Below are 57,230 nucleotides of genomic sequence, written 5' to 3' on the forward strand. Positions count from 1 at the left end.
ACAGGAAGGAACCGCCGTTACCCGTCGAGCGCACGAACACCTTGCCATTCCCGGTTGCCAGCGGATTGGGGCCGGTGGCGGCACCGATATCGTAGCGCCACAGTTCCGCGCCGCTCGCTTCGCTGATGGCGGACAGTTCCCATTTGCTGGCGCTGTTGCGGATGACGAACACCTTGCCGTTGTCGGCGACAGGGGCGCTCGTCGTCATGCCGGCGCTGACCGGCTGGTTCCAGCGACGGCTGAACGCTGTCGGATCGAAGCTGGCGGGAACGTAGGGATTCTGTGCGGCGGTCCCGTTGTAGGTGCTCCATGGCGACAGCGATGCAATCGTGCTCAGCGTCGTCAAGTTGATGGCAGGTTTCACGCTGACCTTCACCGGCACGCGCCACGGCGAGCCGCTCACGGGAGAGCGGCAGGTCGCCGGGTCGTCGTAGCACACGCGGAGCTCGAGCGAGCCGCTGTGCTCGCCCACTCCCAGCGTCGACGCAGTCGCCAGGTCGGCGCTGAACTGGCCGCTCGTGAGCTCGCGCATCGACACCGGCGCGGCGAGTACGCCGGTGCTGTCGAAGACGGCTGCCCTGACGCCCTGCGTGAAGGGCGAAACCGCGCTCGCGCGCAGCGAGAACGACGCGGGCTCGCCCTGGTAGGTCGTCAGGTCGAATGTCGCCGGCGTCAGTGTCAGGCGTCCCTGCGCCTGCGTGGCCGTGGCGACAGTCAGCGTCACCGGAATCTTCCACGGCGAGCCTGCCAGCGGCGTGCGGCAGACCAGCGGGTCATCCTCGCACAGGCGCAGTTCGAGGTCGGTCGTGTAAGTGCCGGCTGCCGCCGCTTTCGTGTGCAGCTCAACGGTGTACTGCAGGTCCGAGACCTTGGTCAAGGACATCTCGGTCGTAACCACGCCCTTGCTGTCGACGACCGCCGCGTTGAAGGGCTTGTCGAAGGTGCGGCTCGACACGGCGCTGACCTTGAAGCCGGCACTTTCGCCCTCGTAGGAGGTGACTGTCACCACGCCCGGCGTCAGCGTCAACCAGCTTCCATTCGTATTGCCCACCGGTTGGCCGCTGGTCCCCGGTGCCGTGCCAACCGAGCCGCCGCCTGCCGAGCTACCACCACCGCCACCGCCGCAGCCCGCGACCAGCGCCGCAGCCAGCATCCCGGCCATTGCCGATTTTCCGAAAACCATGCTCTCCACCTGTCATTTTATTATTAAAAATAAGAAACAAAATTATAAAGGCGAAGTTTTCTTAAAGATAACTTTTATTTTTTACTGACGTGTGGAAACGACAGGCCGGGCTCCGCCGCCGTCAGCGCCGGAACATCCAGAGAATGACCGAAACGACGATCGAGATGACGATGCAGGTGACGATCGGAAAATGAAAACTGAAGCCTTCGCGCACGATGTGGATGTCGCCCGGCAGGCGCCCGAAGGGCAGCCGGCGCAGCCAGGGCCAGGCCAGCCCGACGGCGGCAATGACGAGGCCGATGACGATCAGTGTGCGCTGCATCGGGCTGCCTGCGAAGAAATGTCTCTCAAGGCTGCTTGTCTGGCCTTGTTTTCTTGCTCGTTTGCCATAGTCGATCTCCTGTTGATGGATTGCGTCATCGACTTCGATTCTGCCCCAGGCCGCCCCCGCACGGGCGCGCGCATGCGGTTCGGAACGGTGCGTCGGGGTAATGGACCCTGGTGCTACACTGGATCAACGCGACGATCGTGCAGATGAACCTTCCGTCAAGCTCATCCGTATTCCGCCCTCCGTCACGGCGGTCGATCCATCGACAGGGTGCCAGCTTGTCCTGTACTGGCCTGGCGCCGGTCCGCGCAGTGCCCATGACGGGTGTGCGCAGGCGTCGACGGATCCTGACAGGGCTCATCTGTATGCGATTGCCAGTCTTATGCGTTCGCACTCGTGCCGCGCCGAGCATCGCCTGGTTGCGGGATCGAACATCATTCATGATTCATTACTGACAGGGGGTAGCATGCCAACAACCTGGATTATCACGGCCAATGCGGGCCGGGCAAGGTTCTTCTCCGAGGACGGTCCAGCAGAACCACTGCAAGAACTGGAAGACATGATCAACAACGGCGCGCGCCTGCGGGCGCAGGAAGCCGAAACCGACCAGCTCGGGACCCTGGCTGCCGGCAAGAGCGGCCACAACATCGGCGGGGCGCAAGGAGGCCCGGCCCAGCACAACGCAGCCGCCGGGGCGCCGAACAGCCAATACGAACCGAACCAGACCCCGGCCGAGCACGAAACCGAGCTGTTCGCGAAGGACCTCTCGCAATATCTGCTGAAAGCCCAGCAGGAAGGCCGTTACCAGCAGCTCGTGCTGTCGGCGTCGCCGCAATTCCTCGGTACGCTGCGCAACAATCTCGACCCGCACGTCAAGGCCGTGATCAAGCAGGAATTCAACAAGGACTACACGCAAGTGCCCGTCCACCAGCTGCGCGAGCAGCTGCAGGCGGCCCAGGCCAAGTCCGCAGGATAAATCCCGCGCGCGGCCAGCCGCATCATGCCAGCCCTCCGCGGCTGGCTTTTTTTCGTCCGCACCAAGGCTGCAAGGGCGCGCTGTGATTCGTGCGGCCGGGTTTGTCATTGAGCCCTACCATGGCGGTATCGAAGAACGAGGATCACCATGAACAAGCGCTTGACTCCCGCCCTGATCAAGGGAACCCTGCTGGCCTCCGTCGTCCTGGTCGGCATGAAGGCCTGGGCCGCCAGCAAGGAGGCGAACCCGCGCAGCGACCTGGCGACCATCCCCTCGCTCGACCTGCCGCGCTACCTCGGCGAGTGGTATGAGATCGCGAAGTTCCCGAACCGTTTCCAGCGCAAGTGCGCCGGTTTCACGAAGGCGACCTACACCGCCCTGCCCGACGGCCGGGTGCAGGTCGAGAACCGCTGCCGCCTGGCCGACGGCGGGACCGATGTCGCCATCGGCGTGGCGCGCCAGGTCGGCGGCGCCGATTCGCCGCGCCTGAAAGTGCGCTTCGCCCCGGCCGCGTTGTCCTTCATCCCGCAAGTCTGGGGCGACTACTGGATCATCGACCTCGACCGCGACTATGGGCTGGCGGCGGTCAGCGAACCGGGGCGCGACTACCTGTGGATTCTCTCGCGCACGCCGACGGTGAAAAAATCGGCCTATGACGCGCTCGTGGCGCGCCTGTCGGGCCAGGGACTCGACGTGCGCAAGCTGGTGCCCACGCCCCAGGAGTGAGGCGAACGACCGCTTCAAGTGTTGACTCAAGAACAAACATTCACCTGATCAATAACCGGCATCTGGAATGTGAATTGGGCAATTACGCAATCGGCGGCGAGAATGGCCCTTCCACTTTTACCGCACCGGCGCATACCGCCGGCGCGGCTGCACCGTCATCGTCACTACCGTTTCCAGCATGAGCTACCAGATCGCCAGCGCCCCTGACACCCCATTCGGAGTGGCGCCATGATCGTCCGCGACCGTCCAAACGGCCTGCGCCTCTTCCTCACCATGCGCGGCTCGATCCTGCCGAGCATCTGGAAAAGCCTCACCGTCACCACGCTGCTCGCGATCCTGGTCACCTTGTCGCATGGGCTGTGGGGCCACACGATCCACCTGACCACCATCCCCTTCACCCTGATGGGATTGCCGCTGGCGATCTTCCTCGGTTTCCGCAACAACTCCGCTTACGACCGCTACTGGGAAGGCCGCAAGCTGTGGGGCGAACTGGTACTGCGCAGCCGTAACTTCGCGCGCCAGTGCCTGAGCCTGGTCGACGACGAGGCCAACAAGCCTGCCGCCGAACACCTGCGCACCCGGATGATCCGGCGCACGGTCGCCTTTGCCCATGCGCTGCGCCACAACCTGCGCCGCAGCGAGGCCGGGGACGACGTCGCCGCGCACCTGCACCCGGCCGAGTGGGACGTTATGCGCGGCCGCGTCAACCTGCACCAGGCGCTGATGCTGGAAATGGGAGAGGACCTGGCGCGCTGCCGGCGCGCCGGCCTGGTCGACAGCGTGCGCGCCGCCACGCTCGATGCGACCATCTCGGCGATGGTGGCGACCGCCGCCTCCTGCGAGCGCATCAAGAACACGCCCGTGCCGTTTTCGTACACGCTGCTGCTGCACCGCACCGCCTACCTGTACTGCTTCCTGCTGCCCTTCGGCCTGGTCGATACGATCGGCTACATGACGCCGCTCGTGGTGGCGATCGTCGCCTACACCTTCTTTGGCCTGGACGCGCTGGGCGACGAGATCGAGGAGCCGTTCGGCCTGTCGCCGAACGATTTGCCGCTCGACGCCATCTGCCGCGCCATCGAGATCGACATGCGCGACGCGCTCGGCGACGCCGACCTGCCGCCCCCGCTCACCCCCGTCAATAACTGGCTGCGCTGACGCGGCCCCACCCCCGGGCGCAGTACCAGGCCCACCAAGGCAAGGCGAAACATGAACATCGAAACCTACCAGGAGCGCATCGGCTGCCCGCTGCTGCGCGAACGTGTCACGAGCGCGGCCCAGGCGGCTGAGCTGATCCGCGACGGCATGACCGTCGGCATGAGCGGCTTCACCCGCGCCGGCGACGTCAAGATGGTGCCGGCCGCGCTGGCCGAACGGGCGCGGCGCGAACCGTTGAAAATCACGCTGCTGACCGGCGCCTCGCTCGGCAACGACACCGACCGCCTGCTCACCGAAGCGGGCGCGCTGGCGCGCCGCATGCCGTTCCAGGTCGACCCCGTGCTGCGCGCGGCGATCAACCGCGGAGAAGTGATGTACATCGACCAGCACCTGTCGGAAACCGTCGAGGTGCTGCGCGCCGGCCACATGAAGCCGGTGGACATCGCCGTGATCGAGGCGGTGTGCATCCTCGAGTCCGGCGCCATCGTGCCCACCACGTCCGTCGGCAACAGCGCCAGCTTCGCGATCCTGGCGGACAAGGTGATCGTCGAGATCAACCTGGCGCAGTCGCGCGCGCTGGAGGGCCTGCACGACATCTGGATCCCGAAGAAACGCCCGATGCGCGAGCCGATCCCGCTGATGTCGGCCGAGGGCCGCGTCGGCACACTCGCCATCGACATCCCGCCGGAGAAAATCGCGGCGATCGTGATCACCGACCAGCCGGACAGCACCTCGGCCATCCTGCCGTCGGACGCCGAGACCGCGGCGATTGCGGGCCACCTGGTGCGCTTCTTCGAAAACGAGATCGAGGCCGGCCGCCTGACGCGCAGCCTGCTGCCGCTGCAGGCCGGCATCGGCACGATCGCCAACGCCGTGATGGCCGGCTTTTGCGACAGCCCCTTTGAACACCTGACGATGTATTCGGAAGTGCTGCAGGATTCGACCTTCGACCTGTTCGACGCCGGCAAGCTCGATTTCGCCTCGGGCTCCTCGATCACGCTGTCGCCCCAGAAAAGCGCCCAGGTCTTCGGCGACTTCGGCCGCTACAAGGAGCGGCTCGTGCTGCGCCCGCAGGAGGTGTCGAACCACCCCGAGGTGATCCGCAGGCTCGGCATCATCGCCATCAATACCGCGCTCGAGGCCGACATTTACGGCAACGTGAATTCGACCCACGTCGCCGGTACCCACATGATGAACGGGATCGGCGGCTCGGGCGACTTCGCGCGCAACGCCTACCTGTCGATCTTCGCCACCAAGTCGACCGCCAAGGACGGCAGGGTCTCATCGATCGTGCCGATGGTCCCGCACGTCGACCATACCGAGCACGATGTCGACATCATCGTCACCGAGCAGGGCCTGGCCGACCTGCGTGCGCTGGCCCCGCGCGAGCGCGCCGAGGCGATCATCGCCAACTGCGTGGCCGCGCCCTACCAGGACATGCTGCGCGCGTATGTGCGCGAGGCGCAGGAGCGCGGCGGCCACACGCCGCACGTGCTGGAAAAGGCGTTCGCCTGGCATGAGCGCTATCGCCGTACCGGATCGATGCTCGAGAACGAATCCTGACCGGCAAGGCAGGCGGACAGGCGCTATACTCGCCGTTTCCCTTGTCCTCGCACCTCATGTCCCTGCCTCCCTGCCCCGTTTGCCAGTCCGCCTATACCTACGAGGACGGCGCCAATCTCGTCTGCCCGGAATGCGGCCATGAGTGGTCGGCGCAAACGGGTGCAGCCGCCGAGACGGCGCGCGTCTACCGCGACGCGGCCGGCAACATCCTGCAGGACGGCGACACCGTCACCGTCATCAAGGACCTGAAACCGAAGGGGTCGGGCGGCGTCATCAAGCAGGGGACCAAGGTCAAGAACATCCGCCTGGTCGACAGCGACCACGACATCGATTGCAAGATCGATGGGTTCGGGGCGATGAGCCTTAAGACCGAATTCGTGCGCAAGGTGTAAATCTAACTGCCGCACAAACGACGACACCAGCCCGCGGGCTGGTGTTTTTTTTGCATACCGTGCCTGCGCAGGCGCATCCGCTGACGGATGCGCCCGCTGGATCAGCGGCCGGTGCCGGTCGTGGTGGTGCCGGTGCCGGTGCCGGAGGTGCCGGTCGTACCGGAAGTGCCCGAGGTGCCGGTCGTGCCGGAAGTGCCCGAGGTGCCGCTGGTGCCCATCGAGCCACTGGTGCCGGTGCCGGTCGAGCCGCTCATGCCGCTGGTGCCGCTGGTACCGGTGCCCATTGAACCGCTGGTGCCGCTGGTGCCGCTGGTACCGCTGCCCATCGAGCCGCTGGTGCCCGTTGCGCCCGTCGTGCCGCTGGTGCCCGAGGTGCCGCTATCCATCGAGCCGCTCGTGCCCGAGGTACCGCTGGTGCCCGACGTACCCGAGGTGCCGCTGCTGCTGCCCGAGCCGCTGGTCATGCCGCTGCCGCTGGTGCCGCTGGCGCTGCCGCTGCCGCTGGTGCCCATCGAGCCGCTGCTTGAGGAGCCGCTGGAGCCGCTGCTGCCGCTCGCGCTGCTGCTGGACTTGCTCTTGTGTTTCTTCTGCTTCTTGGCCGCGCTCTTGTGCGTGGTCGCCTTGGCGTGGTCGCCGGACTGTGCGCTCGCGCTACCCGTCTGCTCGGTGCTGGTCGATTGTGCACTGGCGTTGAACGAAACTGCCATCGCGGCGGCAACTGCGGTTCCCAGCAGGCCTTTCAAAAGCTTATTCATGTTCATCTCCTTATATTGCATTTCGGGGCGGTGGAAAGCTCAACAATATCAATGACATACCGACATTATTGAAGTGGCCGAGTTTAGAGAGGTCGACGGGAGAGCAGCGCACGCTAGCCTTTTGGAAAGATATCCGACACTTGTCAGGGGGCCGCCACACCCCGCACTCCCCCTGTTGCGCCGACACCTGCGGCCCGTGCCGCCAGGGTGGCGATCTCGGTGTAGAGCGGCAGCACATTGGCCTTGTCGTCCGGGTAGACGCGGTTCGACAGGAACACGTAGAAGCTGCGCGAACCGGGATCGATCCACAGCACGCAGCCGGTGAATCCCGTGTGGCCGTAGCTGCCGACCGGGAACAGCGTGCCGCGCGGACGCTGGGCAAACGGCGAGTCGATGTCCATGCCGAGGCCGCGCAGCGCGGCGATACCCGGCGGGCTCTGCACCGTCGTGAGCAGGCGCACGCTCTCGGGCGAGAGCACGCGCACGCCATCGAGTTCGCCCCCTGCAAGCAGCATGCGCGCGTAGCGGGCGATGTCGCCCACCGTGCTGAACACGCCGGCCGAGCCCGCCACGCCGCCGATGCGGCGCGCCGTCGGATCGTGGACCACGCCCTGCAGCATGCCGCCCGCGCCGACGTCCGCGTGCAGGACCGGCTCGCCGACGGCGGCCGCCTTGTGCGTCGGTGCAATCGCGCCGGCGTCCATCCGGCGCAGCGGCAGGTAGCCGGTATGCGCCATGCGCAGCGGCCCGAACAGGCGCTCGCGCGCAAACACGTCGAGGCCCATGCCGGACACTTGCCGGACCAGCTGGCCGAGCAGGATGTAGTTGATGTCCGAATAGCGGAAATACGTTCCCGGCACATGGGTCACCGTTTGCGCGCAGGCCATGGCGTGGGCTGTCTCGTCGCCACGCCAGGCCGGTTTGCCCGGCAAGCCGGCCGCCAGGCCCGAGGTGTGGGTCAGCAGGTGGCGGATCGTGATCGCCTCCTTGCCGCCGCCCCGGCACTCGGGGAAATAGTCGACCAGTTTCGCGTCCAGGTCGAGCTTGCCGTCTTCGGCCAGCAGCAGGACCGAGGGCGCCGTCGCCAGCACCTTGCTCAAGGAGGCGGCATCGAACACGGTGTGCGTCGTCACCGGCGCTGGATCGGCCCCGTCATCGGCCTCGTAGCTGAAGCGGCCGTAGGCGCGCTCGTGGACGGCACCCTCGCGTTCCAGGTGGAAGACCGCGCCCGGCAGGCGGCGCTCGGCGATCGCCTGGTCAATCGCGGCGTCGATGCGGGCGAACTGGGTGCGGTCGAGCTGGCGCGGCTGCGCGCCCGGCAAGCCGGTGCAGCCGGAGACGAGGACGGCGAGGCCGAGAGCGGCGAGCGCGCCCTGGTACCGGAGGGAGCGGCGGAGAGAAAAAGGACGCATGGAAAACCTGGGCAGGAAGAGATGGCGGACGCGGCGCGGGCGCAGAAGCGGGCGCAAGGCCGGGCGAAGAAACTGGCCATGATAGGCAGGCAAATTCTGCCGGTCAATCTTTACGCCGGCGCCCCGCCGCGCCACGGTTTCGTGGCGTCGCCAGCGAAAAAAAATCCTTCGGCGTATCATGGAACGCATGATTCCTTTCTCGATACTCGACCTGTCGCCCATTGCCGAAGGCAGCGACGCACGCACTTCTTTCCACCATTCCCTCGACCTCGCCCAGCATGGCGAACGCTGGGGTTTCAACCGTTTCTGGCTGGCCGAACACCATGGCATGCCCGGTATCGCCAGCGCCGCCACCTCGGTGCTGATGGGCTATGTTGCGGCCGGCACCTCGACCATCCGGGTCGGCGCCGGCGGCATCATGCTGCCGAACCATTCGCCGCTCGTGATTGCCGAACAGTTCGGCACGCTCGAATCGCTGTTCCCGGGCCGCATCGACCTCGGCCTGGGCCGCGCGCCCGGCTCCGACCACATCACCGCGCGCGCCCTGCGGCGCAACTTGTCGTCGGATGCCGACGAATTCCCGCAGGACGTTCTCGAGCTGCAGGATTATTTCGCCGATTCGCCGCGGCGCCAGGTACGCGCCGTGCCCGGTGCCGGTTTGAACGTGCCGCTGTGGATCCTCGGTTCCAGCCTGTTCGGCGCCCAGCTGGCCGCCCACCTCGGCCTGCCGTATGCGTTCGCTTCGCACTTCGCGCCGCAGATGATGATGCAGGCGATCGAACTGTACCGCGCGAACTTCAAGCCGTCCGCGCAATTGGACAAGCCTTATGTCATGCTCGGCTTTAATGTGTTCGCCGCGGACACCGACGAGGAAGCGCATTTCCGCGCGACCTCGATGCAGCAGGCCTTCGTGAACCTGCGCAGCGGCCGCCCGACGCGTCTGCAGCCGCCGGTGCGTGGCTACCTCGAAGCGCTGGGGCCGTCGGAACGGATGATGCTCGACGGGGTGCTGTCGTGCTCGGCGATCGGCTCGCCGGAGACGGTGGCGCAGCAGTTGAAGGCATTCATTGCGCACACACGCGCGGACGAGCTGATGATTACCTCGCAGATTTTCGATCACGCGGCGCGCTTGCGCTCGTACGAGATTACGGCGCAGGTGCGCGACGCGGCGTAACACGTATTGCAGGGGTCATGGAGGCCAATGGCCTCCATGACCCTACGCTTCTCCGGTCCCCGCCTGCAACGCGTCGATCAGCTCCGCAGTCGTCCTCACCTTCCCCATCATCCTGAACATGTTCTTGCACGCAAACGCGTGCGCCTCGGCCGTGATGCCGCTCATCGCGTCCTCGGCGAACACGAGTCCATACCCACGGTCATAGGCCGCGCGCGCGGTCGACTCGACGCCGATGTTCGTGACAATGCCGCCAAGAATCAGCGTCTTGATATGCCGTCGCCGCAGCAGCTGGTCGAGCTCGGTGCCATAGAAGGCGCCCCACTGGCGCTTGGTGATCACGATGTCCGTCGCCTCGACACCCGCCTCCGGCGCGAAATGCGAGGCGTCGGGCGGCGGCGGCGGCGCGCCGGCTGCGCGCAGCGGAGCATCCGCCGGCGGCGACTGCAGCTCGTTCATCAATACGCGCACAAAAATCACCATGCCGCCGCGGTTGCGCATTTCCTGTGCCAGCAGGACGCAGTTGCCGAGCACGGCCTGCGCCGAATACGGCGCCAGCTCGCGTGCCATGTTGCCGTTTTGAAGGTCAATCAGCACCAGGGCTGTGCCGGCCAGATCAATTGAAAAGTCGTCCATCGCTTCCTCCTTGTCGATCGAGTATCGGACAATCAGTCCGGCGGCGGCGCACGCACCAGAGCGCCAGAGCGCCCGACAAAAGTCTCAGGGCAAGGCGCACCGTCGAAGACAGTACGCCAGTACGGCGAGAAGGTGCAACGCCGCCATGAGGCTTTTTTCGGGCGCTCTCAGGGTTTGTCGGGCACGATGCGCAGGATCCGCGAATGCTCCTCGTCGGTCAGCACATACAGTTGCCCGTCCGGCCCCTGGCGCACGTCGCGCACGCGCTTGCCGATATCGAGCTTTTCCTGGCGCACGACTTTACCGTCGCCGTCGAGGGCGATGCGGCGCAGGTCCATGGCGGCCAGGCTGCCGCTGAACAGGCTGCCGCGCCATTGCGGGAAGGCCGTGCCCGTGTAGAAGGCCAGGCCCGAGGGCGCCGGCGACGGCACCCAGGCGACCAGCGGGTCGACCATGCCCGGCACGCTGTGCTTGCCGACCGGCTCGCGCGTCCGGTAGTCGGCGCCGAAGGTCTGGAGCGGCCAGCCGTAATTCTTGCCGCCTTCGATACGGTTGATCTCGTCGCCGCCGCGCGGGCCATGCTCGCTCGCATACACGCGCCCGCTCCCCGCATCGACCACCAGGCCCTGGATGTTGCGGTGGCCGTAGGACCAGATTTCAGGGCGCGCGCCGGGACGCGCGGCCAGCGGATTGCCCGGCGCCGGCTTGCCCTCCGCGGTCAGGCGCAGGATCGAGCCATTGTCGCTGGCCAGGTTCTGGGCCTGGTCGCGCGCCAGCATGTTGCCTACGCGCTGGGGCGGGTTGCCGCCGTCGCCGATACTCATCAGCAGCGTGCCGTCCGCCAGCCAGGCCAGGCGCGAACCGAAGTGTTCCGTACCGCTCTTCGAGGGAGACGCCGTGAACAGGGTCTGGATGCCGGAGACCTTGCTGCCGTCGAACACGCCCCGTACGAGGATGGTCCGGTTCTCGCCACTGCTGCCGTTGGCCATCGTCATGTAGACGCGCAGCTTCGGCCCCTTGTCGGCCGGGTGGAGGGCGATATCGAGCAGGCCGCCCTGGCCGCTCGTCATCAGGGCCGGTAATCCTTCGAGCGGCACCGCCTGCACCTTGTTGCCGCTCACGAGGTGCAGCGTGCCCTCCTTGCCGGTGACCAGCATGCGGCCATCGGGCAGCCAGGCCATGCCCCAGGCTTGCGGCAGCGCGTCGGTGACGGTTTCAGTACGCCAGCCCTTCACTGCCGGCGGCTCGCCGCTGGCCTGGACCTGGGCCAGGGCCGGGAGTGCGCCGGCAAGGCATGCAAGAGTTAACGTTCGGCATCCCAGTTGACTGAATTGCATGCAAACCTCCTTTAAAAGTTGTTAATCAACCGTCATCGTGTCGCAAAAACCGCGCTTTTCAGCAAAGATAGCGAAATCGGCGTATCATCGTTGTTTCTGAACTTGCGTAAGGATGTTCAATGAACCAGCGACGCTCTTTCCTCAAAAGCTCTGTTGTGCTCGCATCCGCAATCGGCATGCCGGTCCTGGCAAAAGCTGCCCAGCCTGCTCCCGCCGAACGCACCCTGCGCCTGTACAACACCCATACTGGTGAAAGCCTGCGTAGTGTTTTCTGGGCCGAAGGCCAGTTCATTCCGGACGCGCTCAAAGATATCAACAAACTGCTGCGCGACCACCGTAACGACAAGATCGCCGAGATGGATCCGAAACTGATCGTGCTGCTCAACGAGGTCAGCGAAAAATTCGGCGACAACCAGGTGCTGCACATCATTTCCGGCTACCGTTCGCCCGAATCGAATGCCAAGCTGGCGGCGGCCTCCAGCGGCGTGGCCACGCACAGCATGCACATGGACGGCAAGGCGATCGACATCCGCATGCCGGGCAAGGACCTGGCCCAGCTGCACAAGGCCGCCATGTCGATGAAGGCTGGCGGGGTCGGCTATTACCCGGACTCGCAATTCGTCCACATGGACACCGGCCGGGTCCGTTACTGGTAAGCCATGCGCCGGCTCCTGCCCTCCCTCCTGCTCGCGTTCGCCGTCTCGGCGGCGGGAGCAGCTGCGGCACAGGAGCCGGCTGCGAAAGTGACCGTCTCGACGACGCGCGATCCGGTCGACAAATCCTACCGCAAGATGATCAAGGGCATGGAGCGCTTCGAGCGCGAGCATGCCTTCGCCCCCGACGCCCCTTTGCGTTTCCAGCTGCTGCCGCGCACGCCCGACGTCAACATGGAGGGCATCAAGCTGCGCGTGGCCGGCGACACGGTCTCGGTGCCGGTGCCGATCGGGCCTGATAACAGTTTTGTGCTTCCCCGCAACGAGCAGGCGCTCAAGGAAGACGCCGCCGTGCTCGCGAACCGCAAGACCACCAGCATGACCTGGCGCGCCCTGATCCGCAGCCCCGGCCTGCCGCCCGATACGCGCCGACTCGGCGACCTGCGCCTGGAGTGCCGCGTCGGCACCGAAGCCGGGCTGGTGTCGAACAATTCGCAACTGTTCGCCTGGCTGTCGAACGCCCTGACGAGCGCCGACCAGGTCTGCAATAGCCCGAACGGCAATTACCTGTTCTTTGCCGACCGCCCGCTGTTCGGCGTGCGCCTGCGCGCCGGCAACCGGGTCGAGGACCTGCCTTTCAAGATGCTCTACGCCGGCGGCGACCAGACGGCCGAGATGCTGCGCTTCTGCGACTGCCAGGTGCTGCTCGACCGCACCTATTACGCGCCCCTGTGGGACAAGAGCTGGCCCGACGATACCCTGGTCGAATTCGATTACATGACGGACGCGGCGCCGGGCGCGCAGCCGCCGGAGGCCGGCCGATGAAACGCGCCGGTTTCCTGCCCCTCGTGCTGGCCCTGCTGCTGGCCGGCTGCGCCATCGGCCAGGCCACGCCCGGCACCCAGGCACCGGCCGAACGCCTTGCCTCCTCGATCGTGCCCGGCCGCACCACCAAGGCCGAACTGCTCGCGAGCTTCGGCAAGACGAAAAGCGTGGTCTTCGACAGCGGCTACGAAGCCTGGCTCTACCAGTCGCCGGCCGGCGACGGGCGCTTTACGGAATTCGTCGTGCTGATCGATCCGTCCGGGGTCGTTGCGAAAACCCGTCAACGGGCGGCTGCGGCGCCCTAGGAACCACGCTCCATAAGCGCCTGTCGAAGCCCTCATAAGATGCAACGCAGCCATGGGGGCTCTGACGGGCGCTGGCGTGCGCAGCCAGTTGATGAACACTGGCAGAATCTCTCCCAGAGACGTTCCGTCCTGGAGGCCCACCATGCTGGTCGATCGCGTACGGATGTTCATCCTGTCCCTGCTGTTCCTGCTCGCCGGTTGTAGCGGTGGCGGCGGCGATCCCGGCACTCCTGGCACTTCCAACCCTCCCCCGACGGCGACCACCGGCTCGCTGCAAGTGGCGGTCACTGGCCTGCCCACGGGCCTGAATGCGGCCGTGCGCATCACCGGCCCGAATAATTTTTCCAGGGACCTGACCGGCACGCAAACGCTGCCTGACCTGGCGGCCGGCAGCTACAGCGTGGCCGCTTCCAGCATCACGCTCGGCGGCACGACCTATACGCCCACCCCGGCGGTGCAAAGCGTGGTCGTGACGGCCGGCGGCACTGCCACGGCGACCGTCGCTTATGCCGGCACGGCCCTCGCCCTGGCGCTGGCGGACATCGGCCCCACCTTCACCAGCCCCACCTTCGTCACCGCCCCGCCCGGCGACGATCGCCTGTTCGTGCTCGAGCGGCGCGGCGTGATCCGGGTCGTACGCAACGGCAGCGTGCTCACGCAAGCCTGGCTCGACATCAGCGCGAACGTATTCACGGGCGGCGAAGGCGGCCTGCTGTCGATGGCCTTCGACCCCAACTTCGCCAGCAACGGCTACTTCTACGTGTACTACACGGACACGGCCCAGAACATCGTCGTCGAACGCTACGCCAGCTCGCCCACGCCGAACGTCGCCGATCCGACTTCGGGCCTGGTCATCCTGCGCGCCGCCCATCCGCAGTTCACGAACCATTTCGGCGGCCTGGTCGCCTTCGGGCCTGACGGCCTGCTGTATGCCGGGCTGGGCGACGGTGGCGGCGCCGGCGATCCGTTCGGGAATGCGCAAAACCTGGGCGTCCTGCTCGGCAAGCTGCTGCGCGTGGACGTGCGCACGGCCAACAGCGGCCAGCCCTACACGATCCCCGTCACCAACCCTTACCTGAACCAGCCCGGACGCCGGCCCGAGATCTGGGCCGCCGGATTGCGCAATCCGTGGCGCTATGCGTTCGACGGCGAGCGCCTGTATATCGCCGACGTCGGCCAGGCCGCGCGCGAGGAAGTGAACCTGGCGTCCACCTCGCAAGGCGGCCTGAACTACGGCTGGGACATTCTCGAGGGCACGGCCTGCTTCGAGGCCGCCACCTGCAACCGCACCGGCCTCACGCTTCCCGTCTTCGAATACGAACATGGCGCGAACAACGTGAATGGCTGCTCCATTACCGGCGGCTATGTCTACCGCGGAACGGCGATACCGGAACTCGCGGGCCGCTATTTCTATTCGGATTATTGCCGCGGCTATATTAAAAGCTTCTTTGCCGGCGACGCCGGCGTCGCCGAACAGCGCGACTGGAACCTGAACACTGCCGGCCGGGTGGTCTCCTTCGGGCGCGACGGGGCCGGCGAGCTGTATGTGGTCAGTGAAAGCGGGCGGATCTTCAAGCTGGTGCGGGGCAGTGCAGGCTGACGGAATCTCGAGAAACCGTAGCGAGCGGAAGGAGCTTCGGTTGAGGAGCGGAGCTGTACAAGCGTACAGCGAGCACCGCAGACCGGAGATCCGACGCGCAGTAGGTTTATCGGGATTCCGAAGGTAAAATTATGGGATGGCACGCTTACAACTCCACTTCCCCGAAGACCAGTACTACTATTCCACGCCGCTGACGGTGCGCGTGACCGACATCAACGGCGCGAACCACCTCGGCAACGACTCGATGATCTCGATGATCTCCGAGGCGCGCGCCCGCTTCCTGTTCGAGTTCGGCGTCCCCGAAACCGAGCGCGACGGCACCGGCATCATCGTCACCGACCTGGCCACCACTTACCGCGCCGAAGCGCATGCACGCGACCAGCTGCTGTTCGAAGTCGGCATCATGGATTTCAATAAATACGGCGGCGACATCACCTTCCGCATCACGCGACCGAAAGACAAGGCCCTGGTCGCCATGGCCAAGTCCGGCTTTGTCTTCTTCAACTACAAGACCAGCCAGGTCGTTGCCATGCCCGAAGGCTTCCGCGCCAAGTTCGACCGCGTGAACTGGATCGACTGAACACCGGCACCCATCGCGAAAAATAGTTGGAACTTTCCGGCCTTGAAACCGGAATATGGGTGAGAGATGACCACCATGCCCATCACCCCGACCACTTCCGACGACGAGCTGCTGCGCAGGATGCGCAGCGGCGATGCACAGGCCTTTGCCGCGCTCTACCGGCGCCACCAGGGCCCGCTGTACCGCTTCGCCCTGCTGCGCTGCGGCTCGGCCGGCACCGCCGCCGACGCCGTGCAGGAAGCCTTCATGGGCCTGCTCACCGGACGCCTTTCCTACGATCCCCTGCGCGGTTCGCTGCCGAATTTCCTGTTCGGCGTGGCGCGCCTGCTGATCCTGAAACACGAGGAACCGCGCCGGCGCGAAGCGCCCCTGCCCGAGCCGGACGAGGATGCACCGGAGCCGGCGGCCGACGGCGCCTGTCCGCTGGACCGGGTGCTGGCCAGCGAGTCCGCCGAGGAAGTGCGGCGCGCACTGGCCCGGCTGGCGCCGCATTACCGCGAGGCCGTCATCCTCTACGAACTGCACGGCCTGTCCTACCTCGAGATCGCCACGATCTGCGCGGTCGACATCGGCACCGTGCGCTCGCGCCTGGCGCGCGGACGCGCCGCACTGGCCAGGGCGCTGCGCAGCCACGCCCCGCAAGCCTCCTGACAAGGACACGATCATGACGCATGACGACAACCCCGAACTCGACACCCGCCTGGCGCAGCTGCGCAGCGCCCTCGCCGGCGTCGACGCCCCGCGCTGCGTGGAAAAGGAATTGATGCAGGCTTTTACCAGCCAGTTCGCCCGGCAGCGGCCCTGGTACCGGCGCCTCGGCCTGCTCGAGTGGAGCGCGACCGCCGCCTGCCTGCTGGTCACCGCCGCCGTGTTCGGACTGCTGATGCTGCCGCCGCACCTGGCGGGAGAGTCGCAGCTGCAGCCGCTGGTACGCATCGACAGCGGCGCCGCCTTCATCGCGCTCGATTCCTTCGAGCGTATCGAAGCGGAACCCGACCCGCGCCTGGTCGAGACCGAGGTGCCGCGCACCATGCTGGCCGCGCTCGGCCTGCCGGTCACGCCGGAAAACGCGGGCGAGGCGGTGCGCGCCGAAATGCTGGTGGGCGCCGGCGGCGAACCGCTGGCCCTGCGCCTGACTTCCATCGATTGACCGTTTTATTCACCCCCGAGGACACCATGAACACGAACCGATTGCTGCTCGCTGCCCTGCTCGCCTGTTTTGCGCTGCCTGCCCTGGCCGATGAAACCGCCCCGCCCCTGCCGCCGCAGGGCGAATGGAGCCACCCGGGCGAGGATGTCCGCATCGTCCAGCGCGGTCATGCGCAAGCGGTGAAGAATGCGCCGTACAGCGCCCAAGCCGTCTCCGAGCGGCTGCAGCAACTCCCGGATGGTAACCAGATCGAACGGCGCACGAGTTCGGCCAGCTACCGCGACAGTGCCGGCCGCACCCGCCACGAGCTGCGCAACGCCCAGGGAGAGCTGCGCACGGTGACGATCAACGATCCGGTGCTGGGTGCGACCTGGATCCTGCACCCGCAGACACACACCGCGCAGCGCCTGCCTTCCCGTGCCGAGATCGAGCGCATCACCCGAACCGCCCGCGAAACGGCGCGCACCGCGCGTGAAACGGCGCGGGCACAGGTCGAACGGTTGCGCCAGGAAGGACGCCTGCCGCCACACGAACGGGCCGATGGCGAAGACCGCGTCACCGTCCGCGTCGAGCGCCGGGTCGAGGACGAGCGCGCCGGCGACCAGGATGGCCGCCGCGAGACGGTGCGTGTGATCCGCCTGCCGCGCGCACCCGGCACCGAGGCCGCGGAGATCGGCCCCCGCATCGGTCCGATGATCGCCGGCGCCATCTCCGGCGCGCTGGGCGACAACAAATGGGCGGCGAAAGCGGTCAGCCGCGATCTCGGCACGCGCGACTTCAACGGCGTCAAGGCCGAAGGCAAGCAGCGCAGCTACGAGATCCCGGCCGGCGAAGTGGGCAACCGCAACCCGATCGTGGTGAGCGACGAAACCTGGTATGCGCCGGACCTGCAGGTGACGGTGTATGCGAAACACAGCGACCCGCGCAGCGGCGACTATGTCTACCGCCTGGAAAACCTCAAGCGCGGCGAGCCGGATGCGGCCCTGTTCGCGGTGCCGTCGGACTACCAGGTGCGCGAAATCGGCAAGCGGATGCCGGGTGTGGCGGGGAAAAACGCGGAGTGAAAAAGACCATGCCGGCGGCAGCCGGCATGGAGGTAGTGTTCACCGTTATGCTTGGCTGGCACGTACGACGCGCAGCCGGCAGGGCAAGGCTCAGCGGCTAGCGTAATGCTGTCGCGGCGCGACCATCGCATGGAACCATTCGGTGATCATCGGTTTTTCAAAGCGCAGCGTGTCGCCATCGTAATAGCGGTTGGAACGGTCCATGAACCCCATGTCACGCAACTCTACCTTGCCGCTGCGCGCGATCTGCCCATTGCTTTCCAACTCGAATTCCAAATTGATGCGCGGCCAGTCCGTGGCACCGCTTACGGTGCGCACTTCGCGCGTGCCGTTCGTCGGCACCCTGCGTCCGGCCAGGTCGATATCGTCGACGTCGATGCGCAGGATCTGCCCCGGCGCTAGCTGGGCACCGAGTTTGACGAAGTGTGCAGTCAGCTCGTTCAGCACCCCGGGTACGCTCCCGCGCGTCCGTCGGCAAGTCGGCAAAACGCTCGGACTGGACATAATTGACGACTACCTCTGCCGAAGCAGGGCCGGCGCCCAGCGCCAGCAAACCGGTGACAGCGAGCATATGAATTACCTTCTTCATGACGACTCCTTATTTGTCGTATTGCCGATTGTGATTGGATGCAACGACACAAATATACCTCTAGTTCAGCAAACGAATGTGACGACATGTAAATTGCGCGGTCAATTCGATCGATTCCGCCGGTTTGATACAGCACGCATGTTGATCGGCGCACTCGGGGCGACACGTTGGGCGTGCGCATAAAAATAATGCCGGCAATGCCGGCATTATCGGTTCATGGAAGGCGGGCGATGCTCAGCGCCGCGCGGCGCGTTCGCGCGGCATGATCGTCGAATAGAACCAGTCGTCGATCATGCGTTTTTCGTAGCGCAGCGAGTCGCCGTCGGTATAGCGGCCGATGCGGTCCATGAAGGCCATGTCGCGCAACTTCACGTCGCCGCCGCGCACCACCTGGCCATTGCTCTCGATCGCGTAATGCAGGTCGATGCGCGGCCAGTCGACGCCGTTTTCCTTGACGATGCGCAGGTCGCGCGCACCACGGGTCGGGTATTCGCGTCCCGCCAGGTCGATGTCCTGCACATCGATGCGCAGGTTCTGCCCCGGCGGCAATTGCGCGCCGAGCCTGGCGAAATGCTGGGTCAGGTCTTTCAGCACCGCTTCGCGTTCCCAGGGCGCGAACGGCAGGTCGGTAAAGCGCTCGGGCTGGATATAGTTCACCGTCACATCGGCCGAGGCCGCGCCGGCCGCCAGCGCCAGCAGGCCGCTCACGGCCAGTTGTCGAATCACGTTCTTCATGGCGATTCCTCGCTTTCAGTATCTTGATTTTTACCATGCAAATATACGCCCCTTTGGCGCATGGCGACGTCTACGCCAGGTAAATTCTGTATCCGATTGTTAGTCCTCGCACAGCCAGGCTCACCCGGCAGGCGCAGACTTAGAGCGCCTAACAAAAGCGTCAGGGCAAGGCGCATCGTCGAAGACAGTACGACTGTACGGCGAGACGATGCAACGCCGCCATGGCGGTTTTGGTAGGCGCTCTTGGTTTTCAAGGAGGGTTGCCCGTGCCAGAAGGACCATCGCTTTTCATTTTGAAGGAAGAAACGGCCCGCTTCGTCGGCCGGCAAATCGTCGAAGCCGGCGGCAACGTGAGGGCCATCGACCCGACGCGCCTGCTCGGCCAGACGATCGTGTCGCTGCGCACCTGGGGCAAGCATTTCCTTATCGAATTGCCGAACATGGCGATCCGCATCCACTTCCTGCTGTTCGGCACCTACCGCGTCAACGAAGAGCGCGAGGGCAAAGTGCCGCGCCTGTGGCTGCGCACGGCCGAAGGAGAGGTGCTGAACTTCTATGCCTGCGCGGTGCGCGAGATCGATACCGATCTCGACAGCCAGTACGACTGGAGCGCCGACGTCATGAGCGAGACCTGGGACCCGAAACAGGCGCGCAAGAAGCTGCGTGCCTGTCCCGAGATGCTGGCCTGCGACGCCCTGCTGGACCAGGACATCTTCTCGGGCGTAGGCAACATCATCAAGAACGAAGTGCTGTTTCGGATCCGCGTACATCCGGCCTCGACGGTGGGCGCCCTGCCCGCCCCCAAGCTGCGCGCCCTGGTCGAGCAAGCGCGCCAGTACAGCTTCGATTTCCTCGGCTGGAAGAGACAGTATGTCCTCAAGCAGCACTGGCTGGCCCATGCCAAGAAGATTTGTCCGCGCTGCGAGATCCCGTTGTCCAAGGCCCACCTCGGCCGCACCAATCGGCGCAGCTTTTTCTGCGAGAAGTGCCAGAAGAGGTATAACTAGAGGCTATTGACTCATCCAGCCAACACTTCCGCATTCCTTGCATTCCGTCCCAATGTATTGCCTGTTGTTAATGCTGCGTAGCCGTACTACAATCGATTCGACTTACATTTAACCGTTGTTTCGTTCGTATCGACCTTACGGTATCGGAAACGTTATGTCTTTTTTGTCTGCCGCTACGCCCAAGCTCGCGCCCTGGAAAGTTTTGCTCGTCGATGACGAGCCGGATATCCACGACATCACCAAGCTCACGCTGAACCGGTTCCGCCTCGACGGCCGGGCCTTGAGCTTCCTGCATGCCTACAGCGGCGCCGAAGCGAAGGAAATCCTGGCGCGCGAAAAGGATATCGCGCTGGTCTTCCTCGATGTGGTAATGGAGCGCGAAGACAGCGGTCTGGAGGTGGCGCGCTGGATGCGGCAAGACCTGGACAACCAGTTCAGCCGCATCGTGCTGCGTACCGGCCAGCCGGGACAGGCGCCCGAAGAGCGCGTGATCGTCGACTACGACATCAACGACTACAAGGAAAAGACGGAGCTCGACCGGACGAAACTGTTCACCACGACCTTCGCCGCGCTGCGCGCCTACCGCGACATCATGAAGGTCGAAGATGCCCGCCGCGTGCAGGTGAGCTACCGCGAAGGCCTGGAGCGCGTGCTGGCCGCCTCCTCGCACATCTTCAAACAGCGCAATTTAAAAGATTTCGCCAGCGGCCTGCTGCAGCAGGTCGTCGCCCTGTTGCGCCTGGAACAGAGCATGCTGCTGCGCCTGAAGGGCGCCAGCATGATCAGCGGAGAAAGCCAGTACGAGGTGCTGGCCAAGATCGGCGAATTCGGCGACGGCATCGACCCGGCCCTGGTGGCGCAGCTGGACGAGGCGCGCCACAACCGCATCTCGAAACTGTATGGCGACACCTATGTCGGCTACTTCCCGAACAACAGCGGCAAGGCGTCCTTGCTGGTGCTGCAAGGCGTCGAGGAAATCTCCGACATCGACGCGCAATTGCTGGAAGTGTTCTGCTCGGGCGTGGCGATCGCCTTCGATAACATCCTGCTGAACCAGGAAATCACCGACACCCAGGCCGAACTCATCCTGCGCCTGGGCGACGTGGTCGAATCGCGCTCGAACGAGGCCGGCAACCACGTGCGCCGCATGGCACAGGTCTGTCATTTGCTGGCCCAGGCGTCCGGCTTGCCGGAAGACGAGACGGCGGTGCTGATGCACGCCGCGCCGATGCACGACATCGGCAAGATCGCGACGCCGGACGCGGTGCTGTTGAAACCTGGCCGCCTGACGCCGGAAGAGTGGGAAGTCATGAAACAGCACCCGACAGTCGGCCTGCAGATCCTGGACGGCTCGAGCCGCCCGATCCTGAAGGCCGCCGCCGTGATCGCCCACCAGCACCACGAGAAATACGACGGCAGCGGCTATCCGCAGGGTTTGAAGGGAGAGGACATCCATCCGTACGCGCGCATCGTCGCGGTCGCCGACGTGTTCGATGCCCTCAGCCACAAGCGCGTCTACAAGGATGCCTGGCCGACCCAGCAAGTCACCGACTACCTGCGCGAAGTCGCCGGGCAGCATCTCGATCCGCACTATGTGGATTTGCTGATCAAGAATATGGACAAGGCGGTGGAGATCAACCGGCAATGGCCGGATTGAACAGGTGAACATGTAGGGTAGGCACTCCGTGCCCACGCGGTGATACATGCCCGCAAGATCGTCGAGCACGACATCGGAGCCGGTCCGTATCACGCGTGGGGTCATTGAAGCCAATGGCTTCAATGACAGCTTCACTTCGGAGAGCCCACCCTACGGTGCACGAAGGCTGACGTAACAGTTCTCGCTTGACTGACTGGCATCAGGCCGCCAGCTTCTGCTCCTTCCGGCTGCGCGGGAAACTCAAGGCATAACGCAAGCCCTCCCCCGGCGCACTCTCCACCTGCACGCTGCCGCCCAGCGGCCCGGTCACCAGGTTGTACAGGATGTGCGCCCCCAGCCCGCTGCCCCCATTTCCGCGCTTGGTCGTGAAGAAGGGATCGAACAGCTTGTCGAGCGTGTCCTGGTCCATGCCGGCGCCATCGTCGGCATACGACAGCGACACCACATCGCCATCAACCGCCGCGCGGATCGCAATCGCGCCCTTCTGGTCGTGCTCGAAACCGTGCACCAGCGAATTCATCAGCATGTTGGTGACGATCTGCGAGACGGCGCCCGGATAGCTTTCCAGCACCAGGTCGGGCGGACAATCGACCTCCACCTTCACCGGCCGGCCTTTCAGTTTCGGCTGCAAGGACAGCAGCACTTCGTTCAGATAGCTGCGCAAATTGAAACTGCGGATGTCGTCCGAAGACTGGTCCACCGCCACCTGCTTGAAACTACGCACCAGGCTGGCTGCGCGCTGGGTGTTGGTGGTCATGATGCGCAGCGACTGGTCGATGATGTCGAGGAAGCTGTTCAGACTGTCCTCGGTCATTTCGCCGGCGCCAAGTTCTTCGCGCGTCAGGCGCAATTCCTCGACCAGGTGGCTGGTCGCCGTCACGCAGATGCCGAGCGGAGTGTTGATTTCGTGCGCGACGCCGGCCACCAGGCGCCCCAGCGAGGCCAGCTTTTCCTGGCGCACCAGTTCGCCCTGCGCCTGCTGCAATTGCGTCAGGGCCGTGTTCAGCGCGGCATTCTGCTCTTCCAGCATGTCCTTCGTTTTACGCAGGCGGTAGTCGGCCTGCATCCGCGCCAGGGCGACGGCGACGTGGCTGGCCATGAAGGCCAGCAGGTCGAGGTCGGCCTTGGTGTAGATCACGGCCGGATCGTAGCTCTGCACGACCAGCACGCCATATGGCTTGTCGTGGACCAGCATTGGCGCCCCCATCCAGCTGGCGATGCCGGCATTGCCCAGCGGCTCCTGCACCAGACCGTTGGCGACCAGGCGCGCAAAGCTGCCGGCGTCGTGCAGCTGCGCCTGTTTCGAGGCGAGCACATACGAGCACATCGCCTTGCCATAGGGGAAGCGCGTGACCGGGGCGGTGGTGTCCTTCTGGTCGACAAAATACGGAATGCTGATTTCGTCCGTTTCGGGATGGTAGAGGCCGATCAGGAAGTTTTCCGCGACCATCAATTCGCCGATGATGCGGTGCAGGCTGGTGGTCAGCACCTCCTTGTCGGCGGCGCTCGCGGACAGGGTCGCGATCTGATAGAGCGCATGTTGCACCTGCTCGGCGCGGCGGCGCTCGGCCACTTCATGGGCCAGGCGCGCGGTGCGTTCCTGCACGGCGCGTTCCAGGCGGTCCATGCTTTGCAGGCTCTGCAGCGCCACCGAGACGTGGTTGGCGATCACGCCGAACAGGGCCTGGTCTTCGGCACTATAGGTATTCTCGGGGCTATAGCTCTGGATCACGATCGCGCCCAGCGGCAGGTGCTGCTGGTCGAGCAGCGGGCAGCCCATCCAGTGCTCGGCCGCACTGCCGGCGCCGAAGTTCGATCCCTGCGCTTCGCGCGCCTGGAAATCGGCGGCGGTCACGACCAGGGTCTGGCGATTCAGGATGACCCAGGCGGTGGGCGATTCGTCCGGCGAGGCGAGCTGCACCGGATGGTTGAGCGGCGGGCCTTCGTCGGATTCGTCGACGAAATAGACGAAGCGCACCGTGCCCTCGTCGCGGTCCGACAGCGCCACGTAGAAGTTGGCCGCATACATGATGCGGCCCAGGGCGCGGTGCACGGCGCGGATGAATTCGGTGATGTCGCTGCAGCTGGTCGACGTCTGCCCGATTTCGAGCAACATCGACTGGACCGCTTCGAGCCGGTCAAGACGTTCCATGGCTTCCCTTGAAGAATTAATTCCCAAGGGAAATATTAGCAGCGGGCGGGCTTTAAAGCACGCTCCTTGCGCGAAACTGTGGCGTGACGGTATATAAAGCGCCGATGCGCGCGTCGATCAGCGCGGTGCCTTGTACCCGTTCTCGATCCAGCTCTGCGCGGAGGATGGCGTCAGCTTGAAGTTGGCGGCCACGCGCACCTGGGCCAATTGCTCGCCCATCTCGTCGACGGCGGTCAGCAGCGCATACGGGTCATCGTCGTCCGGCTTGATATCGAGCGTGATTTTCAGTTCGCTGCCTTCCCACCACACCACGGTGCTTTTATGCAGCATCGCGTGCAGGTGCTGCTCGTGGCGGCGAATGACCTCGGAGGCCGTCTTGATCAGGGTATTGAAGGCGTTGACGTCGAGCGGCTTCGGGTTTTTCTTGTCGCGGCCCATGGTCCACGGACCGACCAGCGCCGGCTCCGGTTCGCCATCCTTGTACATGGCGACGGCCCAGCCCTCGTCATCCTCGTTCTTGATCACGCGTGCGGTCCAGCCATTGCCTTGCCACAGGCGCGCTTCCTGCACCGGCGCATCGTCCTCGCCCGGTTCCAGGTCAGTTACATCGTCGTTCATCGCTCGCTGTTTCCTTCTGCGGGACTATCGCCCAAAGGTAAGATTTTAGAGGAACAGCAGGGTCGATGCGATAGCAAACAAATAAGAACCGGGGATTGGTTTGTACAAATATGGCGCAGCCGGCATCAGGCCTACATGCGCATGCTGGGCAGGCCGGGGCGCCGGATCGGAGGCGGGGGCGGCACGCGCACCGGATCGATATTCGGTTGCTTTGGCGCTTCGCGACTGAATGGGTTGATGATGATCGGCGGGATGGCAGGCGGAGCCGATGGCGGACCCTTCGGTCCCCTGTCCAGCCGGACTGGCAGTAGTGCACCGCGATGCACCTTCATCGTTGAATTGACGACATGCATGGGATCCCTCCTACAACAGAGCAGGCTGTCAGTATAGGCGGCGATCTGCGCATTACAAGGTCGAAAAGACGGGCATTCGTCGGCCCCATCTGCGCTCCGGCCCGCCGAATACGCCGCCCGTCGCAGAGGGCTCGCCCGGGACTTCGCAGATGCTTACAGTAAAGCCATACCACTCCACTACCGAGGCCTCGCCATGAAAAAGATTGCCCCCTACCTCATCCTGTTCCTGTGCGCCCTGCTGCTCTGGGACCTGCTGTTCACCTTCGGCGACGCCAGTTTCCACATCGACGGCGACGAGATCGACGGCCCGCTCGGCGCCATGCTCGGCATCCTGTTCGCAGGCGGCGGCACGCTGATCGGCTTGCTCGTGGTACTGGTAGTGGGCGTGGTGCTGGCGGTCGTGATGGCCGGCGTGGGCGTCGTCATCGTCGGCGCAATGGCGATCGCCGGCCTGGCCGTTGCGGCGGCGATCGTGCCCTTCCTGTTACCGCTGTTACTGCCGCTGGCCCTGATCTGGTACCTGGTCAGCCGGGCGCGCCGCAACCGCACCGTGCAGAAAGTGGCTGTCTAGGCTTTCTCGGCGGCGAACTGCGCATAACCGCGCGCACGCAGTTCGCAGGCCGGGCAGGTGCCGCAACCATAGCCCCAGTCATGGCGCTCGCCGCGCTCGCCCAGGTAGCAGGTGTGGGTCTCGAAGCGCACCAGGTCGACCAGCGCCTGCCCGCCCGCCTGTTCCGCCAGCTCCCAGGTCTGCTTCTTGTCGATCCACATCAGCGGCGTCTCGACTTTCAATCGCGTTGCCATGCCGAGATTGAGGGCCACCTGCAGCGCCTTCATCGTGTCGTCACGGCAATCCGGATAGCCCGAGAAATCGGTCTCGCACATCCCGCCCACCAGCACCGTCAGGCCACGCCGGTAGGCCACCGTCGCCGCCACCGTCATGAACAGCAGGTTGCGGCCGGGCACGAACGTATTCGGCAAGCCATTCGCCTGCATTTCGATCGCCACATTGCTCGTGAGCGCGGTATCGGAAATACGGCCGATCAGCGACAGGTCGACCATGTGGTCTTCACCCAGGCGCGCGTCCCAGTCGGGCGACAGCGCGCGCATCTTCTCGAGCACGGTCGGGCGCACGGTCAGCTCGATCGCGTGGCGCTGGCCATAGTCGAAACCGATGGTTTCCACGCGCGCATAACGCTGCAATGCCCAGGCCAGGCAGGTAGTCGAATCCTGTCCTCCACTGAAGAGGACGAGGGCGGTATCGGGAGCGTGCATGTATGGTTTTCCGGGAAGTTAAACGTTCGCCATTATTTTTGCAATTCCGCTAAGATTCGCTCAGCTTTTATACTGAGATGGAGACACATGGTTCCCGCAACATCCCACCGGACCGCACAGGCGGGACCAAGGCAATCACGGATTTTGGCACAAATCATGCTGTCCGTATATGTCGTGCTGGGCGCACAGGCTGCGTACGCACAGGGTATCAATTACACGGTACGCATCGACGCCCCGGGCAAGCTCGACGACCTGCTCGAGGATAACCTCGACCTGCTGCGCTGGCGCGGCAACCCGCGCGTCGACCTCGAACAGCTGCAGCGCCTCGTGAAAGCCGCGCCCGAGGAAGCGAAAACCCTGATCGCCACCGAAGGATATTATTCGCCGCGCATCACCGCCGGGCTCGATACGAGCGGCGCCACCCCGGTCGCGCGCATCGTCGTCGATCCCGGCCAGCCGGTGCTGGTGAGCGATCTCGACCTCGTGCTGCAGGGCTTCGTACCCTTCGAACAGGGCGGCGCCCCGTATGATGCCGCTGCCCTGCGCAACCGCTGGTCGCTGCCGGTCGGCGCGCGTTTCCGCCAGGCCGACTGGGAAGCGGCCAAGCGCGATTTGCTGCGCGAGGTGATGCAGTCGCGCTTCCCGCGCGCCCAGCTGGTCGAAACCAGCGCCACCGTCGATCCCGACGCTTATAAAGCCTCGCTGCGCGTGGTCATCGACAGCGGCCCCGAAATGCGCTTCGGCGAATTGCGCATCCGCGGCCTGAAGCGCTATCCGCGCGAGGTGATCACGAACCTGAACAAGATCAAGCCGGGCGACATGTACAGCGAAGCGGCCCTGCAGGCCCTGCAATCGCGGCTGCAGGAAACGGGGTATTTCGCCAGCGTCGAGGTCAGCGCCGACATGCGCGCCGTGCTCAATGCCGAGATCAAGGAACTCAAGGACGACGACGACGCCACAGCGCCTTCGTCGAACGAGAATGCCCCGGCCCCGGCCGGGCAAGCCGCCGCCGCCGGCCAGGACAGCGTTCCCGGCCAGGCCACGACCGGCGTCAAGCCGCCCAGCGCGCCCGGCCCGACCGTGCTGCCGGTGCTGGTGCGCGTCACCGAGAACAAGCAGAAGAACCTCGAGGTCGGCCTGGGCTTCTCGACCAATACCGGCGGGCGTGCTTCGCTCGGCTACGACGACCTGAGCGTGTTCGGCAAGCGCATGAAGAGCGACCTGGTCTACGAACAGAAGCACCAGCTGGCCCGCGCCGATTTCTACTGGCCGACGAAACCGAACGGCTACAACGACAGCATCGGCGGCGGCTTCGAGCGCCTTGATGTGCGCGGCGAGATCACCACTACCGCCAGCGTGGCCGCCCGCCGCGCCTGGGGCACACCGGAACTCGAACGCAGCATCACCCTGGAAGCGCTGGCCGAACAGCGCAAGGTCGAAGGCATCGATAACGCCTACAGCAAGAGCATTCCGCTGACCTACAGCGTCACCCGGCGCAAGCTGGATAATCTGCTGCAGCCGACGCGCGGCTATGCGCTCAACTGGCAGCTGGGCATTGCGCCGCTGCCGCTGTTCACCGATGAAAAATTCATCCGCGGCTATACGCGCGGCGTCTATTACAAACCGGTCGGCACCAGCGGCACCCTGATCCTGAAGGGCGAAGCCGGCGCCGTCGTCTCGAAAGACAAGGTCGGCGTACCAAGTACCTTCCTGTTCCGTGCCGGCGGCGACCAGTCCGTGCGCGGCTACGGCTACCAGCAGCTGGGCGTGCGCGAAGGCGATGCCATCGTCGGCGGGCGCTACCTGCTCACCGGCGGCGCCGAATACCAGTACTGGTTCCGTCCGCCCTGGGGCGTGGCCTTCTTCGTCGATGCGGGCAACGCCGCCGACAAGTTCAAGGAGCTGAAACCGGAATACGGCTACGGCGTCGGCGCGCGCTGGCGCAGCCCGGTCGGTCCGATCAACGTCGACGTCGCCTATGGCCAGGCGGTGCGCAAGGTGCGCCTGCACTTCTCACTTGGATTCACGTTCTGATGGACGATCACAACACCACCCCTCCCACCCCGGCCAGGACGCCTGCCCCGAAGGTGCGGCGCTGGCCGCGGCGCGTCGCCATCGGCCTGCTTGCCACTGGCGTCGTCGGCGGCGGCGCCCTCTGGTACCTGGGCCGCGAAACGACGCTGCAGATGATTGCGGAGCGCGCCGCGCGCGCGACCGACGGCAAGCTGACCATGACCGGTGTGCGCGGCTCGATCTACGGTGCCATGCACATCGACCGCATCGTCTGGCGCACCGAGACCCAGCTGGCGACGGTGACCAACATCGACCTCGAATGGTCGCCGCGCCAGCTGCTCTCGAAAGGCATCGAGATCAACAAGCTGCACGCGGCCGACCTGCGCATGGAGACCCTGAAGCAATCCGACGAGCCGACCACGATGCCGGCCTCGCTCGCCCCGCCCTTCAAGATTGCGCTCGACGATGCAAGGCTGGCGAAAGCGACCTTCGTGAACAAGGGTGCCAGCACCGTCATCACCGACGTGCGCATGCGCCTGAACGGCGACAAGGTGCAGTGGCAGCTGAGCGACACGTCCGCCTCCACGCCCTGGGGCAAGGTTGCGGCCGACGGCAAGATCGCCTCAACCAAACCGTTCAAACTCGACGCCAACGCCAGCCTGTCGCAGGCGCACGTCGGCCCCGGCGCCACGCCCGCCCAGCTGAAACTGCGCGCCGGCGGCGACCTGAACCTGACCACCCTGGATGCCACCGGCAACGCCGGCCGCGCGGGTGGCGACGCGCGCCTGACCTTGTCGCCGTTTGCCAAGATCCCGCTGCGCACCATGGACCTCAAGGCCCACAACATCGATCCGGGCTTCTTCAATCCCTCGTTGCCGACGGCGGATCTAAGCCTGACGGTGGCCGCGAAACTGGACGACGCGCGCGCCGTTTCCGGCAGCGTCAACCTGGTCAACGAGGGACCGAAAGGCACCATCGACCAGCAGCGCCTGCCGCTGCGCGCCTTCCGCGGCCAGCTGGGCGGCAACCTCGATGCGATGCGCCTGGCCGACGTCGTCCTCGACTTCGGCGACGCCGGACGGTTTACCGGCAGCGGCAGCGTGCAGCGTGGAGAAGACAAGGAGGGCCTCGGCACCGCCAACTTCGCCCTGCACACCGACCGCTTCGATTTGAAGGGCATCCACGGCAGCATGAAGGCGACCAAAATCGCCGGCGACATCGCGGTGGCGAATGTCGGCAAGGTGCAATCGCTCGACATGCGCCTGGTCGAGAGCGGCCTGCGCCTGACTGCCAAGGCCAGGCTGGAAAACAACCAGGTCGACGTATCCGAGGCGCGCCTGGTGGCGGGCAGCGGCAGCGTCGACCTGCGCGGCAACATGAAACTGGGCGAAGACAAGGCCTTCAAGCTCAGCGCGAACGCCAGCCGCTTCAATCCGGCGGCGCTGGGCGACTATCCGCAAGCCGACATCAATGCGCTGGTGAACGCCAACGGTGTGCTGGCCCCGAGCTGGCGCGTGAATACCGATTTCGCCGTGCGTCCGAGCCGTCTGTTCGACCAGCCGCTGTCCGGTAAAGGCAAGCTGACGGCCGACGCGAAGCACGTCAGCGGGGTGGACGCCAACCTCGCTCTCGGCCAGAACACGGTCAACCTGAACGGCGCATTCGGCGCCCCGGGCGAACGCCTGGCCTGGCGCCTCGAAGGCCGCCAGCTCGCCGGCCTGCGCCCCGACCTGTACGGCGCGGTCGATGCGAATGGCGTCGTCACCGGCACCATGGCCAACCCGCGCACGACCTTCGTCGCCGACGCGAACGGACTGGGTTGGATTGCAGCCCAGCGCAAAGCCAACAACAGCAACCTGCACGTCAGCGGCGAAGCCTGGCTCGCCGGCGGCGAAGGGGCGCGTTTCGTCGAGGCCAAAGGCAGCGGCAACATGGCGCGCTTCAATCCGGCCGCCTTCGGCAGCCCGCTGCCCGGTTCGATCAATGGCGCCTTCGACGCCAGCGGCCGCTCCGGCGCCGACTGGCGCGGCGCCCTGAATTTAAAACTCGAGGAATCGACGCTGGCGAAATCGCCGTTGTGGGGCTATGCGCGCCTGGCGGCCGATAAACGCCACGTCTCGGGAGCCGATGTCGACCTGCACGTGGGCGCCAACGTGATCGCGGCCAAGGGCAGCTTCGGCGCCGGCAGCGACCGCCTCGACTGGCGCATCGATGCGCCGCAACTGGGCGCGCTCGGTCCCGATTACGCCGGCCTGCTGCGCGGCGCCGGCACCGTCAGCGGCACCATGGACACGCCCTCGCTCACCGCCAACCTGGAAGGCCAGAACCTGCGCCTGCTCGGCAAGCACAGTGTCAAAACGCTGCGCGCCAGCGCGAATCTCGGCTCCGGGCGCGGCGGCGCCGATCCTCTGGTCAGCGATATCCAGATCACCGAATTGGCCAGCGGCGAGACCCGCATCGAGGCAGCGAGCCTGCAGACCAGCGGCACGCGCGCGGCACACAGCCTGCGCGCCGCCGCCCGTGGCGACGACTTCGACGCCTCCACCGAGGTGCGCGGCGGCTGGAGCGGCAATGCCTGGGCCGGCACCCTGGCAGCCCTGCAGAACAAGGGCCGTTATGCGATGACCCTGGCGCAGCCGGTACCGCTGCGCATCGGCGTCGCGCCCGGCGCCGGCATCGCCGGCCTGGCAAAACCGGAGTCGCTCGCGTTCAACGGCGCGCTGATCCGGCTGCCGGCGGGTACCGTCAACATCGCTACGCTCACCAAGACGGGACCGCGCTGGAACAGCCGCGGCACGGCAAGCGGCGTGCCCTTGAATTACCTCGGCCAGTTCTCCGAAGCGCTGCGCGAAAACGTGCAGGGCAACCTGACCCTGGGCGCGGACTGGGCGCTCGACCTGCGTACCGCGACCGCCACCGGCGGCGCGCCTGCGCTGGCCGGCGGCGTGCACGTCTTCCGCGAAGGCGGCGACGCCCTGGTCGGCGCCGGCACGCCGGTCGCGATGGGCCTGCGCAGCTTCGATGTGCGCGCCGACGTGCAGGGCAGCGCGCTGCGCACCCAGCTCGTACTCGACGGCACCCGCACCGGCAGCGCGCGCGTCGACGGCACCGTCCAGATGATCGGCGGGAAGGTCAACCGCGACAGTCCGCTGCGCATGACGGCGAATGCCGACATGGCCTCGATCGCCTGGCTGGCGCCCTTCGCCGGCCAGCGCGACCTCGAACTCGACGGCAGCCTGAAACTGGCCGTGACCGGCGCCGGCACCATCGGCACCCCAAGCCTGAACGGCACCGTCAACGGCGACGCGATCGCCGTGCGCTGGCCCGAACAGGGCGTGCGCCTGCAGGGCGGCCAGCTGCGCGCCCAGCTCGCGGGCGACCGGCTGGTGCTGCAGCGCCTCTACCTGCAGGGCCTGCAGGGCAGCGCCACCGCCGACGGTTCGATCCGCTTCGGCGCCGGCGACCCGGCGATGCAGCTGAACCTGGTGGCAGATAAACTGGAAGCCCTGTCGCGTCCGGACCGCACCGTGATCGTCTCGGGCAAGGCGGCCCTGGTGCGCGACGCCAGCCGCTACTCGCTGGAGGGCAACTTCAAGGCCGACCGCGCCCTGATCGAGTTCGCGCCACAGGGCCGGCCGACGATCTCGGACGACGTCATCGTGCTCGGCCGCGGCAAGCCGATCCCGCCGCAGAAAAAGCAGGCCGACATGCCGCTGACCGTCGACCTGCGCGCCGACCTGGGCGACAACTTCCACCTGCGCGGTCTCGGCATCGACGCCATGCTCGAGGGCAGTGCCCGGGTCCGCATGGTCGGCAGCGCCGCCCCGCGTGTCAACGGCAGCATCCGCGTCGCCAGCGGCAACTACGCTGCCTATGGCCAGAAGCTGGCGATCGAGCGCGGCGTGATCACCTTCAGCGGCCCCTACGACAATCCGACGCTCGACGTGCTGGCGGTGCGCAAGCGTCCGGAGGGTGACCAGCTGAGCGAGACGAATGTCGAAGCCGGCGTGCAGGTGCGCGGCACGGCGCGCTCGCCGCAAGCCAGGCTGGTGTCGACGCCGAACGTGCCGGACAGCGAAAAGCTGTCCTGGCTGGTGCTGGGCCATGGCATGGAGGGCACCAGCGGCAACGAGAAGGATGTGCTGAGCGCCGCGGCCGGCGCCCTGCTGGGCGGCAAAGGCGGCACCGGCGGCATCCAGTCGAAGCTGGCGAACTCGCTCGGCGTCGATGAACTGGGCATCGGCCAGGGACGCAACGGCAACGCCGAAGGCTTGGCCAATACCGTGGTCACGGTGGGCAAGCGCATCTCCTCGCGCGCCTACCTCAGCTTCGAACAGGGCGCAGGGACGGCCTCGAGCCTGGTGCGCCTGCGCTACAAGCTGACGCCGAAATTCACCTTGCAGTTCCAGGCAGGGACGAACTCGGCGCTCGATGTGCTGTACGCCTGGGCCTTCGATTAAATTCGATTCAATTCGTACTCAAGAACGAAGAGGTCCCCGCGGGGACCTCTTTTGTTTTAATGCAGGCTCGGTTTTGGATCCGGCACCGGGTCTTCGTTGGCCGGCGTATGCACCGGCACGTGATGCGGGTGCGGCGCATCGAAGGGTTCCGGCGCCGGCTCGTCGGCCGGCACGGGATCGGGCGCGCGGTGCGCGCGCACCGGGATGGGAGTGGATGCGAACATGGGTCTGGTCTCCTGAAAACGGTGTTGTCACCTTACCATGGTGCGTGCGCGCCTGACGCCCGGTTACAATGCCCCCTTCGACTCAACCAGTACGCCTGACCGATGACCATCACCACGCTCGCCCTGCTCCTGCTGACGCCGATCCTCGTCTGGCGCATCTATTCGCGCCTCAAAACGCAGATGGCGCGCCAGCGCTCGATCATGTCGCGCCATTACACGGGCGTGCTGGTGTTCGTCGGGATGATCCTGGTGTCGCTGTCGGAAGTGATCACGCGGCCGTATGCGCTGGGCGCGCTCGTGGCCGGTACTGCGCTGGGCGTGTTCTGGGGCGTGTTCGCACTCAAGCGCACCGTGTACGAAGACACCGAAGGCGGCTATTTCTTCACGCCGCCGATGCGGCTCGGGATCGTGATGGCCATGATCCTGGTGGCGCGCGTGCTGTATATCGGGGTCGAGCTGTATGCAAGCCAGCAGGGTAATGGCGTACCGGCGCCGCGGTTCACGGACAGCCCGCTGACCATGCTGTGCGTGGGGCTGACGGGTGGGTATTTCGGGGCGTATTCGGTGGGCTTGCTGCTGTGGCGGCGGCGCCTGCGCCAGGCCATCGAACAGGCCTGACGCAAGCTGCCGGGCCCTGTCTCAGGCCTGGGGCAACATGAAGCCCGCAAAGAAATCGGCCAGGGCCCCGTGCGCATCCAGGGGCAGGACCAGGGCGACATACTGGTCGGGGCGCACCACCACCAGGGCGCCCTGCTCGCGGTCCACGCCGCGCAGGTCGAAGATGTCCGGGCCCTGCTTGAGCCGGGCGCTGAATACCTTTTCGTAATCGTGCAGGCGATATGGGCCTTTCTGCGGCCATAGCAAGGCGGGCATCGCAGTGACTTCCAGGTCGGCGTGGCTTTCCTGGAACACGGCGCGCAGGTCGAACACGGCGTCCGGATCCTGGCCTGCAGGCGTGTACCTGCGCACCGGCGAATCGGGTGAGTCGTCGAGAAAGCGGCACAGGGCGCGCACGCCGCCCTTGTCGTCCAGGGCGCCGTCCCTGCCGGCGAAGGCGTAGAGACGCCAGCGTCCGTCTGCCTTGCCTGCATGCCCCAGCTGCACCACCCTGGCGTCGCTGATGCGCAGCACCTCGGCCGAGTGAAAACGCGTTCCCACCGCGAAGCCGGTGGCCAGCGCCTGGTGCCTGAGGTCACCGCAGAGGAGCGAGGCGCCGTATTGCGTGCCGACGCCCGCCGTGTAGCGCAGGTGCCGCTCGAAATAGGTCTGGAACGCCTTCGGGTCCAGGCCTGCGCCCGTGCCGTCGGCCGGTTTGTCGCTGATCATCCTGGCCCATTCGCTGTCGAAGTCGATCAGCTGCTTGCCCACCGACTGGCGCTCGGCATTGTAGCTATGTAGCAGCGCCGGCGGGCATTGCCCGCGCAGGACGGCAGCCAGCTTCCAGCCCAGGTTGAAGGCATCCTGCATCGAGCAATTCATGCCCTGGCCCGCCTTTGGACTATGGGTGTGGCAAGCGTCGCCGGCGATGAAGACGCGCGGCAGCCGGCTGCCCTCCTCTCCTGTTGCCACGTCGTCGTACTTGTCGCAGATGCGCTGGCCGATCTCGTACACCGACCACCAGGCCACTTCCTTCACATCGAGCCGATAAGGATGGAAGATGCGCTGCGCCGCATCGATCAGCTGGTCGACCGTGATCTGGCGCTGCGCCACCCGTTCGTTTTCGCTCAGCTTGTCCATCTCGACGTACAGCCGCGTAAGGTAACCGCCCTCGCGCGGAATGATGAGGATACTGCCTGCTTCGGACTGGATCGCCACCTTGTAGCGCACGTCGGGGAAATCCGTCACCGCCAGCACATCCATCACGCCCCAGGCCTGGTGCGCGGCCTCGCCGGCCAGTTCGCGGCCGATGGCTGCACGGGTGGCGCTGCGGGCGCCGTCGCAGCCCACGACATAGCGCGCCCGCACCGTCTCGCGCTGCCCCGCATGTTGCGGGTCGGTCCGTTCCAGCGTCACCGTCACCGGATAGTCCCCGCGCGTCTCGTCCACGCTGACGCCCGCCAGCTTGCGCGCGTAATGGGGTTCCAGCCGGCTGGGCGAGTTGCGCATCGTCTCGAGGTAGAGATCGTGGACCCGCGCCTGGTTGAGCACCACGTGGGGGAACTCGGACAAGCCGTCTTCCGTGTCCTGGACGCGGCCATGGCGCACGATGGCCTGCGGGTTCCGTGCGTCCGGCTTCCAGAAGGTCACCTCATTGATCCAGCACGACTCCTGCAGCACGCGACCTGCAAAATCGAAGGCCTCGAACATTTCCATCGTGCGGCAAGCGATGCCGTCGGCCTGCCCTTTTTCAAGAGGCCCTTCTTTCTGCTCGACGATCGCCGTGTGAATTTCCGGAAATGCAGCCAGTTGCGCCGCCAGCGTCAGGCCGGCCGGGCCGCAACCGACGATGAGTACGTCGACCTGTGCCGGTACGGCATCCGTGTGCGGCCGGGCAAGGGGTGAAGCGGGGTGACGCTGTGGGTCACCGGGCCGAAATCCGTCGAGATGGAATTGCATGGCTGGTCTCCTGAAAGCTGCTGCCTGATGTTGTAGTCAACACTGTGACGGAAAAGCAGTATGTTGAAAACCGATGGTTCTTGATTGCTATAATCGGAATTTTAAATACTGGCACGCGATGAAGCGATTCGACCTGGAACTGCTGCTGGTGTTCGACGAGATCTTCAAAACCGGGAACGTGACCCGGGCTGCCCACAACCTCGGCCTGCCGCAGTCGAGCGTCAGCCTCGCCCTGGCCAAGCTGCGCGGGCATTTCAACGACCAGCTGTTCAGCCGTACCGCCAAAGGCATGGTGCCGACGCCACGCGCGCAGAACGCGGTCGGGGACGTGCGCCGCGCGATCCTGGCCCTGCAGCATGCGCTGGCCGACCAGCCGCTGTTCGATCCCGCCGCCAGCACGCGCCGCTTCCGGATCTGCATGACCGATATCAGCGAGATCGTGCTCCTGCCGCGCATCCTCAACCACCTGCGCGGTATCGCCCCGGGCATTCATCTCGAGATATCGCGGATTTCGCCCGACACACCGGCCGAACTTGCGGACGGCACGGTCGACCTGGCCGTCGGCTTCATGCCGCACCTGGAGGCCGGCTTCTACCAGCAAAAACTGTTCGACCAGCACTTCGTCTGCCTGGTGGCGAAAACGCACCCGCGCGTGGGCGCCGCGCTGACGGTGGAGCAGCTCGGGCAGGAGGGACATGTGCGCGTACGGACCTCGGGCACCGGCCACGCAATCGTCGACAAGATCCTGGCGCGCGAGGAGATCGAGCGCAGCGTGGTGCTGAACCTGCCCAGCTTCCTGGGCGTTGCCTCCATCGTGGCGCAGACCGAGCTGCTGGCCATCGTCCCCGAGCGCTATGCCAGCGCGATGGCCGGCAGTGAAGCGGTCCGCTTCCTGCCGGTCCCGGTGGAGCTGCCCGCTTACCAGGTCAAGCAGCACTGGCATGAGCGCTATCATGCCGACGTCTCGAATCGCTGGCTGCGCCAGATGGTGGCCGCGCTGTTTGCCAGCGGCGACGCCGCCGGCCACTAGCACTATTTTTTCCCCGGGTCCTTCTGGTTCGGGAACTGGTCGAATTCGACGTTGAACAGCTCGCCGTTCACCTTTTCGACCCGGCGCACGTATTCCGTCTGCACCACGTCGCGCGTGGCGGGATCGAGCATGATCGGCCCGCGCGGGCTGTTCAGCTTCAGGCCCTTCAGCACTGCCATGGCCTTGTCGCCGTCGATGTTGCCCTTGAGCTGGCGCGTCACCTCGTAGATCGCCGCCATGCCGTCGTAGCCGCCGACGGCCATGAAATTGGGCCGGCCCGCGCCCGGGTTGGCGCTCGCAAAACTTTTAAGGAAGGCGGCGTTCTCGGGCGACTTGTGCGCCGCCGAGTAGTGGAAGGTGGTGATCACGCCCAGCGTGGCGTCGCCCATCGCCGGCAGCATATGGTCGTCCGTCAGGTCGCCGGTGCCGATCACCTTGATGCCTGCTTCGGCCAGCCCGCGCTCGCGGTAGCCCTTCATGAAGGCGATCGTGTGCTCGCCCGGCGGCACGAACACGAATACCGCGTCCGGCTTCGCGTCCTTGATGCGCTGGATGTAGGGCGCAAAGTCCGGATTTTTCAGCGGTACGCGGATCGTCTCGGGCACTGTCCCTCCCCCTGCGGTGAGGGTCTCCTTGAAGGCCGTTTCGGCATCGATGCCGGGCGCGTAATCGGCGACCAGGGTGACCACCTTGCGGATCTTGTTCTTGAGCGCCCAGGTCGCCATCGGCGCAGAGCTCTGCGGCAGCGTCATCGATACGCGTGCGATGTAGTTCGACTTGGTCGTCACGATGGAACTGGCCGCATTCATGACGATCATCGGCTTCTTCGCCTGCTCGGCAAGCGGCGCGACGGCCAGCGCTTCGGGCGTCAGGCCGAAGCCTGCCAGGAAATCGACCTTGTCGCGCGTGACAAGCTCCTGGGCCAGGCGCTTCGCGATTTCGGGCGCGGGGCCCGTCGTGTCCCGGACCAGGATCTCGATTTTCTTGCCCGCGACGGTACTGCCATGTTGCGCAATATAGGCTTTGATACCGCCTTCCATCTGCTTGCCGTAGTCGGCAAACGGTCCGGAAAAGGGCGCGACCAGGCCGACCTTGATGGTGTTCTCCGCCGCCTGCGCCAGCAAGCCGACGCCGAGTGCGGCCGCTGCGATGACGATCCTGGACATTGCATGTTTCATGTCTTGTCTCCTGTTGTATGGTTCTGGTTTGCTCCTAGTGTGCCCAAGTTCCCGGGTGCTGCATACTCGGCGGAGTCTGATTCGCGCAATCAGCTTTTCGAATAGTAGGGTCAAAAAAAAAGAGGCCCGGCGGGCCCTTCTCTTATGCGGCTTTCGCCTCTTCTTTCCTTCTCTGCAGCACGAAAATCGGCTGCGCCCACTGCGTGTCCTTCTTCTTCTTGCTCGTGATGAGCGTCAGTTCCGAAGGATCGTAGACGTCGGTATTGTGCGTCAGCGGCGTCGTCATCAGGTACTGGGCGTCGGTGTTTTTCAGGAACTCGCCGACCAGCTGGATATTCCGGATATCCAGGTGCGCGAACGGTTCGTCGATGAAGACGAAGCCGCCCGAGCCCTCTTCCGATTTCAGCAAACCAATCAGCAAGACCAGCGACTTCATCACCTGCTGGCCGCCCGAGGCTTCGCCGTCGTTCATGCCGATCTGGTCCTTGCCGTCGAACTTGAACCGCACATGCAGGCCGGCTTGCGCCAGTTGCACGTCGTCGTTCTCGAGGCGCACCGGGTCGGCCTGCACGTCGATGCCGGCCAGTCCGCCCAGGTCCTTGATGTTCTTCGAATAGGTCTTGATCGTGTAGCGCAGGCGCTCGATGTAGGCGCCGCGCGCATTCCCCGTCGCCTCGATCGCACGGTTGTTCTGGTAGCGGCGCTCTTCGGTCTCGACCTGGCGCCCCGACAGCTGGTCGTTCAGGCGCGCGTACTGGTCGATCACGGTGGCATCGAGTTCCCAGTCGTCGCGCGCCAGCGCGTGTTCGAGCGAGGAGATGCGCAGGTTGACCTGGTGCGCGTTCTGGTGCTGGGCCACCAGGGCCGCGCGCCGCGCCGGACGCTTCCACGCCGCAGGAATATTCTTCCAGCCGCGGCGCAGCGCCAGCAATGCCTGCGCGTGTTCGCTTCTCTGCTCGATCTGGCGGCGGCTGTTCAGGCGCAAGCCCGCTTCCGCTTCCGACAGCGCCATGCGCGCGTTCTGCCAGACGGTGTCGGCACGGGTGCGCGCGACCGTCGCGTTTTTCGTCAGCGTCTGCAGTTCGCCCAGGCGCGCGCCCACTTCCAGGCGTTCCGCACGCAATGGGGTCATGCTGCGCGCCGCTTCCTCGAACTCGGCCTGGCGCGCCGCCAGTTCCTTGGCCGCGTCGACACCCGCGATACGGGCTTTCAGGGCGCCGACTTCGGCGGCGAGTTTACTGATCGTGAGCGTCAGCGCGTCTTCCTTCGCTTCGAGCGCCGGCAGGGATTTCTGGATCGCCTCCAGGCGCTGGGTTTTACCCGCGGCGCCGAAACGGTAGCGCGAGGGCTCAACAAATAACGAGCGCCCGCCGCGGCGTTCGCGGTGGTAGGCGTCCGGCGTGATCCACTCTTCGGTGCCCGACTTGAAGCCGGCATCGACCGAGTCGACGCGGTCGATGCGCGCCAGCTGGTCGATCAGCCAGCCCGGTGCCGGTGCCGAGAAATTCACCACCGACAGCAGGCTGTCGTCCTTCATCTTCGGCGCCTCGACGCAGTCGGGGACGATGAAGTGGCGATAGCGCTCCTTCTCCGCCAGGCGATACGCCGCCGGCGCATCCTTGGCGCGTTCGAGCAGCACGACCGAGGCGTAACCGCCGAGCACACCCTCCACTGCCCCCTGCCATTTCGGATCCGTCACTTCGACGATATCGGACAGCATGGCGTGCGGGATGCCTTCGTCGCGCAGGGCGCGGCGCATCAGGCGCTGGGCTTCCGGTTCCGGCATCGCGCTCTTGCCCTGCAGTGCGGAGATGGTCGCCATTTCGGCGGCGATCTTCGCGCCCAGCGCTTCGCGCGCGGCTTTCTGGCGCGCCAGCTCCGCTTCCTTTTCTTCGAGCTGGGAAGCGACTTGCGCCATGTCGGCGCCGGCTTCCGCCGCCAGCTTCTGCAGGCGTTCCTTCTGCTCGATCAGGTTTTCCAGCGGTTTGATGCGGCTGTTGATCTGGGTAAGGCGGCTGGCGAGGACGGTGCCTTCTTGCTCCAGCAGGGTTTCCTGCTGCTGGGCTTCGGTCAGCGCGCGCTGCTGGGCGGCCAGGGCCTGGCGTTTCTCGGCCAGCACGCTGTCGACCTGCGCCATCGGCTTGCGCTGTTCGTGCAGGGTGCGGCTGATGTTCGCCGCCTTTTCGCGCGCCTCGTGGTACTCGAGGCTCGGCAGCACTTCTTCCTTCAGGTCGCGCCGTTCCTTGTGCAGGTCTTCCCATTGATGGTAGTTCGCCACGCGCAGGCGCAGGCCCTCGAGGTTGATGCGCGAGGTTTCCAGTTCGGCCTCGAAGCGTTTGAGTTCCGTCTCGGTGTCGCGCTGGTGGCGCTTGGCTTCGTCGTAGGCGTCCAGCACTTCCTTGTCGCCGAAGACCTGGAACACCAGGTCCAGCAGCTGGCGCGGCGCGTATTCGCACAATTTATCGGTCTCGCCCTGCTCCAGGGCCAGCACCTTCGACATCGCCGGCGACAGGCCGGCCGATGCCAGGCGTTTCCGGTAGTTCTCGACGCCGAGCCAGTCGGTCGCTTCGGTGACTTCCTCGATGTTGACGTTCCCCGGGCGCATCAGGTACTGGCGCTTCCAGTCGCCGCCGTTCTTCTGCACCTGGCAGAAGAGCGTGACTTCGTCGTCGGCGAAAAAGCCGGAATGGCGGAACGGCCGGTTCGACAGCTGGCGCCCGACCGGCTTGTTGTCGACCACGGCGCGGATCCAGGCGCTCTGCTGGCCGGAGTGGCGCGCATAGTGCTTATAGGTGCGGCCCATCGAGCAATCGAGGCCGAAGAGCGTGCGCAGCGCGTCGAGCAGGGTCGTCTTGCCGGAGCCGTTCTGGCCGGCGATGGTGATGATCTTGGCGTCGAGCGGGATATTCTTGATCCGCTGCCAGTAATCCCAGTGGACCAGTTCGAGTGATTTAATGTGGAACATGCTGTCTCAATTCGATGGTTCGGTTGACTCGAGCGAATCGGCGTCGTTGGCGGCGTCGACCTTGCGCGGCGCGGCGGTCAGCGGCGCGCGCTTGAACACGTCGGACAGGGCGCCGTTGATGATGCGCTCCTTGAGCACGTCGGTGTCCATCATCAGGTCGAGCAAGGGTCCCTCCAGGATCACGTCGCCGCGCCGCTCGATGAAGCCGAGCTTGGAGAGCTGGCCCAGGTTCATGTCCATGCGCGTCTTCTTGCCCAGCTTGTCGCCGAAGTCGGACAAGAGCGCCGTGTAGGAGATGCCGATCGAGGTGTCTTCGGCGCGCGGGATCGGGTTGTCCTTGTCGAACAGGTCGTTCTGGTCGTCGGCGACGGTGACGTGGGTTTCCTGGCGCTCGCGCTTGGGCAGGATGATCTGTGCCCACAGCACCACCAGCAAGGCCACGCCGTCGCGCGTGAGGCCAAAATTATTGTTCTGCCAGATGTCCTTGGCGCCGAAGATCTTCGGCTCGACATTGCGGTGCAATGCGATCGTCACGTGGTCGGCATACACGTTGTCCAGCAGTTTCAGGCCGCATTCCAGCAGGCGCTTGTCGACTTCGATGCGGAACTGCTCGTCCGACAGCGCGCGCTTGACCATCTTGTCGTCGCGGCGCAGCGTCTGGTGCGTCAGCAGGCGCGCGATCAGGATTTGTGCATCGTCATTCATGTTCGGGGCCCAGCTCTAAATCCAGGTTTAATGAAAGGGTTGCAAACGACATGGCCGCCACTTCCGGATCGTCCAGCTGGACCATTTCGTCGGTGGGTTCGAAGCGGATCGGCAGGCGCGCCAGTTCTGCGGTCGCGCCCTGCAGGCTGGCTTCGGCGGCGTCGCCCAGCAGCGGCAGCAGGGACGCGCGGTAGGAAGCGACCGCGAAGCCGGCCGGCAGCAGGGATTCGTGCAGCTGCACCTTCTTCGGCCCCGTCTCCGAGAATTCCGGGAAGTTGCCGAGGTTGGCGAAGTCGGCCAGCTTGTTGATCCAGTCGTTCAGTTCGGCCTGCATCGCCGGGTTGTCGTTGACGGTCAGGGGCGCGTCTTCGCCCGACGGCAGGCCCTTCGGTCCAACCACGATGGCGCGTTCGAGCAGGAGTTCGGTTTCGGCCACGTCGATCATCTCGGCCGGCGTACCGAACAGCGGCACCACCGGACGGTCGATCGCGCCTTCGGCGAGACTGGCGAGATCGTCGTGGGCCAGCAGCCAGCGCTTGACGTCGGTGGTCGACAGGCCGGACTGACCGAGGTGCACGCGCTGGCGTTCGATCTGGTTCAGGGCGCGCGAGAACATGCCTTGCATGTTCAAGAGTGCGCTTTGTGCCCTGCCGATCGCCTGCGCCGCCTTGTGGGTGGCCGCATCGGCGCGTTCGTCGGAGGTGATCGCGCGCAGGATGACGGAGCCCTTCTCGACCCAGTCGCAGGCCATGTGCCACTTCGCCTGCGAGTTGCGCAGCTTGAATTCGGAGCCGGAGGCGATCGCGTCGCGGAATTCTTCCGTCAATTCGATCAGGCGGCCCAGCAAATGCCGCAATTGTTCGACCGTGACGCCGCCGACCGCCTGGGCGCCCGCCACCTGCGACAGCAGGAAGCCCATCTCGGCGTCGTCCTCTTCAGGTTTCGCCAGCGCGATCAGGGTGTCCAGCGCCGACAGCACATTCCTTGCCAGCGGCGTGATGCGGTAGACGGCGCTCGGCGCATCCCAGGCCAGCAGGCCGTGGGTGCGCAGGCGGTTCAGCACCGTCTCCAGGCTTTCCGGGATCAGGTAAGCGAGTTTGGTGTTGATGTCCGCGCGCGAAAACGCCGAGCTGCCGGTGTCGGCCGCCAGTTCGCGCAGCACCAGCAGGCGCACCAGCACGCCGTCCTGGCTGCCGTGGAACAGCGCCGTGAACGCGGACAGCATGGGCTGCGCACGTTTTAAATGGAAGACCTGCTCGATTTCGTCCGGGGCGATGCCATTTTGAAAATGCGCGGCGAGCGGGTCGAGCTCGTCGGGTACTACGCCATGGGGTTCCGCGGCGAGGGCCGCGCCTGCCTGTATGTCGATCATAGGGGATTACCAGTTTGCGAGCGCGGAATGTCAGGTGGCCTGTGATAGCTCTGCTTTTCCGCGAGGGCGCCAAGTATAACAGTTAAGAACCGGCAACTAGGAGGGGATCGGGTGGGGTTGGCGGGAATGACACAGTTGACGGGTGGTGCTTGCAAAACGGTGGCGGTGCGGTTTCGAGGGGCGGGCAGCACGTATCACCGCGTGGGCTCGGAGAGCCCACCCTACGTTACTCAAGAGCCCGGGGAAACCGGCATTGCGGCCATTGGCCGCAATGCCCCCTACGGTGCGCGGCGTTCGAAGCGCCGCGCACCGCCCGTGTTACCTATTTTTTTGTGATTTTGGTGACCGTCTGCTCGATCGCTTCACGGTCGTCGTCGCGGAAACGGATTTTCACGGGATACCACTCCTGCCCCGGTGCCAGCCAGATATCGACGCCTTCGGTCTTGCCCTCGCCGCGCGGCTGGCGCGTTACCAATAAAGTATCGAGTTCGCCCATGCCGGTCTGGATCTTTTCGCGTTTCATGACTTTGAAGGTCCAGGGCTCGGCGTCGCGCCGGCCGGCGACGATGAAACTCCATTCGCTGCCCGGCTTGAACTTCGCTTCTCCCGCGGCGCGCGCCACCGAGGCCAGTTGCCAGGTAACCGAGGCGCGGTCCTGCTCGCCGCCCTTCATGACATACGGTTCCTTCGCGTCGGTGAACGTGATCGTGTTGCTGTCGCGGTCGAACACGGTGGTCGTCGGATCCTTGCGGTAGCGCTTTTCATAGAATTCGTCGGGCGCCAGGCCGAAGTTGTCGATCACGCCGTGGCTGCGGTATTCGGTCAGCTTGCCGATCAGGGGCACGCGCGCTTCCACATTCACGTTGTATTTGCCGTCGCCGCCGCGCCAGGCGATCAGCGCTTCTCCCTTCAGGCCGAAGCCGCGCTGCTGGGCGTTCAGTTCATAGGCGATGTCGGCCGGCGGCGGCAGTTCGACCGCACGTTTTACCGGTGCCGCGGCCTGCACGCCCAGGCCCAGGGCCAGCAGGGCCGCCACTGCCCCGCCCTTCAGAAGATTGCTTCGCATTATCATTTTCCTGTATCGGTAAGGGCTATATTATTCACGGTTTGCGTGGTTACTGCACCGTTGGCTTCCGTGTTGCGAATCTGCACCGGATACCAGCCCTTGCCCGGGGCCAGCCAGACGTCCAGGCGCGAGCGGTAGGACCCCTCTTTCGGCGGGCGCGACAGGTGCACGGTCTGCAGCTTGCCGAGCTTCGTATCGATCTCCTCCTGTCCGACCACGACGAAGCGGAACATGACGGCGTCGCGGTCCTCTCCCACCTGGATGTCGATCTCGCCGGCGAGCTGCGCCGGGTCGCCGCGCGCGATCGCCGCCAGTTGCAGCGGCACGCTGGCCTTGTCCTGGGCGCCGGCGGCCAGGGCAATCGTCTTTTGCGAGGACGAGAAGCTGATCTTGTCGTGCGACCAGTCGAAGTGGGTTGCAGTGAGCGCGCGACCACGCCGCTTCTCCGTCATTTTCACGGGCATGAAACCGGTGGCCCCGAGCGCGCCCTCGCTGGTCAGCACCGCCAGGTTCACACGCGTAAAGACGATGCGGATGCCGGCCTCGAATTCGATGTGGTATGTATCGTCACGGATAGTCCAGAGCAGCTGCGCTTCGCCGTTCCAGCGGGTGCCGTCGGCGTCGACGCGTGCAACGTCCATCGTGATGGTGGCCGGCGGCGGCACGTCGACCTTGTAGCGGCGCATTTCAGGTACCAGCGGGACCGGCGGCGCGGGCGCTTCGGCGGGTGGAGATGCAGGCGGCGGCGCGGCCGCGGCGATGGCCGGCGCCGCGCTGTCCACGGGCGCCTCGCCCGTACCGCCGTTGCCCGGCTCGACGGGCGGCCCGACGGCATCCTCGTTGAGTACCGGCGCGCTGTCCTGGGCCAGTTCCGGCAAGGGCGGCGGCGGCAGCGGTTTCGGCAAGGGCGGCGCAAGCGGCGCAGGCGGCGGCGCCGGGGGCGTGGGCAGCACCTGGGCCTGCACGAATTCCATGCTCGACGCGGCAGGCAGGCGCGGCAGCGCCACCGTTCCCGAAATAAACGAAAACAGCGCGGCGTGCAGGAGGACGATCAGCAGGCCGACCAGCACGGCACGGCGCTGTCGGAAAATGGTGGCGACAATACCCATGGCGCCTAGTGTACTCGCCCACGTGCACGCTTGCCGCTCGACAGTTCGTCTCTCCGCTTGGATGCATGTTAGTTATCTGCTACGCTAAGACGACAATCAATGGAGACCAATATGCTGAAACCTCCCTCGCAGAATGTTCCCGGCATGACCGATACGCTCGAGTTCGTGAAAAACCTGTGGGGCGGCATGGGCGTGCCCGGCATGCCGGCGCCCGGCGCCTCCGGCCTCGGCGCCCCCGCCCTCTCCACCGACGATCTCGACAAGCGCATCACCGATTTGAAAGCCGTGGAAAGCTGGCTCAATTTGAACCTGTCGATGCTGCGCACCTCGATCCAGGCCCTGGAGGTGCAGCGCGGCACGCTCGCCACCCTGAAGTCGATGAGCGAGAGCATGGCGCAGGCGATGGGCCAGAAAGGCGATCAGACCGCCTCGCTGCCGCCGTTTGCCGCCTTCTTCAATGCGGCCGGCAACCAGCAGGCCGGCACCCCGCCCGCACCAGGGGTACAGGCAGGCGCGCAGGCAGGTCCCGGCGCCGCGGCAGGACCGGCGTCAGCGGACGCGATGATGCCCGCCGCCGTCGCATGGTGGAACCTGCTGCAAGACCAGTTCCGCCAGGCCGTGGCCAGCGCCATGCCGGCGGACGGCGGGCCGTCCGACAAGCCGGCCGCCGCCAAGTCCTCCGGCGAGAAGGGAGACAAGGCAAACCTTGCTGTGCCGGATCCCGCCGCCCGTGCAAGCACTGGTGGCGACACCGGCGGCACGCCCGGCACTTCCTCGCAGAAACCTTCCCGGACGAAATCCGACAAAGCGTAATTCCCGGGCAGGAAAAGCTTCCTGCCGAGCCCATGTCTTGATTTGACGGGCATCACACCCGCCCCCGCCGTGCTGAACTTGACAGTGCGGCCGGGGCCATCCGGCCGCCGCGTTCCCAAGTTGGAGACCGGCAATGCCCACCATCGATTTTTCCCTCCTCACGGCCGAGCAGGTCGCCGACCTGCGGCGTAAACTCGACAGCGCCGGCTGCCCGGTGCCGCCCAGCGCCCATCATCTTGCAGAGCTGGACGGCGCGATCGCCGCCTTCCGGCGCCAGCAGGGTTTGCCCGGCGGCGGTCCGCTCGACGAGGCGACCTGGCGCCGCCTGAACGCCTGCAGCGGCAGCGTCTTCAGCGAAGTGTTCCAGAATGAACTCGGTCTCCTGCGCCCGGGTCCGGAGGGGGCCAGCGGCGGCCCCGAAGACGTGCAGCCGGCCGCTACCTGCGACCTCCTCAGCCAGGCGCACGGGGCGCAGCTGGCCGGGCTGGCGCTGTCGGGCGGCGGCGTGCGCAGCGCCACCTTCAACCTCGGCGCCCTGCAGGCGCTGGCCGAGCTGCGCCTGCTGCGCGACATCGACTATCTGTCCACGGTCTCGGGCGGCGGCTTCATCGGCGGCTGGCTCTCGAAATGCATCCGCGAGCGGCGCGGCGACGTCAAGGCCGTGGAGGCCCTGTTGACGCCCGGCGCGGCCGGCCAGGCGGTCGCAAGCGAACCGGTCGAGATCCAGTTCCTGCGCCAGTACAGCAACTACCTGTCTCCCAGGAGCGGTACCTTCAGCGCCGACACCTGGACCCTGATCGGCACCTATGTGCGCAATACCTTCCTGAACCTCGCCATGCTGGTCGCCTGGCTGTGCGCCTTGCTCATCCTGCCGCGCTTCGCGGTCTGGGGCGTGCACCGCGTCGTCAAGCCGGGCGGTCCCTGGGCCGCCTGGTCGGACGCGATCTGGCTGATCGGCATGCTGCTGTTCCTGTTTGCCGTGTTCTGCATCGCGCTCTCCATCTCGAGCAAGCCGGAAAGTTCAACCGGCCTGCGCCGCTTTCCGCTGCAGCAGGGGGCGGTCCTGCGCTGCATTAATTTGCCGCTGCTGGCGGCCGGCTTCCTGGTCAGCATCGGCCTGTGGCGCCACGGCGGCGCCGTGCCGGCGCTGTGGGAAGTGGGCCTGCCCTCGCGTTTCAGGGGCTGGGGCGCCTGTTGGCTGCTGGTGCCCGGCCTCGTGTACTTCATCGTCTGGGCCAGCGGCTGGTACCTGGCGCACGACCGCACCAGCTCCTATCGCCGCGCCGGCTATGTGCTGTGCGGCGCGGGCGCGGCCCTGGTCGCCAGCATGTCGCTGTCGGCGGCGCTCGCATTCGCGCCGGGCGCGGTGGCGCACCTCTTGAGCCTCGAGGTCGCGCAACTGCTGGCCTGGCGCATCTGCCCGGCGCTGTGCGTGCTGATGGTCGTCATCGGCGCGGCACTGGCGCTGGAACAGCGGCTGCGCCTGCACCGCCCGGTCCGCGATCTCTCGCGCGCCGAGCTGATCGAGGGCCTGAGTCACTTCGTCTGCGCGATCGGGGCGCTCGCCGCCGGCACGCTGCTGCTGCTGGCGGGCCTGGCGCTGCTGCCCAATCCCCAGGAACATCCGGTCCTGAACAATGCCATCGCCCTGAGCACCTTCGGCATGCCGCTGATGATGACGCTGTTCTCGGTGACGATGACCCTGATGATCGGCCTGATCGGCTCCCTGTACAGCGACGCCAGCCGCGAATGGTGGAGCCGGCAAGGCGCCTGGTCCTCGATCTTCTCGCTGGCCTGGCTGATCACCTTCGGCGTCGCCTTCTTCTTCGCGCCCCTGCTGCACTGGGCCTGGCTGACCTACGATCCGATCGCTAATGCCGGCACCGCGATCGGCTGGCTGGTCATGACCGTGGTCGGCCTGAAGGCCGGCAGCGGCAGCGCCACCGGTCCGGCCGGAGGCAACTGCGCCAAGCGCGAATTCGCCGCACGGCTGGCGCCGTATTTTTTCACCGTCGGTATCTTCGCCATGTTGTCGAGCCTGGTGCAGGCCGTGGTCGCCCTGCCGCACGTGGGCTGCCCTGCTCCGGTCTCGCTGCCCTGCATCTATGCCGCCCACGCCAACGCCACCCTGGCCACCAGCGGCAGCACGCTGGCGGTCGCCTTCTGCTGTTTCCTGGGCGCGGCCCTGCTGCTCGGCTGGCGCGTCGACATCAACAAGTTTTCGCTGTATATGCTGTACCGGAACCGCCTGGTGCGCGCCTATTTCGGCGCCAGCAGCGCGCACCGCACACCCCACCCCTTCACCGGCTTCGATCCCACCGACGACCCGCAGCTGGCCGAGATGGAAAACCAGCGCCCCTACCATATCGTCAACACGGCCCTGAACCTGGTCAGCGGCGAAGAGCTGGCCTGGCAGACGAGAAAGGCGGCATCGTTCGCCTTTACCCCGCGCTTTTGCGGCTTCGAGATGCCGCGCATGCCGGCGCAAAGCGTGAGCGGTGGTACGCACGACGCCCAGCGCGGCGTCTACCGCCCCACGCGCGAATACGCGTCCGGGTCCGGCGCCGGCGACGACGACGCCACCGTGCGGCTCGGCATGGCGGTGGCCCTGTCGGGCGCCGCGGCCAGCCCCAACATGGGCACCCACTCGTCGCCGCCGCTGAACTTCCTGATGACGATGTTTAACGTGCGCCTCGGGCGCTGGTGCCCGAACCCGCTCAAATCGAGCTGGACCCGCTCCTCGCCCCGCATCGGCCTGTTCAGCCTGATTGCCGAACTGTTCGGCATGACGAATGCCGACGCCAACTACGTCTACCTGTCGGACGGTGGCCATTTCGAGAACCTCGGCATTTATGAGCTGGTGCGCCGCCGCTGTCGCCTGATCGTCGCGGTCGACGTCGCCAGCGACAAGACCATGGCCTTCGAAGACCTGGGTAATGCGATCCGCAAATGCGCCACCGACCTGCACGTGAATATCGAGGTCGACGTGACGAAGATGGACATCGTGAAAAGCACGGGCCTGTGCGGCGCCAGCTGCGCGGTCGGCGCGATCCGCTACAGCCATGTGGATCCGGATGGTCTGGACGGCACCTTCCTGTACATCAAGCCGGCCATCGTCGGCCTCGAAAACGCGGACGTGCTCAACTACCGCAAGGCGAATCCCGCCTACCCGCACCAGAGCACGGCGGACCAGTGGTTCGACGAGGCGCAGTTCGAGAGTTACCGGGCGCTCGGGTATCACATCGCCAAGGCGGCGCTGGCCAGGGCGGCGGCGGCGTCGGTGCTGGCGGACGGACGGCATGATGTGACGAAGTTGTGCGATTGCCTGCTGCGCGAGCATGGGCTGGCGGAGGCATCGGCGCCTGCGACGCCTCCTGCTTCCGTGGAAGAAGTACGGGACGAATTCAGGTAAGCCGGGCTACGCGGTCGTATCGACGGCCGGCGGCGTCTCGGGCTCTCCTTTTGGCGCCAGTACCGTAGGGTGGGCTCTCCGAAGTGAAGCTGTCATTGAAGCCATTGGCTTCAATGACCCCACGCGTGATACGGACCGGCTCCGATGTCGTGCTCGCCGATCTTGAAGACACGTATCACCGCGTGGGCTCGGAGAGCCCACCCTACGGTACACCACGACCGAGGATCAGATCTTATGCCCTTGTATCGACGGCCGGCGGTGTCTCGGGCTCCGCCTTCGGCGCCAGCACCGCCAGCTGCTCCATCAACTGCGCGAAGCGCTGCTGCCCCGGCTGCAGGCGGTCGACGTGGGCCAGCACTTCGTGTGCTTCGAGAGACAGGGCCTCGTCGAAGCCGCGCTCGCGCATGTGCGAGACCAGCACCTGCGCCGCGTTGAACAGGATGCGCTGGTTGTTCGGCAGCCGCGCGCGCGCTTCGCGCATCCAGTCGACGGCTTCCTGCAGTTTGCCGGTCTTCCAGAGCAGCACGCCCTGGTTCATCAGGTCGGCCGCTTCCTTTTTCGAGGAGCGGATCAGGTCCCCGCCCTCGTCCGTCAATCTCGCCTTGTCGAAGATCGCCTGCACCTCGTCGAGCAGCACCGCGTTGTCGTGGTTGTTGCGGATGACGTAGCAAAGCAGCTCGCTTGGCGCTTCCTTGACGCCGACCGCGAACAGCAAGGTCGCCATCTCGAGGCAGGTTTCCGTGTCGGGGCGGTCCTCGCGGGCGCCCAGCAGGGCTTCCAGTTCGTCGCCGGCCTTGCGCGCGCGGCGATAGTCTCCGCTCTCGTGATACACCAGGCCCTCGGTGATCTTGGCGCGCAGGTCGATGTCGGGATGCGCCTCGCTGAAATCACGTTGCGCCGCTTGCAGCAGCGCCTGCGCTTCCTTCGGATCGTTTTTGAGGCCGCAGACGCGCGCCAGGCCGAGATAGGCGTCGGGCGTGCGCCGCACCGAATATTCTCCGACCGCGATGCACTTGCGGAAGGCCTTTTCGGCCAGGGCGACGTTGCCCAGCTTGAGGCAGACCAGCCCCAGGTTGCGCTGGCGCGGCACGGAGTTCGGCGACAGCCTGGCCGCGCGCTCGAGGACCGAGCAGGCCTCCTCGAGTTTGCCCATGCCTTGCCAGGCCAGCGCCAGCTGGTCATAGGCATCGATGTAGTAGCGGTTCTCGGCGATCACGCCCTGGAACATCTGGCGCGCCGCTTCGAACTCGCCGTTGGCGAGGCGGATCTTGGCCAGTCCCGCGCGCGCCCACTGGTATTCGCGCTGATTCAGCACGCGCTCGTAGGCCTCGCGCGCCTTTTCCGGCTCGCCGCTCTTTTCCATCAGGCGCGCCTTCATGCGCAGCAGCTCGACTTCGTGCACGCGGCTGGCGCCGATCTGCTCGTCGCACAGGCGCGCCGCGCGCAGGTAGTCCTTTTCGGCGTAGGCCTGGTCGATCGGACGGAACACCTGCTTGCGGTGCCAGGCGCGGTTCAGGCGCGTGAGCAGCACACCCTCGGTGATCGGTTTCACCAGGTAGGCGTCGGGCTGGTGCTCGGCCGCGCCCATCACCGATTCGACGCTCTTTTCGGCCGAGACCATCATCCACACGCTGGACGGCAGCAGCAGGTTGCGCACCCGCGCTTCTTCCAGCACCTGCTGGCCGTTCTTGCCGTCGCCGAGATTGAAGTCGCACAGCACCACGTCGTAGCGCGTCTTGGCCAGCAGGCCGATCGCTTCTCCGCCGCTCGCGGCCTGGTCGATGTTCCTGGCGCCCAGGCTGCGCAGGGCCTCCCTCAGCAGCTGGCGCACGCCGATAAAATCGTCGACCACCAGGTAGTTCTTGCCGGCCCAGTCGATCGGTTCGGCCTTCGTCTGGGCCGGCGCGTTGCTAACCAGGGCGTTCATGGCAGGCTCAATACGAAACAGCCGCCGCCAAAGGCGCCGCCGTTTTCGAGGCGCACGCTCCCTTCGCGGCCGCGGTGGCGGTGCATGCGCGCGACCTCGCGCGAAAAGTGCAAGCCGAGACCGGCGCTGTTGGTGCGGAAATCGATGCCGCTGGCGGCACCGTCGAGACCCGCGGCGCCGGCGTCGAGCAGGGGCTGCGGATAGCCGTCGCCATTGTCCTCGACGCGGATTTCGAGCAGGCCGCCGGCCTCGCGCAGCGCGAGCCGGATGCGGTCGCGCGTGTAGTGGGCGGCGTTGTTGACGGCATGCGAGACGACGCCGACGATCAGGTCTTCGTCGAGATGCCAGATCAGGTCCCGGTCGCCCTCGACCTCGAGCGCGATCCCTTTCGCGTCGAGCAGCACGCGGCCCAGGGACACGACCTGATCGAGCAGCTGCGCCGCTTCGATCGGCTGCACGTCGAACGGATACTCGGGCGTGCCGACCCGTTTATACAGGGCCAGCAACTGCATCAGGTTGTCGTTCAGGCGGCGCGTCTGGTACAGCATCTGCGCCATCTGCGGATAGGCCGCGTCAGGGTGCGGGCCGGCCCCGACCAGCAGGCGCTCCAGGGTCCCGGAGAGCACGCTGATCGAGTTCTTCATGTCGTGGGCGGTGGAGGCCAGGAACAGGAGCAGGTCCTGCGAAGGTGCGGGGTCGTCCACGGGTGTCATCCAAGCGCAGCGCCATCGGGTGGCGCAAAAAGTTGCCTTAGGAAAATTATACGCCCATCGGGCGACACAATTCAGCTCGTACCGGCTTTGAAACGCTTAATCAGGCGCAAATGTTGTCGGAATACGACCGGTGCGGCGAGCCCGCAACACGAAACGGGCCGGATCGAGGGCATCGGCCAGGTTCGCTTCCAGCGGCAGCGGTTCGTTTTCCAGCCGCGATGCCAGCAGTTCGGCGCACAGCGGCGCCCAGATCAGGCCGCGCGAGGCGTAACCGAGCAGGCTGAATAAACCGGGATGGCGCGGCAGGTCGCGCAGGCGCTCGGTGCTGCCGGCGGCCTCGAAGTCCGGCAGCGCGCCGACCAGCGGCAGCCGGTCCGGCGCCACGCTGCGAAAACCGACGCGTCCGCGCAGCGGCGCACCGGCGCCGGCGTCCGGACTGGAAACCAGGGCGCGCAAGCGCTCCAGGTTTTCCTGCTGGCTGGACGCGCGCAGCCGCGGGTCGGTGTCGAGGTCGTAGGTGGCGCCGGCGCAGGCGATGCCGTTCGCCGCCGGCGTCAGATAGGCTTCGCGGCACAGCACAAAAGGCAGCTGCGGCAGCGTGCCGGCATCCAGGTGCGTCACCTGGCCGCGCAGCGCGGACAGCGGCAGGCGCGCTGCTTGCGCAAACCCGGTCGATGCCGCGCCGCCGGCCAGCACCACGGTGGCCGCGCGCGCGATGATGCCCTGCTCGCCGCGCACCTCCCACTCCGCCCCAACACGCGCGAGCGTCACGCTGCCGACGCCGAAACGCCGGGTCAGGCGTGCGCCGCAGGCGTCGAGCATGGCGTCGCAGACGCTGCCCGGACGCGCCCAGCCGCCCTGGCGGAACAGCCAGGCGCCATCCGGCGCCGGCAGGCCGAGCAGCGCCCCTGCCTGTTCCGCTTCCAGCCATTGCGCGAAGGCGCGCGGATAATGGCCTGCGGCGGCGATCGCGCGCGCGGCCTCGGCGTGGCCGGCGTCGCGCGCGAGCTGCATCACGCCGCAGGCCGCGCCTTCGATCTTGCTGCCGATGCCGCCCAGGGTTTCCCAGTAGCGCAGCGCGTACAGGTAGGCCGCGCGCGTCAGACGGGTCGGGATGTTGTCGTCTTTCGAGAGCAGCGGCATGAAGATGCCGGCCAGGTTGCCCGAGGCTTCACGGGCCGGTTCCGCATGGCGCTCGACCAGGGTCACTTCCCAGCCGCGCGCACACAGGCGCTCGGCAGCCGCGCAGCCGGCCAGTCCCGCGCCGATCACGATCGCGTGACGTGCCGGTACGGGAGGAAGCGCAGGGCGCGGCTTGCGGCTGGCAAAGCGCGCCCCGCTGCCCTCCAGTACGAAGCCCTGCGCCATCAGGGCCGCCACCTGCTCCTGCTCGAGCCAGTCGAAGGCGAGACGGGCGTCGACGGCCGCCAGCCGCGCCAAGCCGCGCGCAAAATGGGTGTTCGGTCCACGCAGTCCATCGAGCTGGACGAAGTCGATGCGCGCCGAGAGCTGGGCCAGGGCCGCCTCGAACGATGCGTTCAGGAGGTCGAGCGTGACGCCGGCGTCCTCCTGCGGAATGCGGTGAAAGCCCGGCAGCAGGCCGTCGGCCAGTGCCACGATGTGCAGGCGCGCCGGACGTTCGGGATCGAGGCGCCAGGCGTCGATCAGCGCGGCCACGCGCCTGCCGTCGCCGTAGCGCGTGTCGAAGACCGTGTAGCGTTCGCGGCCCTGCCAGAAGCGCGTGGGGTTCACGCCGCTCCCGCGTAACGGAAGCAGGACGGATGGTGGTCGTCGACCATGCCGATGCCCTGCATGTAGGCGTAGACGATGGTCGAGCCGACGAACTTGAAGCCGCGTTTCGACAGGTCTTTCGAGAGGCGGTCGGACAAGGGGGTCTTGCTCGGGCGCGTGCCGTCGGCCCAGTCGCCGACGAGTGGCTGGCCGTCCACGTAGGCCCACAGGTAACTGTCGAGGGTCTGCCCTTCGGCGCGCAAGTTCAAATAGGCGCGCGCGTTGGCGATCGCCGCCGCCACTTTCAGGCGGTTGCGCACGATGCCGGGATTGGCCAGCAGCTCGGCCACCTTCGTATCGTCGTAGCGCGCGATCTTCTCGGCATCCCAGCCGTCGAAGGCGGCGCGGTAAGTCTCCCGCTTATTCAGGATGGTTTCCCAGGACAGGCCGGCCTGGGCCCCTTCCAGGTTGAGCATCTCGAACAGGCGCCGCTCGTCATGGCAGGGCACGCCCCATTCGTGGTCGTGGTAGTCGAGGTAGCGGGGATTGGCCGGGTTGGCCCAGCGGCAGCGGTGGGTCGTCATGGCGTGAAGTATACGTCAGGTCGCATCACCGTGCGATGGCGGAACCTTGCCGCCCGACGAACAAAAAGCGCGCCCCTGAATCGCTCCCGGCGCGCGCTTGTCGACGCCGCTGCGGCCAGGGCACGCCCCGGCAACAGCGATATCGCTACTGCTTGTTTGCCCGCTTATTTGCCGGACGTCGTACCGCTCTTCGCAGCCGGCATCTGCTGGGCAGCCTTCAGGTGCTGTTCCACCGTCGGCATCATCTTCGTTGCCAGGCCCTTGACCTCGGCATCCTTGGCGCTCTTTTCGTTCTTCTTCAGCATGGCCAGGGCTTCCTTGTGGCCGCCCGTGCCGCCCATCTTCATGTACTCGCGGTCGAACTTGTCGCCTTCCAGCTTGGCCAGCTTGGCCGACATGGCCTTGTGCTTGGCGTCGAGCTCGGTCGGCAGGGTGATGCCCTTGGCCTGCGCCACGGTCTGCACTTCGCTCAGGCCCTTGGTATGGTCGTCGATCATCTGCTGGGCGAAGGTTTTCACTTCCGGATTCTGGCTCTTGCTCTGTGCCATCTTGCCCATTTCGACTTCGGCCATGTTCACCATCGCCATGTCCATGACGGCCTTGCTGTCGGTCTTGCTCATCTTCGCGCTGCCCGAGGCGGTGGCGCCCGCGGTGCCCGACTGGCCCGAGGTCGATTCCGACATACCGGTCGCGCCGGAGCCGGTGCTGCCGCTCATGCCCGCGCCGCTCTGGCCATGCATGGAGTGGCCTGCCATGCCGGCGCTGTTCTTGCCGGTCGCATCGGTCATTTTTTCGGAACCCGCCTTGTCTCCGACGACGGGCGTCTGTGCCTGCACGCCAAAGCTGGCGAACATGGCGGCTGCAGCCGACACGGCGAGCAGTCCCTTCAACGCTTTATTTTTTTGCATGATGCTCTCCTGGGGTTGGGGAAGGAGCCGGCATCACGTCTCCGATGCGCCGCTCCTGTTGATTACTTTGGCAAGATATTCAAGCCACCGGGCAGTGTATCGCCGCGTTCCACAACCGAGCGCGCGGTAGCCTTTTGGCAATATTGTCGAGAGAACGAACATGAAAAAAGCCGGCGCAGGGCCGGCTTCGGGATGCATGCGACCTCGTCAGCGGAAGCTGAGCGTGGCCGTCAGGTCGCCCGGTCCGCGCGCGCCGCGTGCCGCAAACGCGGCGTCGCGCGCGGCCAGTCCTTCCAGGCGCGGCAAGCCGTGCAGGCGCGTAATAAAACGCAGGATCGAGGTGGTGTCGTAGAAGTTGTGGTCCACTGCCCCCTTCTTCGCATGGGGCGAGACGACAATCGCCGGAATGCGCGAACCCGGTCCCCAGCGGTCGCCCTCGGGCGGCGCCACGTGGTCCCACCAGCCGCCGTTCTCGTCGAAGGTGATGACCACCACCATGTCTTTCCACTGCGGCGATTTTTTCAGGTGCTCGATCACGTTGGCGACGTGGGCGTCACCCGATTCGACGTCGGAATAGCCCGCATGCAGGTTCAGGTTGCCCTGCGGCTTGTAGAAGGACACAGCCGGCAGCTTGCCGGCGATGGCGTCGGCAATGAAACGGTTCGAGATCGGGCTGTCGCCCAGGCCGCCGTCGCGCAGGTGTTCGGCGCGCGCCGCCGTGCCCGGAGCGAACTGGCGGAAGTAATTGAACGGCTGGTGGTGGTGCTGGAAGTTCGGCCGCTGGCCGGCGCCGCGTCCATCGATCGCCGCCTGCCAGGCGCCGCCGTACCAGGCCCAGCTCACCTTCGCGCGCGACAGCAAATCGCCGATCGTGTCGTAGCCTTGCGGCGGCAGCACCGACGGGTCCTGCGGATCGGCGCTGTCGGCGTCGCCGCCGGCGGGCGGCCGCACCCAGCTCGGTTGATACGGCGGCGCCATCGTGTTGACGGCATAGCCGTCGGGCGTGATCGCGCCGTTGTTGACGAACTTCGGCTTACCGTCGAGCGCGGACTGCGGCGAGTCCGGCGCCACGGCCAGGCGCTTCCCAAGCGGCCCGTCTGCCAGCACGGCGATCTTCTTCTTCGCCGGCGTCTCGGCGGCGTTGAAGAATTCCGGCGTGCGTGCGCTGATCAGGAACTGGTGGTTCAGGTAGGAGCCGCCAAAGGCGCCCATGAAGAAGTTGTCGCACAGCGTATAGTCGCGCGCGATCTGCCACAGCCCCAGGTTTTTACTGGTCTCGCCGTAATGGCCCATCACCAGCGCGCCCGAATCGCCCCAGGCGACAAAGCCGTCGTTGCGGCCGCCGTTGATCTGCATCTGGTTGTGATAAAAATTGTGCACCAGGTCGCGCGTGACGAGCGCTTCCGGTAGCGGCTTGCCTTCGGCATCGACCAGCTTCCACGGCCCGTTCGGCAGGTCGACGATCTTGTCCTCGCCGATCAGGTAATCCTTGCCGCCGATGTCCTGGCGCCCGGGCACCATGCCGCCCCAGATCTTCGGCAGCACGGGCAGGATCGAGCCGTCGCGGTCGCGCTGCAGCGCACTATCCGGGAGCGGCGCGGCCAGGCCCGGGAAACCGGCGAACAGGTTATTAAAGCTGCGGTTTTCGAGAAAGATCACGACCACGTTCTTGACATGGGCCTTGAGCTTGGCGTCGAGCGAAGACCCCGGCTTCATGGCAGGGCGCGGCGCGGCTTCGGCGGCAGCGGGCAGGCCGGCGCCGAGACCGACGGCCGCAGCGGCCTGGAAGATGCGCCGGCGCGACGGGCTGGCAGGCGCTTGCGCCGGAGGGGCTATGGGGTCGCGGTCATGCATGGGATGCTTTCGTTGCTGGACGGGGAAACGGCGATTATCGCTTTTTTCTTGCCGCCTGAAAATATTGACGGGAGCGCTGATGCGGGTCGCGGGCGCCGCTGCCGTATGAATCGGCGTAGATTCGGACACGCGGGTTCACCGCACTGGCAGGAGGCCATCATGTTCAACGAGCCGAATCCGGGCACCGCGTTTCGCGGCCTGCCCCTGAGCGTGCAGCAAGAGCGCGAAATCACCCATTTCATCGAGGCGCGCAGGCGCGCCGGCCAGGACTGGGATACCCCGGAGCTGGCCGCGCTGATCCGCGACATGCTCGATCCGCCCGAACTGGGCGACGAAGACGGCGCCGATCTCGCCGACAGCACCGCCGCCGAACGTTTCGTCGCACAGCACGAAGATGCGAACGAGGATGA

General features: G+C 65.9%; 49 protein-coding genes (2 of these 49 running past the window's edge). 24 read left to right on the forward strand and 25 right to left on the reverse strand.

Going from position 1 to position 57,230, the window contains the following annotated elements; genetic code table 11:
• A protein-coding gene (locus LPB04_RS03020; protein WP_193687315.1) for an outer membrane protein assembly factor BamB family protein crosses the window boundary here: on the reverse strand, window positions 1-1,183 show its 5' portion. It extends 755 nt beyond the left edge of the window; 1,183 of the gene's 1,938 nt are visible here — the first part of the coding sequence; it begins with the start codon at window positions 1,181-1,183; its stop codon lies off the left edge, out of view.
• 121 nt (window positions 1,184-1,304) lie between these two features.
• On the reverse strand, window positions 1,305-1,505 hold the full coding sequence (locus LPB04_RS03025) for a DUF2905 domain-containing protein (protein WP_193687316.1): 201 nt from the start codon (window positions 1,503-1,505) through the stop codon (window positions 1,305-1,307).
• A 472-nt stretch (window positions 1,506-1,977) separates the two neighbouring features.
• Between LPB04_RS03025 and LPB04_RS03030 the strand changes: the two genes are divergently transcribed.
• The 5 genes from LPB04_RS03030 to LPB04_RS03050 all read left to right on the forward strand — a co-directional run bounded on the left by LPB04_RS03030 (window position 1,978) and on the right by LPB04_RS03050 (window position 6,326).
• A complete protein-coding gene (locus LPB04_RS03030; RefSeq protein ID WP_193687317.1) occupies window positions 1,978-2,487 on the forward strand; it encodes a host attachment protein in 510 nt (169 codons plus the stop codon).
• Window positions 2,488-2,634: 147 nt separating this feature from the next.
• Window positions 2,635-3,213 (forward strand): lipocalin family protein, encoded by a 579-nt coding sequence (locus LPB04_RS03035; RefSeq protein ID WP_307727328.1) that lies wholly within the window; start codon window positions 2,635-2,637, stop codon window positions 3,211-3,213.
• 228 nt (window positions 3,214-3,441) lie between these two features.
• Window positions 3,442-4,371, forward strand: a complete 930-nt coding sequence (locus tag LPB04_RS03040) for a bestrophin family protein (protein ID WP_193687318.1) — start codon at window positions 3,442-3,444, stop codon at window positions 4,369-4,371.
• Between the two features lie 51 nt (window positions 4,372-4,422).
• Window positions 4,423-5,934, forward strand: coding sequence for an acetyl-CoA hydrolase/transferase family protein (locus LPB04_RS03045; RefSeq protein ID WP_193687319.1), 1,512 nt, complete (start codon window positions 4,423-4,425; stop codon window positions 5,932-5,934).
• Window positions 5,935-5,990: 56 nt separating this feature from the next.
• Window positions 5,991-6,326, forward strand: a complete 336-nt coding sequence (locus LPB04_RS03050) for a zinc ribbon domain-containing protein YjdM (RefSeq protein ID WP_193687320.1) — start codon at window positions 5,991-5,993, stop codon at window positions 6,324-6,326.
• 101 nt (window positions 6,327-6,427) lie between these two features.
• Here LPB04_RS03050 and LPB04_RS03055 read toward each other — a convergent pair whose 3' ends face one another.
• Together LPB04_RS03055 and LPB04_RS03060 are read right to left on the reverse strand one after the other, a co-directional pair.
• Window positions 6,428-7,081 (reverse strand): hypothetical protein, encoded by a 654-nt coding sequence (locus tag LPB04_RS03055; RefSeq protein WP_227496598.1) that lies wholly within the window; start codon window positions 7,079-7,081, stop codon window positions 6,428-6,430.
• Between the two features lie 143 nt (window positions 7,082-7,224).
• The gene (locus LPB04_RS03060; protein WP_193687322.1) at window positions 7,225-8,493 is read right to left on the reverse strand and encodes a serine hydrolase domain-containing protein; all 1,269 of its coding nucleotides are present in this window, start codon (window positions 8,491-8,493) and stop codon (window positions 7,225-7,227) included.
• Between the two features lie 187 nt (window positions 8,494-8,680).
• Here LPB04_RS03060 and LPB04_RS03065 point away from each other — a divergent pair, with 187 nt between their 5' ends.
• A complete protein-coding gene (locus tag LPB04_RS03065; RefSeq protein WP_193688840.1) occupies window positions 8,681-9,667 on the forward strand; it encodes an LLM class flavin-dependent oxidoreductase in 987 nt (328 codons plus the stop codon).
• A gap of 42 nt (window positions 9,668-9,709) precedes the next feature.
• On the opposite strand, the gene LPB04_RS03070 is transcribed toward LPB04_RS03065, so the two are convergent.
• Complete coding sequence (locus LPB04_RS03070) at window positions 9,710-10,300, reverse strand: isochorismatase family protein (RefSeq protein WP_193687323.1); 591 nt, start codon at window positions 10,298-10,300, stop codon at window positions 9,710-9,712.
• A gap of 167 nt (window positions 10,301-10,467) precedes the next feature.
• Window positions 10,468-11,637 (reverse strand): PQQ-dependent sugar dehydrogenase, encoded by a 1,170-nt coding sequence (locus tag LPB04_RS03075; RefSeq protein ID WP_193687324.1) that lies wholly within the window; start codon window positions 11,635-11,637, stop codon window positions 10,468-10,470.
• 155 nt (window positions 11,638-11,792) lie between these two features.
• On the opposite strand from LPB04_RS03075, the gene LPB04_RS03080 reads away from it, so the two are divergent.
• From LPB04_RS03080 to LPB04_RS03115, 8 genes are all read left to right on the forward strand, one after another.
• Window positions 11,793-12,293 carry a DUF882 domain-containing protein gene (locus tag LPB04_RS03080; RefSeq protein ID WP_227496599.1) on the forward strand — a complete coding sequence of 167 codons (501 nt, stop codon included), beginning with the start codon at window positions 11,793-11,795 and terminating at the stop codon, window positions 12,291-12,293.
• A gap of 3 nt (window positions 12,294-12,296) precedes the next feature.
• Complete coding sequence (locus LPB04_RS03085; protein ID WP_193687326.1) at window positions 12,297-13,115, forward strand: hypothetical protein; 819 nt, start codon at window positions 12,297-12,299, stop codon at window positions 13,113-13,115.
• Complete coding sequence (locus LPB04_RS03090; RefSeq protein ID WP_193687327.1) at window positions 13,112-13,420, forward strand: hypothetical protein; 309 nt, start codon at window positions 13,112-13,114, stop codon at window positions 13,418-13,420. The genes LPB04_RS03085 and LPB04_RS03090 overlap by 4 nt, the downstream gene beginning before the upstream one ends.
• Window positions 13,421-13,562: 142 nt before the next feature.
• A complete protein-coding gene (locus tag LPB04_RS03095; protein ID WP_193687328.1) occupies window positions 13,563-15,020 on the forward strand; it encodes a PQQ-dependent sugar dehydrogenase in 1,458 nt (485 codons plus the stop codon).
• A gap of 136 nt (window positions 15,021-15,156) precedes the next feature.
• A complete protein-coding gene (locus LPB04_RS03100) occupies window positions 15,157-15,600 on the forward strand; it encodes a thioesterase family protein (protein ID WP_193687329.1) in 444 nt (147 codons plus the stop codon).
• Between the two features lie 66 nt (window positions 15,601-15,666).
• The gene (locus LPB04_RS03105; RefSeq protein ID WP_193687330.1) at window positions 15,667-16,251 is read left to right on the forward strand and encodes an RNA polymerase sigma factor; all 585 of its coding nucleotides are present in this window, start codon (window positions 15,667-15,669) and stop codon (window positions 16,249-16,251) included.
• Between the two features lie 13 nt (window positions 16,252-16,264).
• Window positions 16,265-16,750, forward strand: a complete 486-nt coding sequence (locus LPB04_RS03110; protein WP_193687331.1) for a hypothetical protein — start codon at window positions 16,265-16,267, stop codon at window positions 16,748-16,750.
• 26 nt (window positions 16,751-16,776) lie between these two features.
• Window positions 16,777-17,814 carry a hypothetical protein gene (locus tag LPB04_RS03115; RefSeq protein WP_193687332.1) on the forward strand — a complete coding sequence of 346 codons (1,038 nt, stop codon included), beginning with the start codon at window positions 16,777-16,779 and terminating at the stop codon, window positions 17,812-17,814.
• 90 nt (window positions 17,815-17,904) lie between these two features.
• Here the strand turns inward: LPB04_RS03115 and LPB04_RS03120 are convergent, their stop codons facing one another.
• Entirely contained in the window at window positions 17,905-18,261 is a 357-nt protein-coding gene (locus LPB04_RS03120; protein ID WP_227496600.1) for a DUF3016 domain-containing protein, read from the reverse strand.
• A gap of 376 nt (window positions 18,262-18,637) precedes the next feature.
• A complete protein-coding gene (locus LPB04_RS03125; RefSeq protein WP_193687333.1) occupies window positions 18,638-19,138 on the reverse strand; it encodes a DUF3016 domain-containing protein in 501 nt (166 codons plus the stop codon).
• A gap of 266 nt (window positions 19,139-19,404) precedes the next feature.
• Here LPB04_RS03125 and LPB04_RS03130 point away from each other — a divergent pair, with 266 nt between their 5' ends.
• On the forward strand, window positions 19,405-20,145 hold the full coding sequence (locus LPB04_RS03130; RefSeq protein ID WP_193687334.1) for a DNA-formamidopyrimidine glycosylase family protein: 741 nt from the start codon (window positions 19,405-19,407) through the stop codon (window positions 20,143-20,145).
• Between the two features lie 154 nt (window positions 20,146-20,299).
• Window positions 20,300-21,802, forward strand: a complete 1,503-nt coding sequence (locus LPB04_RS03135; RefSeq protein WP_193687335.1) for a response regulator — start codon at window positions 20,300-20,302, stop codon at window positions 21,800-21,802.
• Window positions 21,803-22,001: 199 nt separating this feature from the next.
• On the opposite strand, the gene LPB04_RS03140 is transcribed toward LPB04_RS03135, so the two are convergent.
• Both LPB04_RS03140 and LPB04_RS03145 read right to left on the reverse strand, forming a co-directional pair.
• Window positions 22,002-23,954, reverse strand: coding sequence for a GAF domain-containing sensor histidine kinase (locus tag LPB04_RS03140; RefSeq protein WP_193687336.1), 1,953 nt, complete (start codon window positions 23,952-23,954; stop codon window positions 22,002-22,004).
• A gap of 117 nt (window positions 23,955-24,071) precedes the next feature.
• Complete coding sequence (locus LPB04_RS03145; RefSeq protein ID WP_193687337.1) at window positions 24,072-24,572, reverse strand: hypothetical protein; 501 nt, start codon at window positions 24,570-24,572, stop codon at window positions 24,072-24,074.
• Between the two features lie 546 nt (window positions 24,573-25,118).
• Here LPB04_RS03145 and LPB04_RS03150 point away from each other — a divergent pair.
• Window positions 25,119-25,496 carry a hypothetical protein gene (locus tag LPB04_RS03150; protein WP_193687338.1) on the forward strand — a complete coding sequence of 126 codons (378 nt, stop codon included), beginning with the start codon at window positions 25,119-25,121 and terminating at the stop codon, window positions 25,494-25,496.
• Here the strand turns inward: LPB04_RS03150 and queC are convergent.
• On the reverse strand, window positions 25,493-26,200 hold the full coding sequence (gene queC / locus LPB04_RS03155) for a 7-cyano-7-deazaguanine synthase QueC (RefSeq protein ID WP_193687339.1): 708 nt from the start codon (window positions 26,198-26,200) through the stop codon (window positions 25,493-25,495). The two genes, LPB04_RS03150 and queC, sit on opposite strands and share 4 nt — an antisense overlap.
• A gap of 156 nt (window positions 26,201-26,356) precedes the next feature.
• Between queC and LPB04_RS03160 the strand changes: the two genes are divergently transcribed.
• Together LPB04_RS03160 and LPB04_RS03165 are read left to right on the forward strand one after the other, a co-directional pair.
• Window positions 26,357-28,234: an autotransporter assembly complex protein TamA gene (locus LPB04_RS03160; protein ID WP_193687340.1), complete on the forward strand. Its 1,878-nt coding sequence runs from the start codon at window positions 26,357-26,359 to the stop codon at window positions 28,232-28,234.
• Entirely contained in the window at window positions 28,234-32,673 is a 4,440-nt protein-coding gene (locus LPB04_RS03165; protein WP_193687341.1) for a translocation/assembly module TamB domain-containing protein, read from the forward strand. Before LPB04_RS03160 ends, LPB04_RS03165 begins: the two co-directional genes overlap by 1 nt.
• A 56-nt stretch (window positions 32,674-32,729) precedes the next feature.
• Here the strand turns inward: LPB04_RS03165 and LPB04_RS03170 are convergent, their stop codons facing one another.
• Window positions 32,730-32,897, reverse strand: coding sequence for a hypothetical protein (locus LPB04_RS03170; protein WP_193687342.1), 168 nt, complete (start codon window positions 32,895-32,897; stop codon window positions 32,730-32,732).
• A 102-nt stretch (window positions 32,898-32,999) separates the two neighbouring features.
• Here LPB04_RS03170 and LPB04_RS03175 point away from each other — a divergent pair, with 102 nt between their 5' ends.
• Window positions 33,000-33,515: a hypothetical protein gene (locus tag LPB04_RS03175; RefSeq protein ID WP_193687343.1), complete on the forward strand. Its 516-nt coding sequence runs from the start codon at window positions 33,000-33,002 to the stop codon at window positions 33,513-33,515.
• A 21-nt stretch (window positions 33,516-33,536) separates the two neighbouring features.
• Here LPB04_RS03175 and LPB04_RS03180 read toward each other — a convergent pair whose 3' ends face one another.
• Window positions 33,537-35,453, reverse strand: a complete 1,917-nt coding sequence (locus LPB04_RS03180; protein ID WP_193687344.1) for an FAD-binding monooxygenase — start codon at window positions 35,451-35,453, stop codon at window positions 33,537-33,539.
• A gap of 118 nt (window positions 35,454-35,571) precedes the next feature.
• Here LPB04_RS03180 and LPB04_RS03185 point away from each other — a divergent pair, with 118 nt between their 5' ends.
• A complete protein-coding gene (locus LPB04_RS03185) occupies window positions 35,572-36,483 on the forward strand; it encodes a LysR family transcriptional regulator (protein ID WP_193687345.1) in 912 nt (303 codons plus the stop codon).
• Between the two features lie 2 nt (window positions 36,484-36,485).
• On the opposite strand, the gene LPB04_RS03190 is transcribed toward LPB04_RS03185, so the two are convergent.
• From LPB04_RS03190 to LPB04_RS03215, 6 genes are all read right to left on the reverse strand, one after another.
• A complete protein-coding gene (locus LPB04_RS03190; protein WP_193687346.1) occupies window positions 36,486-37,661 on the reverse strand; it encodes an ABC transporter substrate-binding protein in 1,176 nt (391 codons plus the stop codon).
• Window positions 37,662-37,803: 142 nt separating this feature from the next.
• Window positions 37,804-40,626, reverse strand: a complete 2,823-nt coding sequence (locus LPB04_RS03195; RefSeq protein ID WP_193687347.1) for an ATP-binding protein — start codon at window positions 40,624-40,626, stop codon at window positions 37,804-37,806.
• Window positions 40,627-40,632: 6 nt separating this feature from the next.
• Window positions 40,633-41,331 (reverse strand): hypothetical protein, encoded by a 699-nt coding sequence (locus LPB04_RS03200; protein ID WP_193687348.1) that lies wholly within the window; start codon window positions 41,329-41,331, stop codon window positions 40,633-40,635.
• Entirely contained in the window at window positions 41,324-42,703 is a 1,380-nt protein-coding gene (locus tag LPB04_RS03205) for a hypothetical protein (RefSeq protein WP_193687349.1), read from the reverse strand. The genes LPB04_RS03200 and LPB04_RS03205 overlap by 8 nt, the downstream gene beginning before the upstream one ends.
• 322 nt (window positions 42,704-43,025) lie before the next feature.
• Window positions 43,026-43,769: a DUF3108 domain-containing protein gene (locus LPB04_RS03210; RefSeq protein WP_227496601.1), complete on the reverse strand. Its 744-nt coding sequence runs from the start codon at window positions 43,767-43,769 to the stop codon at window positions 43,026-43,028.
• Between the two features lie 2 nt (window positions 43,770-43,771).
• Entirely contained in the window at window positions 43,772-44,878 is a 1,107-nt protein-coding gene (locus tag LPB04_RS03215) for a DUF3108 domain-containing protein (RefSeq protein ID WP_193687350.1), read from the reverse strand.
• Window positions 44,879-44,989: 111 nt separating this feature from the next.
• Here LPB04_RS03215 and LPB04_RS03220 point away from each other — a divergent pair, with 111 nt between their 5' ends.
• A complete protein-coding gene (locus LPB04_RS03220) occupies window positions 44,990-45,691 on the forward strand; it encodes a PhaM family polyhydroxyalkanoate granule multifunctional regulatory protein (RefSeq protein WP_193687351.1) in 702 nt (233 codons plus the stop codon).
• Between the two features lie 133 nt (window positions 45,692-45,824).
• A complete protein-coding gene (locus LPB04_RS03225) occupies window positions 45,825-49,103 on the forward strand; it encodes a patatin-like phospholipase family protein (protein ID WP_193687352.1) in 3,279 nt (1,092 codons plus the stop codon).
• Between the two features lie 232 nt (window positions 49,104-49,335).
• On the opposite strand, the gene LPB04_RS03230 is transcribed toward LPB04_RS03225, so the two are convergent.
• The 6 genes from LPB04_RS03230 to acpA all read right to left on the reverse strand — a co-directional run bounded on the left by LPB04_RS03230 (window position 49,336) and on the right by acpA (window position 56,820).
• Window positions 49,336-51,030: a tetratricopeptide repeat-containing response regulator gene (locus LPB04_RS03230; protein WP_193687353.1), complete on the reverse strand. Its 1,695-nt coding sequence runs from the start codon at window positions 51,028-51,030 to the stop codon at window positions 49,336-49,338.
• On the reverse strand, window positions 51,027-51,743 hold the full coding sequence (locus LPB04_RS03235; protein ID WP_193687354.1) for a sensor histidine kinase: 717 nt from the start codon (window positions 51,741-51,743) through the stop codon (window positions 51,027-51,029). The genes LPB04_RS03230 and LPB04_RS03235 overlap by 4 nt, the downstream gene beginning before the upstream one ends.
• Window positions 51,744-51,839: 96 nt before the next feature.
• A complete protein-coding gene (mnmC, locus tag LPB04_RS03240; protein WP_193687355.1) occupies window positions 51,840-53,495 on the reverse strand; it encodes an FAD-dependent 5-carboxymethylaminomethyl-2-thiouridine(34) oxidoreductase MnmC in 1,656 nt (551 codons plus the stop codon).
• On the reverse strand, window positions 53,492-54,058 hold the full coding sequence (locus tag LPB04_RS03245; RefSeq protein WP_193687356.1) for a DNA-3-methyladenine glycosylase I: 567 nt from the start codon (window positions 54,056-54,058) through the stop codon (window positions 53,492-53,494). The genes mnmC and LPB04_RS03245 overlap by 4 nt, the downstream gene beginning before the upstream one ends.
• Window positions 54,059-54,222: 164 nt before the next feature.
• Window positions 54,223-54,966 carry a DUF4142 domain-containing protein gene (locus LPB04_RS03250; RefSeq protein WP_193687357.1) on the reverse strand — a complete coding sequence of 248 codons (744 nt, stop codon included), beginning with the start codon at window positions 54,964-54,966 and terminating at the stop codon, window positions 54,223-54,225.
• A gap of 207 nt (window positions 54,967-55,173) precedes the next feature.
• The gene (gene acpA / locus LPB04_RS03255) at window positions 55,174-56,820 is read right to left on the reverse strand and encodes an acid phosphatase (protein WP_193687358.1); all 1,647 of its coding nucleotides are present in this window, start codon (window positions 56,818-56,820) and stop codon (window positions 55,174-55,176) included.
• Window positions 56,821-56,979: 159 nt separating this feature from the next.
• Here acpA and LPB04_RS03260 point away from each other — a divergent pair, with 159 nt between their 5' ends.
• Window positions 56,980-57,230: the 5' portion of a hypothetical protein gene (locus tag LPB04_RS03260; RefSeq protein WP_193687359.1), read on the forward strand. Its footprint extends 31 nt past the window's final position; only the first 251 of its 282 coding nucleotides appear in the window; its start codon is at window positions 56,980-56,982; its stop codon lies beyond the right edge, outside the window.

Origin of the sequence: Massilia litorea, from assembly GCF_015101885.1 — a bacterium.
Classification (GTDB): domain Bacteria; phylum Pseudomonadota; class Gammaproteobacteria; order Burkholderiales; family Burkholderiaceae_D; genus Telluria; species Telluria litorea.

Coding starts and splice junctions, on each gene's coding strand:
- LPB04_RS03035 (WP_307727328.1), top strand. CDS start 2,635: ATGAACAAGCGCTTGACTCCCGCCCTGATCAAGGGAACCCTGCTGGCC.
- LPB04_RS03150 (WP_193687338.1), top strand. CDS start 25,119: ATGAAAAAGATTGCCCCCTACCTCATCCTGTTCCTGTGCGCCCTGCTG.
- LPB04_RS03125 (WP_193687333.1), bottom strand. CDS start 19,138: ATGAAGAACGTGATTCGACAACTGGCCGTGAGCGGCCTGCTGGCGCTG.
- LPB04_RS03195 (WP_193687347.1), bottom strand. CDS start 40,626: ATGTTCCACATTAAATCACTCGAACTGGTCCACTGGGATTACTGGCAG.
- LPB04_RS03050 (WP_193687320.1), top strand. CDS start 5,991: ATGTCCCTGCCTCCCTGCCCCGTTTGCCAGTCCGCCTATACCTACGAG.
- LPB04_RS03095 (WP_193687328.1), top strand. CDS start 13,563: ATGCTGGTCGATCGCGTACGGATGTTCATCCTGTCCCTGCTGTTCCTG.
- LPB04_RS03200 (WP_193687348.1), bottom strand. CDS start 41,331: ATGAATGACGATGCACAAATCCTGATCGCGCGCCTGCTGACGCACCAG.
- LPB04_RS03225 (WP_193687352.1), top strand. CDS start 45,825: ATGCCCACCATCGATTTTTCCCTCCTCACGGCCGAGCAGGTCGCCGAC.
- LPB04_RS03065 (WP_193688840.1), top strand. CDS start 8,681: ATGATTCCTTTCTCGATACTCGACCTGTCGCCCATTGCCGAAGGCAGC.
- LPB04_RS03135 (WP_193687335.1), top strand. CDS start 20,300: ATGTCTTTTTTGTCTGCCGCTACGCCCAAGCTCGCGCCCTGGAAAGTT.
- LPB04_RS03185 (WP_193687345.1), top strand. CDS start 35,572: ATGAAGCGATTCGACCTGGAACTGCTGCTGGTGTTCGACGAGATCTTC.
- acpA (WP_193687358.1), bottom strand. CDS start 56,820: ATGCATGACCGCGACCCCATAGCCCCTCCGGCGCAAGCGCCTGCCAGC.
- LPB04_RS03105 (WP_193687330.1), top strand. CDS start 15,667: ATGACCACCATGCCCATCACCCCGACCACTTCCGACGACGAGCTGCTG.
- LPB04_RS03180 (WP_193687344.1), bottom strand. CDS start 35,453: ATGCAATTCCATCTCGACGGATTTCGGCCCGGTGACCCACAGCGTCAC.
- LPB04_RS03215 (WP_193687350.1), bottom strand. CDS start 44,878: ATGGGTATTGTCGCCACCATTTTCCGACAGCGCCGTGCCGTGCTGGTC.
- LPB04_RS03075 (WP_193687324.1), bottom strand. CDS start 11,637: ATGCAATTCAGTCAACTGGGATGCCGAACGTTAACTCTTGCATGCCTT.
- LPB04_RS03145 (WP_193687337.1), bottom strand. CDS start 24,572: ATGAACGACGATGTAACTGACCTGGAACCGGGCGAGGACGATGCGCCG.
- queC (WP_193687339.1), bottom strand. CDS start 26,200: ATGCACGCTCCCGATACCGCCCTCGTCCTCTTCAGTGGAGGACAGGAT.
- LPB04_RS03175 (WP_193687343.1), top strand. CDS start 33,000: ATGACCATCACCACGCTCGCCCTGCTCCTGCTGACGCCGATCCTCGTC.
- LPB04_RS03040 (WP_193687318.1), top strand. CDS start 3,442: ATGATCGTCCGCGACCGTCCAAACGGCCTGCGCCTCTTCCTCACCATG.
- LPB04_RS03235 (WP_193687354.1), bottom strand. CDS start 51,743: ATGACACCCGTGGACGACCCCGCACCTTCGCAGGACCTGCTCCTGTTC.
- LPB04_RS03025 (WP_193687316.1), bottom strand. CDS start 1,505: ATGCAGCGCACACTGATCGTCATCGGCCTCGTCATTGCCGCCGTCGGG.
- LPB04_RS03165 (WP_193687341.1), top strand. CDS start 28,234: ATGGACGATCACAACACCACCCCTCCCACCCCGGCCAGGACGCCTGCC.
- LPB04_RS03140 (WP_193687336.1), bottom strand. CDS start 23,954: ATGGAACGTCTTGACCGGCTCGAAGCGGTCCAGTCGATGTTGCTCGAA.
- LPB04_RS03220 (WP_193687351.1), top strand. CDS start 44,990: ATGCTGAAACCTCCCTCGCAGAATGTTCCCGGCATGACCGATACGCTC.
- LPB04_RS03090 (WP_193687327.1), top strand. CDS start 13,112: ATGAAACGCGCCGGTTTCCTGCCCCTCGTGCTGGCCCTGCTGCTGGCC.
- LPB04_RS03115 (WP_193687332.1), top strand. CDS start 16,777: ATGAACACGAACCGATTGCTGCTCGCTGCCCTGCTCGCCTGTTTTGCG.
- LPB04_RS03170 (WP_193687342.1), bottom strand. CDS start 32,897: ATGTTCGCATCCACTCCCATCCCGGTGCGCGCGCACCGCGCGCCCGAT.
- LPB04_RS03110 (WP_193687331.1), top strand. CDS start 16,265: ATGACGCATGACGACAACCCCGAACTCGACACCCGCCTGGCGCAGCTG.
- LPB04_RS03070 (WP_193687323.1), bottom strand. CDS start 10,300: ATGGACGACTTTTCAATTGATCTGGCCGGCACAGCCCTGGTGCTGATT.
- LPB04_RS03085 (WP_193687326.1), top strand. CDS start 12,297: ATGCGCCGGCTCCTGCCCTCCCTCCTGCTCGCGTTCGCCGTCTCGGCG.
- LPB04_RS03190 (WP_193687346.1), bottom strand. CDS start 37,661: ATGAAACATGCAATGTCCAGGATCGTCATCGCAGCGGCCGCACTCGGC.
- LPB04_RS03100 (WP_193687329.1), top strand. CDS start 15,157: ATGGCACGCTTACAACTCCACTTCCCCGAAGACCAGTACTACTATTCC.
- LPB04_RS03045 (WP_193687319.1), top strand. CDS start 4,423: ATGAACATCGAAACCTACCAGGAGCGCATCGGCTGCCCGCTGCTGCGC.
- LPB04_RS03230 (WP_193687353.1), bottom strand. CDS start 51,030: ATGAACGCCCTGGTTAGCAACGCGCCGGCCCAGACGAAGGCCGAACCG.
- LPB04_RS03210 (WP_227496601.1), bottom strand. CDS start 43,769: ATGCGAAGCAATCTTCTGAAGGGCGGGGCAGTGGCGGCCCTGCTGGCC.
- LPB04_RS03245 (WP_193687356.1), bottom strand. CDS start 54,058: ATGACGACCCACCGCTGCCGCTGGGCCAACCCGGCCAATCCCCGCTAC.
- LPB04_RS03055 (WP_227496598.1), bottom strand. CDS start 7,081: ATGAATAAGCTTTTGAAAGGCCTGCTGGGAACCGCAGTTGCCGCCGCG.
- LPB04_RS03250 (WP_193687357.1), bottom strand. CDS start 54,966: ATGCAAAAAAATAAAGCGTTGAAGGGACTGCTCGCCGTGTCGGCTGCA.
- LPB04_RS03160 (WP_193687340.1), top strand. CDS start 26,357: ATGCTGTCCGTATATGTCGTGCTGGGCGCACAGGCTGCGTACGCACAG.
- LPB04_RS03030 (WP_193687317.1), top strand. CDS start 1,978: ATGCCAACAACCTGGATTATCACGGCCAATGCGGGCCGGGCAAGGTTC.
- LPB04_RS03205 (WP_193687349.1), bottom strand. CDS start 42,703: ATGATCGACATACAGGCAGGCGCGGCCCTCGCCGCGGAACCCCATGGC.
- LPB04_RS03060 (WP_193687322.1), bottom strand. CDS start 8,493: ATGCGTCCTTTTTCTCTCCGCCGCTCCCTCCGGTACCAGGGCGCGCTC.